This window comes from Kineosporia sp. R_H_3 (assembly GCF_002198675.1).
Lineage (GTDB): Bacteria > Actinomycetota > Actinomycetes > Actinomycetales > Kineosporiaceae > R-H-3.
In genome coordinates this window covers 19651-74859 of sequence record NZ_MWLL01000230.1, presented here as the reverse complement: position 1 = coordinate 74859, position 55209 = coordinate 19651, and the positions used below count along the sequence as shown (strand labels likewise).

The following is a 55209-nucleotide window of genomic DNA, read 5'->3' as shown; positions in this document are numbered from 1 at the left end:
CGAAGGACAGGCCGTCGACGACCGGGCGGCCGCCGTAGGACTTGCGCAGGCCGTCGACGGCGAGCGCGGGGGCGGCCTCGTCGGGGCCTTTCACGGGCACCGGCTCAATTACACCACTTCATTGTGTCGTTAATACCCCGGGGCCTCAACTCGACCACCCGGCTCCTACCCTTCGGGGGTGACCGACGCCCCCGCGCTCGCCGTCGACGGCCTGCGCAAGTCCTACGGCGGCCGCCCGGTCGTCGACGGCCTGTCCTTCGCGGCCCGGTCCGGCGAGGTGACGGCGGTCCTCGGCCCGAACGGCGCCGGCAAGACGACGACGGTCGAGTGCTGCGAGGGCCTGCGGCACCCGGACGGCGGCACGGTGCGGGTGCTCGGCCGCGACCCCTGGCGGGCCGACGCCGCGCTGCGGGCCCGGGTCGGGGTGATGCTCCAGGACGGCGGCCTGCCGACGGGCGCCCGGGCCGGCGAGGTGCTGCGGCACGTCGCGGCGCTGCACGCCCGCCCGCTGCCGGTCACCGACCTGCTCGACCGGCTCGGGCTCACGGCGCACGCCCGGACCAACGTCCGCCGGCTCTCCGGGGGCCTGCGGCAGCGGCTCGCGCTCGCCGTCGCCGTCGTCGGCCGGCCCGAGGTCGTGTTCCTCGACGAGCCCACCGCCGGCCTCGACCCGCAGGCCCGGCTCGCGGTCTGGGACGTCGTGGCGCAGCTGCGCACGGACGGTGCCGCCGTCGTCCTCACGACCCACCTCATGGACGAGGCCGAGCGGCTCGCCGACCGCGTCGTCGTCGTCGACCACGGCCGGGTCGTCGCCGACGGCTCCCCCGCCGCGCTGCTCTCCGGCCACGGCGAGTCGCTGCGGTTCGGCGGCCCGCCCGGCCTCGACGTCGGACAGCTCGGCGCGGCGCTCACGGCGGGGATCAGCGTCCAGGAGGTCTCCCCGGGCCAGTACGTCGTGAGCGGCGGCCCGGACGCGCCGCTCGGGCCGCAGGCGGTGGCGACGGTGACCGCCTGGTGCGCCGGGCTCGGCGTCATGCCCGACGGGCTCAGCCTCGGCCGCCCGACCCTCGAGGACCTCTTCCTCGACCTCACCGGCAGGGACCTGCGATGACCGCCACCGTTCCCGGCGCCGCGCCGGCCCCCGCGCCCGCGCCGCCGCTGCGCCGGGTGCTCGCCCAGGCGCGGTTCGACGCGACGGTCCTGCTCCGCAACGGCGAGCAGCTCCTCCTCACGCTCGTGCTGCCGGCGCTCGCCCTCGTCGGGCTCTGCCTCACGGACGTCCTCGACCTCGGACCGGGACGGCGGGTCGACGTCGCGACGGCCGGCGTCCTCGCGCTCGCCGTCATGTCGACGGCCTTCACCGGGCAGGCCATCGGCACCGGCTTCGACCGCCGGTACGGGGTGCTGCGGCTGCTCGGGACGACGCCGCTCGGCCGCGGCGGCCTGCTCGCCGGCCGGGTGCTCGCGGTCGCCGTCGTCGAGACGGTCCAGGTGGCGGTGCTCGGCGGGATCGCGCTCGCGCTCGGCTGGCGGCCGGCCGCGGCCGGGCTGCCGGCCGCGATGCTCGTCCTCGCCCTCGGCACGGCCGCGTTCACGGCGCTGGGGCTGCTCCTCGCCGGGACGCTGCGCGCCGAGGGCGTGCTCGCCGCCGCCAACCTCGTGTGGGTCCTGCTCCTCGCCGCCGGAGGGGTCGTCGTCCCGCCGGAGCGGATGGGCGGCTGGGGGGACGTCGCGGGGCTGCTGCCCTCGGGCGCGCTCGGGGACGGGCTGCGGGCCGCTCTCGTCGACGGCGCGCTCGACGTCCGTGCGGCAGCCGTCCTCGTGGTCTGGGGCGCGGTCGCCGGCGTGCTCGCCGCACGGTTCTTCCGCTGGGACTGACGCTCGTCGTGGAGCCCGCGGGAGGCGGCGGAAAACTCTTCCGCCTCAGGTGCATCCGGGTGCAGGGGTCGGGGCGAAGTGGGGTCTGAAGGCTCTACCCACCCACGACAGGAGCTCCTCAATGCGCCCCCTGCGCGTCCTCGCCGCCACCGGTGCGGTGGCCCTCGGGCTCGGCCTCGCGGCCGCCGCCCCCTCGAGCGCGGCCGGCACGTCCGACGTCTCGGTCCTGCACGGCGTCCCCGGTCTCACGGTCGACGTCTACGCCAACGGTGACAAGCTCCTCACCGACTTCAAGCCCGGCACCCTGACCGACCCGGTGAAGCTGCCCGAGGGCACCTACGACCTCGCGGTCTTCCCCGCGGGCGAGGGCCCCGACGGCACGCCGGCCATCAAGGCCGACGACGTCGCCGTTCCGAGCGGCGCGAACATCACCGTCGTCGCGCACCTGTCGGCCGACGGGACCCCGGTCCTCACGCCGTTCGTCAACGACACCAGCCGGATCAAGCCGGGCGAGACCCGCCTCACGGTGCGCCACACGGCGGCGGCCCCGGCCGTCGACGTCCGCGCCGGTGGCACGCCGGTCTTCGAGGGCCTCGAGAACCCGAAGGAGGCCAAGGCCGACATCCCCGCCGCCAAGGTGAGCGCGGACGTCGTCCTCGCCGGCACCGACACGGTCGCGATCGGCCCGGCCGACCTCGACCTCAAGGAAGGCACGAACACGATCGTCTACGCGTGGGGCTCGGCCGAGGACGACAACCTCGACCTCGCCGTGCAGACGATCAGCGGCCTGCACTCGGCTCCGGGCGGCGTCCCGTCCGGTACCGGTGGCCTGCTCGAGGACGGTCTCCCGATGCCCCTCGTCGCGGTGACCGTGGTCGCGCTCGCCGGTGCGGCGTTCGCCGGCCGCCGCGCGGTCCTCGCGACCCGTCGCGGCTGACCGCTCCGCACCACCCCGCCCCGTCGTCCCCTGCCTGCCGCGGGGGACGACGGGGCGGGCCCCTGCCCGAACCACCCTCCGTCCACGAATCCGAGGAGCCGTCGTCATGCGTCGCTGGTGGATGCTCGTCGCCGCGTGCCTCGTCCTCGCGGTCGCCGCGCCGCTGGGCTGGTGGCTCACCCGCCCCTCGTCCGCCGAGGGCGTCGCGGTGACCTCCGTGGGTGCCCCGTCGCCGTCCGCCTCCTCGCCGTCCGCCCCGGCGTCGCCCTCCGCGTCGTCGGCGCGGCCCGCGGTCCCGCAGGTCACGGCCCGGCCGGCGACCCCGGCCGACGGGTCGCGGCCGACGACGAACCCGGTCTCGATCTCCATCCCCGGCATCGACGTCCGCGCGGCCGTCGACCCGGTGGGGGTCGAGAAGGACGGCTCGATGGTCATCCCGCGCTCGGTCGACCGGGTCGGCTGGTACCGGTACGGGCCGCCGCCCGGATCCGACGCCGGTGCCGCGGTCGTCGCGGGCCACGTCGACTCCAAGGCGCAGGGTCCGGGCGCGCTGTTCCGCCTGCGCGAGGTCGGCGTCGGCGACCGGGTCGACGTCCGGCTCGCGGACGGCCGGACCGTCCGGTACGAGGTCGTCGGCAAGGAGACGCTCGTCAAGAAGCGGCTCCCGACCGAGCGGCTCTTCGCCCGGGACGGCGCCCCGCGCCTGGTCCTCATCACCTGCGGCGGCCCGTTCGTCCCGGAGCTCTCCAGCTACCGCGACAACCTCGTCGTCGTCGCCGAACCCGTCGGGGGCGCGGCATGAGCCACCGCGGCCCCGGCGACACCCTGACGCGTTCCCCGGCCGGTTCCGACCCGGCCGTCGAGGTGTGGCTGCGCGGTCCCTCCCCTACCGTGATCGAGGTGACGGCTCAGGTTCCCCTGCACCGCGTCGGCCGGGCTAGCGTGGTCCTCGACAGACGTCCCCCAACCCGCGAGGTCCCGGCGCTCATGAGCGACGACGCAGGTCCGTCCGACGAGGAGGTCGGCAAGCTCTTCGCGCACGGCGAGGAGCGTGCCCTGGCCCTCGCGTACGAGCGCTGGGCCGGGCTCGTCCACGGGCTCGCCTGCCGGGCCCTGGGCAACGGCCCCGACGCCGAGGACGTCACCCAGCAGGTGTTCGTCTCGGCCTGGACGGGACGCGCCGGCTACCGCCCGGACAGCGGCCCGCTGCCCGCCTGGCTCGTCGGGATCACCCGGCACCGGATCGCCGACGCGCACGCCCGCCGGGCGCGCGAGGCCCGGGTCCGGGACGCCGCCGAGGCCCTCCACGACGTGACCCCGACGGCGACCGTCGACCGCACCGCCGAGGACCGCGTCGTCCTCATGGGCGAGCTGTCGAAGCTCGGGCAGCCGCAACGAGGCATCATCGAGCTGGCGTTCTTCCATGACATGACGCACGACCAGATCGCCGCCCGGACGGGACTTCCGCTCGGGACGGTCAAGAGCCACATCCGCCGCACCCTGGTGCGGCTGCGCGACCGGCTGGAGGTGGACGGTGCAGCACTGTGACGACGACGCCCTCGCCCTCGTGGCGCTCGGCGAGACCCCGTCCCCGGCCGACGCCGCGCACCTGAGCGGGTGCGCGCAGTGCCGCGCCGAGGTCGAGTCCTTCGGCCGCGCCGTGGCCGCCGGCCGCGGCGACCGCTCCCCCGCCGCCGTCGTGCCGCCGCCGGCGCACGTCTGGGACGGCATCGCGGCCGCGACCGGCGTCGGGGTGCGTCCGCGCAGCGGTGACGCGCTGCCGCCCTCCGCGCCGCCGCCGGTGCACGGTCCGGTGCCCGTCCCGGCGTCCGCCGACGCACCCGTCCTGCCGATGCGCCCCCGGTCGACCCGTGGCCGCCGCTGGCCGATGCTCGCCGTCGCGGCGTCCGCTCTCGTCATCGGCGGTGCGGCCGGCTCGGTGGTGACGCAGCTCCTCGACCGCGCCGACCCGCAGCCGACGCCGATCATCGTGGCCCAGGCCGCGCTCGACCCGCTGCCGGTGGACCCCGCCGCCAGCGGCCGCGCCGTCGTCGTCCAGGCGGACGGCAGCCGCGTCCTCGAGGTCGACGTCTCGCAGCTCGCCAGCACCGACGGGTTCTACGAGGTGTGGCTCATCGACGCCTCGGTGAAGAAGATGGTGCCGATCGGGGTCCTCACCGGCAGCACCGGCCGCTTCACGATCCCCGACGGCCTCGACCTCGGGCAGTACCCGGTCGTCGACATCTCGGCCGAGCCGCTCGACGGCGACCCCGTGCACTCGGGCAAGAGCCTGCTGCGCGGCACCATCCCGGGCTGACGTCCGTGACCGGCACGGGCGCGCCCGCGAGGGGACCGGCCATCCTCCACCCGGCCCGGGACCTAGGTCGGGACCTCCGGCGCGCGGGCGCCGGAACCCGCCGCCTAGGGTGGTGGACGTGAGCACGACCTCCGACGCGACACCCTCGGTCACGGTCCCGGACGGCGCTGCCGGCGTCACCGCCCGTCGCACGTGGGTGGACCGCGCGATGCGCCCGGCCCTCCTCGCCAACCTCGTCATGCAGGTGGGCATCGTCCTCACCGGCGGGCTCGTCCGGCTGACCGGCTCAGGGCTCGGCTGCCCGACGTGGCCGCAGTGCGTGCCGGGCTCGTACACACCGGTCGTCGAGCAGCCCGAGGGCATCCACAAGTACATCGAGTTCGGCAACCGGACGCTGACCGGTGTCATCGGCATCGCGGCGCTCGCGGCGTTCGCCGTCGTCCTCGCCGACGTGCGGCGCCGGCGCGCGGCCGGCGGCGCCCGTGAGGGCGGGCTGCTCCTGCTGGCCGCCGTCCCGTTCCTCGGCGTCGTCGCGCAGGCCGTCCTCGGCGGGATCACGGTCCTCGCCGGGCTGTCCCCGCAGACGGTCGCCGCGCACTACCTGCTCTCCGCGGTGCTCATCGCGGCGTCCACGGTGCTGCTGCTCGTCGTCCTGCACCCGACCGAGCGTGTCGAGCGCTGCGAGGTGCACTGGATCGCCTGGGCGGTCGCGGTGGTCTGCGGCGTCGTGCTCGTCCTCGGCACCGTCGTCACCGGCTCCGGCCCGCACTCCGGCGACGCCGAGACGCCGAACCGGTTCGGCTTCGACCCGCGCACCGTGAGCTGGCTGCACGCGGACGCCGTGTGGCTCTTCGTCGGCCTCGTCGTCGCCCTCATGCTCGCGATGCGCCTCGTCGGCGCCACCCCGGCCGCCCACCGCCGCGCTGCCTGGCTGCTCGCCGTGACGCTGCTCCAGGGCACGATCGGCTACGTGCAGTACTTCACCGGGCTGCCCGTCACGCTCGTCTCGCTCCACATGCTCGGCTCCGCGCTGCTCGTCGTCGCCGTGACCGCGTCGGTCGCCGCGGTGACCGGGCTCAGCCGGCCCGATGCGGTGCGGGCGTCGTCCTCCGTCGGGTAAGGCACCCGGCACCGCCGGTGCGCCGCACGTCGGCCCGGTCGGTCACCTCCCCGCCTGCGCGCCGTCCACCGTGTGGACCTGCCGTACCGCCGGACGTCACAAGAGCGCTCCCAGGCACGACACGCCGGGCTGCGACGGCGTTGGTGCGTCCTGCGGTACGCCCGTCTCGGGGCGTGGACCGGTCGCGGCGTCGCGCGGGTCGACGGTCGACGGACCGGGCGCGGACGGCGGGCCCGAGCGGGCTCAGAAGCGGACGAAGGGGTCCACGGCGACGAGCACGAAGAGCAGCGTCAGGTACGTGATCGACCAGTGGAAGACCCGCATCGGCTGGATCTGCGCGACGCCGGCCTTGGCGCGGCCGAGCAGCTTGTAGGTCTCGGTGAGGAAGACCGCGCCGAGCAGCACGGCGCCGACGGCGTAGACCGGACCGGTCGGCGCGACGGGGACGAGCAGCAGCGAGCAGGCGATCATCGCCCACGTGTAGCGGACGCACTGCCGCGCGACCTCGACGGGCGACGCGACGACACCGAGCATCGGCACCCGCGCGGCCGCGTAGTCGTCGCGGTAGCGCATCGACAGGGGCCAGTAGTGCGGGGGCGTCCAGAGGAAGATGACGCCGAAGAGGATGACCGGGGCCCAGTCGAGGCTGTCGCGGACGGCGGCCCAGCCGATGAGCACCGGCATGCAGCCGGCGGCGCCGCCCCAGACGATGTTCTGCGGGGTGCGGCGCTTGAGCACGAGCGTGTAGACGAAGACGTAGAAGAGGATCGCCGCCAGCGCGAGGACGGCGGACAGCACGTTCACCGTGAGCGCGAGCTGGGCGACCGACACCGCGCCGAGGGCGACGCCGAAGACGACGGCCCCGCGCGGGCTCACCTCACCCGTGACGAGCGGGCGCCGCTCGGTCCGGTGCATGAGGGTGTCGATGTCGCGGTCGAGGTACATGTTCAGCGCGTTGGCGCTGCCCGCCGCGAGGGTGCCGCCGACGAGCGTCAGCAGGATGAGCGACACCGACGGGAAGCCGCCGGCGGCGAGGATCATCGTCGGCACGGTCGTGACGAGCAGCAGCTCGATGATCCGCGGCTTCGTCAGCGCGACGTAGGCCCGGACCGAGCGCAATACCGAGCGGCGCGGGGGGACGAGGATCGCGGAGGCCGGCAACGCCGACGCGGACCGCACGACGGCGGGCGGGCTGGGGTCGACGGTGGTCACGGCGTCCTCTGAGCTGACGGCAGAACACGCACACTCTACGCGCGCACCGGCCGCTCCCACCCACCGGGCGCGCCATCTCACACCCGCGGCCGGACGACGCGCAGGAGCCCCACGGCGCGGCGGGACGTGCGGAAGGGCCCGGCCCCTGCCTGCGCTATAGGCTCGGCGACGAGATCTTCTCCCTGCACGCACAGCTCCCCGCGACGCCCGGAGAGGACTGCGAAGGCGTCCACCTGCACGCACCACCGAAGCGCCGTAGACGCGGGCCCCGACGGCGAGGGAGCCGTCGGCACCGCCGACGAGAGGACCCGGGTTTCCCCGTGAGCGACACCACCACCACCGCACCCGCCGCCGACCTCGACTGGAGCGAGCTCGACCGCCGCGCCGTCGACACGGTCCGCGGCCTGGCCATGGACGCGGTGCAGAAGGCCGGCAGCGGCCACCCCGGCACCGCGATGAGCCTGGCGCCGGTCGCCTACCTGCTCTACCAGAAGCTCATGACGCTCGACCCGACGCACCCGCACTGGCCGGGTCGCGACCGGTTCGTCCTCTCGTGCGGCCACTCCAGCCTCACCCAGTACATCCAGCTGTACCTGTCGGGCTACGGGCTCGAGCTCGACGACCTCAAGGCGCTGCGGACGTGGGGCTCGCTCACCCCGGGCCACCCCGAGGTCGAGCACACCGCGGGCGTCGAGATCACGACCGGCCCGCTCGGGCAGGGTCTGGCCAGCGCCGTCGGGATGGCCATGTCCGCCCGTCGGGAGCGCGGCCTGCTCGACGCGGACGCGGCGCAGGGCGAGTCGGTCTTCGACCACACCGTCTGGGTCCTCGCGTCGGACGGCGACATCGAGGAGGGCGTGACGAGCGAGGCCTCCTCGCTCGCCGGCCACCAGCAGCTCGGCAACCTCGTCGTCGTGTACGACGCGAACCACATCTCCATCGAGGACGACACCGCGGTCGCGCTGAGCGAGGACACCGGCAAGCGCTACGAGGCCTACGGCTGGCACGTCCAGACCGTCGACTGGACCCGTGGCAAGGGCACGCAGTCCGGCAAGGACGGCACGTACACCGAGGACGTCCCCGAGCTCTACGCCGCCCTGCGCGCCGCGCAGGCCGTCACGGACAAGCCCTCGCTCGTCATCCTCCGCACGGTCATCGCCTACCCGGCGCCGAACCTCATGAACACCGGGAAGTCGCACGGCTCCGCGCTGGGCGACAAGGAGATCGACGAGACCAAGCGGGTCATGGGCCTGGACCCGGAGCAGAAGTTCCAGGTCGACGCCGACGTCCTCACGCACACGCGCTCGGTGATCGACCGCGGCCGCGCCGCGCGGGAGGCCTGGGAGAAGCGGTTCGAGGCCTGGAAGGCCGCCAACCCCGAGGGTGCCGCGATCCACGAGCGGCTCACGACCCGGACCCTGCCCGCCGGCTGGGAGGCGACGCTGCCGACCTTCGAGGCCGGCAAGGACGTCGCGACCCGCAAGGCGTCGGGCGTCGTCCTCAACGCGGTCAAGGACGCGATCCCGGAGCTGTGGGGCGGGTCCGCCGACCTCGCCGAGAGCAACAACACCGCGCTCGAGGGCGAGTCCTCGTTCCTCCCGTCGCAGTACACGACCCAGGCCTGGGGCCAGGGCAGCCCGTACGGCCGCATCCTGCACTTCGGGATCCGCGAGCACGCGATGGGCTCGATCATGAACGGCATCGCGCTGCACGGCGGCCTGCGGGTGTTCGGCGGCACGTTCCTCGTGTTCAGCGACTACATGCGTCCGGCCGTGCGGCTGGCGGCGCTCATGAAGCTGCCCGTCACGTACGTGTGGACGCACGACTCGATCGGCCTCGGCGAGGACGGCCCGACCCACCAGCCGATCGAGCACCTCGCCGCGCTGCGCGCCATCCCCGGCCTGGACGTCGTCCGGCCGGCCGACGCGAACGAGACCGCCTGGGCGTGGCGCACCATCCTCGGCCACACCGACCGCCCCGCCGGCCTCGCGCTGTCGCGGCAGAACCTGCCGACCTACGACCGGTCCCCCGAGGGCGGCTTCGCCCCCGCCGACGGGACGGCGAAGGGCGCGTACGTGCTCAAGGAGGCGTCCGGCGGCACGCCGGCGGTCGTCCTCGTCGGGACCGGCTCCGAGGTCCAGATCGCGGTCGCCGCGGCCGAGGTCCTCGAGGCGGACGGCGTCCCGGCCCGGGTCGTGTCGATGCCGTGCCGCGAGTGGTTCGACGCGCAGGAACAGAGCTACCGCGACTCGGTGTTCCCCCCGTCGGTGAAGGCCCGCGTCAGCGTCGAGGCGGGCATCGCCCAGGGCTGGCGCGAGGTCGTCGGCGACGCCGGGCGCATCGTCTCCATCGAGCACTTCGGCGCGTCCGCGCCGTACCAGAAGCTCTACGAGGAGTTCGGCCTCACCGCCGAGCACGTCGTCGCCGCCGCGCGCGAGAGCATCGCGGCCGCCGGCTGACACGGCTCCCCGGCCCGGGCGCCGTCGGCGCCCGGGCCCCCGTATCCGTTCCACACCAGGAGGAACCATGAGCGACGCACTCGCACGGCTCTCCGCGGAGGGCGTCTCCGTCTGGCTCGACGACCTGTCCCGCGAGCTCCTCGAGACCGGCGACCTCGCCGGTCTCATCGAGCAGCGGCACGTCGTCGGGGTCACGACGAACCCGACGATCTTCGCCAGCGCCCTCGCCAAGGGCGACCGGTACACCGACCAGGTGCTCGCGCTCGCGGGCCGCAGCGCGACCGTCGACGAGACGGTCTTCGAGATCACGACGGACGACGTCCGCAGCGCGTGCGACGTCTTCCGCCCCGTCTTCGACGCGACGGGCGGCCTCGACGGCCGGGTCTCCATCGAGGTCGACCCGCGGCTCGCGAAGGACACCGCGGGGACCGTCGAGGCGGCCCGCCGGCTCTGGGCCACGGTGGACCGGCCGAACGCCCTCATCAAGATCCCGGCGACCGTCGAGGGCCTGCCGGCCATCACGACGGTGCTCTCCGAGGGGATCAGCGTCAACGTCACGCTGATCTTCTCCCTCGACCGCTACCGCGCGGTGATGAACGCGTTCCTCGCCGGCCTCGAGGGGGCCAAGGACGCCGGTCTCGACCTGTCGACGATCGCATCGGTCGCCTCGTTCTTCGTCTCGCGCGTCGACACCGAGATCGACAAGCGGCTCGCCGCGATCGGCACCGACGAGGCGACGGCGCTGCGGAGCAAGGCCGGCCTGGCGAACGCCCGGCTTGCCTACCAGGCGTACGAGGAGGTGTTCTCGACGTCGCGCTGGCAGGTGCTCGCGGACGCGGGTGCGAAGCCGCAGCGTCCGCTGTGGGCCTCGACCGGCGTCAAGGACCCGTCGCTGCCGGACACGATGTACGTCACCGGGCTCGTCGCCCCGGGCACCGTCAACACGATGCCGGGCGCGACGCTCGAGGCGACCGCCGACCACGGCGAGATCACGGGCGACACCGTCCGCGGCGGCTACGCCGAGGCCGCCCAGGTGCTCGACCGGCTCGAGGCGATCGGCGTCTCCTACGCCGACGTCACGGACCAGCTCGAGCGCGAGGGCGTCGACAAGTTCGAGAAGAGCTGGGCCGAGCTGCTCGGCACCGTGTCCGACGAGCTCGCCCGCGTCTCGGCGGCCGACTCCGACGAGGAGGCGCACCGGTGACCACCGGCCCCACGCACCCGCAGTGGCTCGTCGCCTGGGTCGGTGACGAGGCCGGTTCCGTCCTCGAGGTGACCGCCGGCGGGGACGCCGCGGTCGCTGTCGCCACCCATGTGCCGACCCTCGTCGCGGACGGTGTCGCGAGCGGCATCGCCGGCAAGGACGGTTCCCTCTGGGGGCAGGCGGCCGTCGACGAGGCGTCCAAGCGGCTCGGCTGGGTCGACGTCGAGGCCGCGTCGCGGCCCGTCGTCGCGAAGGTCGAGGCGCTGCGCGCCGAGCTCGCCGCCGAGGGCGTGGACCGCGTCGTCCTGTGCGGCATGGGCGGCTCCTCGCTCGCGCCCGAGGTCATCACGCGGACGGCGGGCGTCCCGCTCGTCGTCCTCGACGGCACCGACCCCGGCCAGGTCCGGGCGGCGCTCGTCGAGCTCGACCGCACGGTGGTCGTCGTGTCGAGCAAGTCCGGGTCCACGGTCGAGACCGACAGCCAGCGCCGCGCGTTCGAGTCGGCCTTCACGGCCGCCGGCATCGACGCGAAGCGCCGGATCGTCGTCGTCACCGACCCGGGCTCCCCGCTCGAGCAGGCCTCGCTCGCCGCCGGCTACCGCGCGGTGTTCCAGGCCGACCCGACCGTCGGGGGCCGGTTCTCCGCGCTCACGGCGTTCGGCCTCGTGCCGTCCGGCCTCGCCGGCGTCGACACCGGCGCGCTGCTCGACCAGGCGGGCGAGGTCGTCGACCTGCTCGCCGACGACTCCGACGGCAACCCGGCGCTCGTGCTCGGCGCCGCCCTCGGCGGCACGGTCCCGCTGCGGGACAAGGTCGTCTTCGTCGACGAGGGCTCCGGCATCGTCGGCTTCCCGGACTGGGTCGAGCAGCTCGTCGCCGAGTCCACCGGCAAGGAGGGCACCGGTCTGCTCCCGGTCGTCGTCGGCGGCCCGGACTCCCCCGAGGTGACCGGCGGTGCGGGCGACGTCCTCGTCGTCCGGCTCGTCTCCGGCCGCGACGAGACCGACCCGGTCGAGCGCGACGCCGAGGGCGCGCCGTCCGAGCCCGCGGCCCGGGTCGCGACCGGTGTCACCGTCGCCGGCCCGCTCGGCGCGCAGATGCTCCTGTGGGAGTACGCCACGTCCGTGGCGGGGCGGATCCTCGGGATCAACCCGTTCGACCAGCCGGACGTCGAGAGCGCTAAGACGGCCGCCCGCGGCCTGCTCGACGCCCGCCCGGAGCCGGCCGCCCCCGACCTCGTCGACGGCGCGGTCGAGGTCCGGGCGACCGACGGGCTGCTCGGCGACGCGAAGGACCTCACCGGCGCCGTGGACGCCCTGCTCGGCGCGCTCGGCCCGGACGGCTACGTCGCCGTCATGGCCTACCTCGACCGGGAGCACGACACCGCGCTCGCCGGGGTCCGCGAGTCGCTCGCCGCCCGCACCGGGCGGCCCGTCACCTTCGGCTGGGCACCGCGGTTCCTGCACTCGACCGGTCAGTTCCACAAGGGCGGCCCGGCGGTCGGCGTCTACCTCCAGGTGACCGCCGAGCCCGCCGCCGGCGTCGAGGACCTCGCGATCGCGGAGCGGCCGTTCACGTTCGGGCAGCTCATCGCCGCCCAGGCCGCCGGCGACGCCCAGGTGCTCGCCGACCACGGCCGGCCCGTGCTGCGGCTGCACCTCACCGACCGCGCGGCCGGCCTGCGGCAGGTGCTCTCGGTGCTCGGCGCTGCCGACGGAGCGACGGCGTGAGCCCGGCCCGCATCGCGAAGGGGGCCAACCCGCTCCGCGACGACCGGGACAAGCGTCTCCAGCGGATCGCGGGGCCGTGCGGGCTGGTCATCTTCGGCGTCACCGGCGACCTCGCGCGCAAGAAGCTCATGCCGGCCGTGTACGACCTGTCGCAGCGCGGGCTGCTCCCGCCGGGCTTCGCGCTCACCGGGTTCGCCCGCCGCGACTGGGCCGACCAGGACTTCGGCCAGGTCGTCTACGAGGCGGTCCGGCAGCACGCCCGGACGCCGTTCCGCGAGTCGGTCTGGCGCCAGCTCGCGGAGGGCTTCCGGTTCGTGCCGGGCGACTTCGGCGACGACGACGCGTTCGACCAGCTCGCGCACACGGTCGCCGACCTCGACCGGGTGCGCGGCACGGGCGGCAACCACGCGTTCTACCTGTCGATCCCGCCGAAGTTCTTCCCGGTCGTCACCAAGCAGCTCGCCCGGTCGGGCCTGTCGGCGCAGGACGGCGAGCAGTGGCGCCGGGTCGTCATCGAGAAGCCGTTCGGGCACAACCTCAAGTCGGCCCGCGAGCTCAACGACGTCGTCGAGTCGGTGTTCCCGGCGGACTCGGTCTTCCGGATCGACCACTACCTCGGCAAGGAGACGGTCCAGAACCTCCTCGCGCTGCGGTTCGCGAACCAGATGTTCGAGCCGGTGTGGAACGCGAACTACGTCGACCACGTGCAGATCACCATGGCCGAGGACATCGGTGTGGCCGGCCGGGCCGGCTACTACGACGGCATCGGCGCCGCCCGCGACGTCATCCAGAACCACCTGCTCCAGCTCCTCGCGCTCACCGCGATGGAGGAGCCGGTCTCCTTCGACGCGCACGACCTGCGCGCCGAGAAGGAGAAGGTGCTGTCCGCCGTCCGGCTGCCCCGCGACCTCGGCAAGCACACCGCCCGCGGCCAGTACGCCAAGGGCTGGCAGGGCGGCCAGCCCGTGATCGGGTACCTCGACGAGGAGGGCATGTCCCCGACGTCGACGACCGAGACGTTCGCCGCCGTCCGGCTCGACATCGACACCCGGCGCTGGGCCGGCGTCCCGTTCTACCTGCGGACCGGCAAGCGCCTCGGCCGACGGGTCACCGAGATCGCCGTCGTCTTCAAGCGGGCGCCGCACCTGCCGTTCGAGCGGACGGCGACCGAGGAGCTCGGCAAGAACGCCATCGTCATCCGGGTCCAGCCGGACGAGGGCGTGACGATCCGGTTCGGCTCCAAGGTGCCCGGCACCCAGATGGAGGTCCGCGACGTCACGATGGACTTCGGGTACGGCCACTCGTTCACCGAGTCCAGCCCGGAGGCGTACGAGCGCCTCATCCTCGACGTCCTGCTCGGGGACCCGCCGCTGTTCCCGCGGCACGAGGAGGTCGAGCTCTCCTGGAAGATCCTCGACCCGATCACCGAGTTCTGGGCGTCCAAGGGACGCCCCGACCCGTACACGTCCGGCACGTGGGGGCCCGCGTCGGCCGACGAGATGATGGCCCGCGACGGCCGTAGCTGGAGGCGTCCGTGATCGTCGACCTGCCCGACACGACGACGGGGGCCGTCGCCAAGAAGATCGTCGACCTGCGGGACGCCGGTGGCGCGGTCGCGCTGGGCCGGGTCATGACCCTGCTCATCGTCACGGACGACGGACCGGCCGAGGAGGCGATCCGGGCCGCCAACGACGCGAGCCGGGAGCACCCGTGCCGTGTCATCGCGATCGTCCGCGGCAACAAGCGCGGCGTGAACCGGCTCGACGCGCAGATCCGGGTCGGCGGCGACGCCGGCGCGAGCGAGGTCATCGTCCTGCGGCTCTACGGGCCGCTCGCCGAGCACGGCGAGTCGGTCGTCGTGCCGTTCCTCCTGCCGGACGCCCCGATCGTCGCCTGGTGGCCGGGCGTCACGCCCGACGTCCCCGCGGACGACGCGATCGGCCGGATGGCGCAGCGCCGCATCACCGACGCGTCCCAGAGCAAGAACCCGGTCAAGGCCCTCCAGCAGCGGGCCGCCCGGCACCACCCCGGCGACACCGACCTGGCGTGGAGCCGGATCACCCTGTGGCGCGGTCTGCTCGCGGCCGCCCTCGACGAGCCGCCGTACGAGCCCGTCCAGCGGGCCGTCGTGTCCGGCGGCCCGGACAGCGCCTCGACCGACCTGCTCGCGGCCTGGCTCGGGCTGTACCTCAAGTGCCCGGTCAAGCGGGTGCGGACGCCGGTCGGCAGCGGCATGGTCGGCGTCGTCCTCGAGCGCGCGTCGGGCCCGGTCGAGCTCGTCCGGCCCGACGGCAACGTCGCGACGCTGACCCAGCCGGGGCAGCCGGAGCGGCGCATCGCGCTGGCCCGTCGGCAGGACCGCGACTGCCTCGCCGAGGAGCTGCGCCGGCTCGACCCGGACGACATCTTCGGCGAGGTCGTCACCAAGGGGCTCGACCTGCTTGCGAAGAACGGGTCGGTCGGCACGACCCGTTCGGCCGGGGCCAAGCAGCCCGCCGCCACGTCGGCCGGTGGTCACTCGGGGGCCCGCCGGACGCCCGGCACTCCCCCGGTCGCGCCCGTCCACGGGCCGGACGACGCCGCGGCGGCGCCCGCCGACCCGGCTCCGGCCGAGGCGGCGGCGAAGGCCCCGGCCAAGAAGACACCGGTCAAGAAGGCCCCGGCCAAGAAGGCCCCCGCCAAGAAGGCCCCCGCGTGACGTCGTCCCCGAGCGTCGTCGTCCACGCGACCCCGGAGCTCCTCGCACAGGCCGCTGCCGCGCGGCTCGTCACGGGGCTCGTCGACGTCCAGGCCGCCCGCGGGCACGCGCACGTCGTGCTCACGGGCGGCGGCGTCGGGATCGCGACCCTCGCGGCGCTGGCGGCCTCCCCCGCGCGGGACGCCGTCGACTGGCGCGCTCTCGACGTCTGGTGGGGCGACGAGCGCTTCCTGCCGGCCGGGCACCCGGACCGCAACGAGACCCAGGCCCGGGCGGCGCTGCTCGACGCCGTGCCGCTCGACCCGGCCCGGGTGCACGCGATGCCCGCGTCGGACGGGCGCTGGGGCGACGACGTGGACGCCGCCGCCCGCGGCTACGCCGAGGAGCTCGCGGCCGCCGCGGGCCCCGAGGACCGCGGCGGCGTCCCGGCGTTCGACATCCTCATGCTCGGAGTCGGCCCCGACGCGCACGTCGCGTCGCTCTTCCCCGAGCACCCCGCGGTCTACGAGGAGGAGCGCACCGTCGTCGGCGTGCGCGGCGCCCCCAAGCCGCCGCCGACCCGGGTCTCCCTGACGGCCCCCGCGATCCGGCAGGCGCAGGCCGTCTGGCTGCTCGCAGGGGGTGCGGAGAAGGCCGGGGCGGTGTCTCTCGCGCTCGGCGGGGGCGGCCCGTTCGCCGTCCCGGCCGCCGGTGCGACCGGCCGGCGCCGCACGTTGTGGCTGCTCGACCGGGCCGCGGCCTCCGGGCTGCCGGCCCGGGTGGCACGGATCGCGAGCCCCTGACCGGCCTGCGTCACAGGAGACCGAGGGCCGTCCTCACGGCCCTGGCGTCGAGCCGGTCCGAGGCGTCGAGCAGGTGCGCCACCTGGGCCGCCGTCGCGTCCGCGGCCCGGAGCAGGTCAGCCGCCGCGCCCGTGTCGCCGTCGTCCGCCGCCAGCCTCGCCAGGCGGTCCCGGGCCAGCGTCGCGGTCTCGCCGTCGCCCGCGTCGAGCGCCGCCGCCAGCACCTCGGCGAGCCCGTGCGCCACGTCGTCGTCGCGTCCGGCCGCCGCGTCGGCCGTCACGCACAGGAGCAGGCACCGGGCGAGCAGGGCGCCCTCGCCGGCGCCCGCACCGCGGTACCAGCTGTCGGCCTCGTCGAGCACCGTGCGCGCGCCCTCGACGTCACGCACGGCGCGGCGCAGCCGGCCGAGCTGCGTCAGGGCGGTCGCACGCATCCGGAGGTCGGCGGCGGTGCGGGCCGCCTCGGTCGCGCGGTCGAACGTCGCGGCGGCCTCGTCCGTGCGGCCCGCCCGGTGCTGCACCCGGCCCAGCCGGGTGAGGTGCAGCGCCGCCTGCCCGAGGAACCCCAGCCGCTGCGACCGGTCGGCCGCCCGGGTCAGCGCCTGCGCCGCGTCGTCGAGCCGGTGCTGCGCCTGGGCGACCACGGCGAGGATCCCGTCGGCGTGGACGAGCCCCCACGGGTCGCCCGAGGGCCGGAGCAGCCGGACCGCCGTCGTCGCGCAACGGGCGGCGCCGTCCACGTCTCCGAGCACGAGCGACCCGTACGCCTCGAGCAGGAGCGCTGCGCCGACGTCCCACGGGCTGCCGTGCTCGGGCTGCTCGTCGGTGCCACGGCCGCGGTAGGTCGCCGTCGCGTCCCGCGCGGCGGCGAGGACCTCGGCCGGACGCCCCTGCTGGATGCGCAGGAAGGCCTCGTGCCGGCGGGCGTCGGCACGCAGCCGGTCGTCGGACGGGGCGGCGAGCGCGAGCGCGTCGAGCAGGTCCGCCTCACCCTGCTCCACGTTGCCCGCCGAGGCCTCCAGCCAGGACGCCGTGAGCAGGGCGCGGGCACGGTCGTCCGGTGCCGCGACCGCCGCGGCGGCGAGGGCGTCCCGGACCCGCCGGGCACCGGCGACCCCGTCGCCGAGGACCACCCAGACCCAGCCCAGGCCGAGCACGGTGCGCAGCCCGGTCACCGGCTCGTGCCGCGCCGTCCAGGCCAGGGCCGCGTCGACGTTCGCGCGCTCGGCGAGCGCGAACCGGACGCATCCGGCCTGGCCGGGTCCGCGCACGACCTGCCCGCAGCGCTCGGCCTCCTGGGCGAACCAGCCCGCGTGGGCGGACAGCGCGGCGTCGGCCGCCCCCGACGCGTGCAGCCGCTCGAGCGCGTAGGCGCGGATGCTGTCGAGCAGCCGGTACCGGACGGCGCCGGCCGGGTCCACGTCGACCCCGACGAGGCTGCGCTCGGCGAGCCGGGCGACGACGTCGACGGCCGCCCCCTCCGGGACGTCGAGGGCCGCGAGGACGTGCTCGGCGGCGGCCAGCGGCGCACCGCCGCTGAAGCAGGCGAGCGCCCAGAGCCCGCGCTGGTCGTCCGGGAAGAGCAGGTCGTAGCTCCAGCCGATGGCGGCCGACAGCGCCCGGCGGCGGTCCGGGCCGCGGCCGGTCGGGTCGCGGAGCAGCCCGAACCGGTCGTCGAGCCGGCGGCCGATCTCCTGCACCGACAGCGACCGCACCCGGGCCGCGGCGAGCTCGATGGCGAGCGGCAGACCGTCCAGGCTCCGGCACAGGTGCTCGACCGCCTGCGTCGTCGACCCGTCGAGCACGAACCCGCGCCGCAGCCGGGACGCGCGGGCGGCGAAGAGCGCGACCGAGTCCTCGACGGACAGCGGGTCGAGGACGTGCACCTCCTCGCCGTCGAGCCCGAGCGGCACCTGGCTCGTCGTGAGGACGACGAGACCGGGCGCCGCGTCGAGGAGGCGGGGCACGAGCGCCGCGACGTCGTCCACGAGGTGCTCGCAGCCGTCGAGCAGCAGGGTCGTGGGAGCCTCGCGCAGCCGCGCGCTGAGCATCGGCTCCCCACCGGCGACCTGCAGCGTCTCGGCGACCAGCCGGCCGACGGACGACGTCCGGTCGGCCGCGTCGAGCCGCACGAGCCAGACCCCGCCGGCCGGTGAGAGCGAGCGGGCCACCTCGAGCGCGACCCGCGACTTGCCGACCCCGGCCGGCCCGACGACGGTGACGAGCCGGGAGACCGTGAGCAGCCCTCTCAGGTCGGCCACGTCGGGCGCGCGGCCCACCAGGGCGGTCGACAGCCCGGGCAGGTTCCCGGGCGCCGGCACGGCCGCGGACGGGACGGTGACGGACGGGCCGGCCGACGGCCCCGCACCGGCCGGCGCGCGGGCTCCCGCAGTGGCTCGTGCACCGGTCGGGGCCAGGTCCGGGCTCTGCTGCAGGACCTGCTCCTCGAGCAGCCGCAGCTCGGGGCCGGGCTCCAGACCCAGCTCGTCGGCGAGGAGCCTGCGCACCCTGGCGTACGCCGCGAGGGCGTCGGCCTGGCGGCCCGACCGGTAGAGCGCGGTGACGAGGGCGGCCCACAGCCGCTCCCGCAGCGGGTGCTCCTCGACGAGGGCCTCGGCGCGGCCGACCACGTCGCCGCCGGCCCCGAGGGCCACCCGGGCCGCGAGGTCGTCCTCGAGCAGCCCGAGCCGCAGCTCCTCGAGTCGCGCCCGGTGCGGCTGCAGCCAGGCGCCGTCCCCGGCGTCCATGAGCACCTCGCCGCGGAAGAGTGCGAGACCCTGCGCCGCGGCCTCGAGCGCGGCCCGCGGGTCGCCCGCCCGCGCGGCCGCCCCGGCCGCCGCCGCGAGCCCGACGACGCGTTGCGCGTCCACGGCCGCGGGGTCGACGGCGAGCCGGTAGCCGCCGTTCGCCGCGACCACCGCCTCGGGCGCACCGAGCGCCCGGCGCAGCTGGGACACCTTGGACTGCAACGTGTTCCGGCCGGTCGTCGCGGCGTCCTGCGCCCAGACGTCCTCGAGGAGCCGCTCGGTCCGGACGACCCGGCCGACGTCGAGCGCGAGCCGGACGAGCACCTCGGTCGTCCGCCCCGCGGGGAGGACGACCGGCTCGTCGTCGCGCCGGACCTCCACGGGTCCCAGGACGGCGACGGTCCACACCAGCGCGAGCGTACGCGGCACCCCGCGACGGCGTCAGCCCCGGCAGCCGCGCCGTCAGCCGGTCGTCAGCGCACCGTCAGCGCCCCGGCCGAGTCTCGACCCATGCCCGACGACACGAAGCACCTCCTCGACCGCCTCGTCGGCGGCGACCCCGCGGCGCGGGGTGCCGTCCTGGTCCGCGCCGAGACCGACCGGTCCCCCGCGGTCCTCGTCGCCGCCGCCCTCGTGGCGCCGGACCCGCACGACCTGCTCGCCCGGGCCACCACCCACGCGACGACCACGCGGGACCGACAGCTCGTGGCGATCGCCGCCGCGGCCGTCGCCGGCGACCGCGACCTGCTCGACGCGCTCGTCCGGGACCACCTCGCCGACCACCCCGACAACGCCCTCGCCGCGTGGATCGCCGCGCGGCACCCCCCCCGCCTCCCAGGAGCCCGCGATGACCGCACCCACGACCTCGTACGCCCGGCCCGCCGACCGCGCCGGCCGCACCCCGCGCCGGGTCGCCGCCCGCTGGGTCGTCACCTTCGCCGGGTTCCCGCTCGGCGGCCTGCCGGCGAGCCTCCTCGTCGGGCCCGTCGACTCGGTGCCGGCTGCCGGCCTCGGGGGGCTGCTCACGGGGGTCGTGCTCGGGCTCGTCCAGGCGTGGGGCCTCGCGCTGACCGGCACGGCCGCCGTCCGCTGGGCGGTCGCGACGTCCCTCGGCTTCGGCGCGGGCCTGGTGGCCGGCGCCGCCGCCGTCGGCTACGCGACGACGCCTGCCGCGCTCGTGACCCAGGGCGCACTGTGCGGGCTCGCCGTCGGCACCGCCCAGACCACGGCGCTCGTCGCGGTCCTCGGCCGGCCGGCGCTCGTCTGGCCTTTCGTTGTCGCCGCGGCCTGGGCCGTCGGCTGGGCCGTCACGACGGCGGTGGGCGTCGACGTCGACGAGCAGTTCACGGTGTTCGGCTCCAGCGGAGCCCTCCTCGTCGCGGTCCTGACCGTCGTCCTCCCCCTCGCCCTGCGCCGCCGCAGCATCCCCGTCTGACCCTGACCCTGCCCCGTCCCTCCCGACCCCGAGCACCTGGAGACCCGCCATGACCCGTCACGTCGTCTTCGGCACCGGCCAGATCGGCCGGCTCGTCGCCGGGACCCTCGTCCGTCGCGGCATCGACGTCCGCGCCGTCAACCGCGACGGCCGCGGCACGGTCCCCGGTGCCGAGGTCGTCGGCGGCGACGCCACCGACCCGGACTTCACGACCCGGGTGAGCCGCGGCGCCGACGTCGTCCACTTCTGCCTCAACGCCGGCGGCTACGCGACCTGGGCGCAGGAGTTCCCCCCGCTCCAGCGCGGCGTGCTCGCCGCCGCCCGGGCCACCGGGGCCCGCCTCGTCGTCCTCGAGAACCTCTACGCCTACGGCCCGACCGGTGGCCGCGACCTCGTCGAGACGCTGCCGGCGAACCCCTCGTCGGCCAAGGCCGCGACCCGCGCCGCGATGACGGAGGAGCTGCTCCGGGCGCACGCCGACGGGCAGGCGGAGGTCGCGATCGGCCGCGCCTCGGACTACTTCGGGCCGGGGGCCACCCGCTCCGCGCTCGGCGAGACCGTCTTCGGCACCGCGGTCGCCGGCCGCACCGCCCAGGTCATGGGCGACCCGGACACGCCGCACAGCTACTCGTACACCCCGGACGTCGCCGCCGGGCTCGTCACCCTGGCGCTGCACCCGCAGGCCCCGGGCAGCGTCTGGCACCTGCCCGTCGCCCCGGCGCGGACGACCCGCGAGATCGTCGCGCAGGTCTACGCCCTGGCCGGACGGCGTCCGCGCCTGTTCGCCGCGGGCAGCACGACGCTGCGGCTGCTCGGCCTCGTGAGGCCCGGGCTCGGCGAGTACCGGCACACGCTCTACCAGTTCACCGACCGGTGGGTCGTCGACGACAGCCGCTTCCGCGCGGCCTTCGGCCAATCGGCGACCGACCTCGACGAGGCGCTCGCCACGACGACCGCCTGGTACCGCGACGGTGCGACGTCCGCCGCCGCCGTCCGCTCCTGACCGACCTCCCCCACGAGCACCACCGACCCCCCCACGAGAGGCAGCCATGTCCACCGTCGCCCGATCCTCCGCCGCGACCACCGTCCTCGCCACCGACCGCGCGCGCCTGCGCCTCGCCGCCGCGACCATGTCCGCCGCGGCGCTCCTGGCCGTCGCCGGCTTCACCGCACTCGGCTCCGTCTTCGAGTACCCGCAGGTCCTCCAGTCCCCCACCGCCGAGATCCTCGACGCCTTCCGGGCCCAGCAGGGCGCCGTCATGGCCTGGTTCGGTGCCCTCGCCGTCGGCGCCGCGCTTCTTGCCCCGACCGGGATCCTGCTCGGCAGGACGACCGGAGGCCGTACCGGCCGCTGGCTCGCCGGGCTCGCGTCCGCGGCGGCCGCCGTCCAGGTCGTCGGGCTCTCCCGGTGGGTGCTCCTCGTCCCCGGCGTCAGCGCCGACGCCCTCGACCCCGCCCGGACGGCGGTCGCCCACGCCCGGTTCGAGCAGCTCCACCTGTGGCTCGGCACGGTCGTCGGCGAGACCGTGGGGTACGCGCTCACAGCGGCGTTCACCGCGCTGGCGTCCGCGACCGTCGTCCGCGCGCTCGCCCCGCGGTGGATGGCCGGGCTCGGGCTCGTCTGCGCCGGGCTCATCGCGACCGGTGTGCTCGTGCCGCTCGGCGTCCACCTGGCGAGCCTGACGAACTTCGCCGGCTACGTCGGCTGGTGCCTGTGGCTGCTCGCGCTCGCCGTCGTCCTGTGGCGCACCGACGAGTCCGTCTGAGGTCCGTCTGAGCTCCGTGCGCCGACCGGGATGCGGAAGGCCCCGCCGACACGGTGTGTCGGCGGGGCCTTCGCGATGCTCTGCGCGCTGCGGCGTGGCGCCCTGCTCAGACGATGAGCCGGCGGCGGCGCAGGGACTCGAGCGCCTCCTCGAGGATCGCCGCGCCGTCGGCGTCCGAGCGACGCTCCTTCACGTACGCGAGGTGCGTCTTGTACGGCTCGTTGCGGGGCGGCGAGGGCGGGTTCACCTGGTCCTGGCCGGCAGGGAAGCCGCAGCGCGGGCAGTCCCAGATCTCGGGCGGCTGGACGCCGGCCTCCTCGGAGAAGCTGGGCATCGTCTCGTGCCCGTTGGCGCACCAGTACGAGATCCGGAACCGCGGGGCGGTATCCCCTCGCTCGGCCTCGCCCATCGGGCCCGCGCCGACCCGGCTCCCGCGGATCGCGTTGCCACTGGCCACCGCTTGTCCTCCTGCTGTTCGACGTACCGGACACGTGCCGTCGGCCGCTCCCGGAACTCCGGCCTGGCCACGTGCTGTGCTCTTGTCTACGTTTCTACGTCATCCACGCCCCGCTGGGGGCACGTTCCGCCGGGTTACCACCCGGTACCCGGGGAGCCTCCGGCGCCGGTTCAGTTGAAGCGCTCGAGGACCCCGAGCAGGATCACGACCGTCGACCAGACGAGCGACACCGCGATCGTGAAGCGGTTGAGGTTGCGCTCCGCCACGCCGGAGCTGCCGAGGTTGCTGGAGACCCCGCCGCCGAACATGTCCGACAGACCGCCGCCCCGCCCCTTGTGGAGCAGGATGAGCAGGATCAGGAACGCGCTGGTGATGACCAGCAGCACCTGGAGGGTGATGCGGACCGCTGTCACGGGTGATCTCGTCTCTCGTGCGGGAGGGCGTGTCCGACGCGGCGATGACGCCGTCGCCTCGGTGCACTCAGGGTAAGCGATCCGCGGGGCGTGCCGTGACACGCCCCGCGGATCGCCAGCCCCGCGTCGTGCGCGGACGGCCTGATCAGGCCGTCACGTGGCTGCGGTAGCGCGCGATGGACGCGAACTCCGCCGGGTCGATCGCCGCACCGCCGACGAGGGCACCGTCGACGTCCGCCTCGGCCATGATCGCCGCGACGTTGTTCGCCTTGACCGAGCCGCCGTAAAGCACCCGGACGCCGGCCGCGAGGTCCGCCGAGTACAGCTCGGCCAGCTTGGCCCGGATCGCCCCGCAGACCTCCTGCGCGTCCTTCGGGGTGGCCACCTCGCCTGTGCCGATCGCCCACACGGGCTCGTAGGCGACGACGACCGAGGCCGCCTGCTCGGCGCTGACGCCCGCCAGGCCGCCCTCGACCTGCGCGAGCGTGTGCTCGACGTGCCGGCCCTCCTTGCGGACGTCCAGGCCCTCGCCGACGCAGAAGATCGGCGTGAGGCCGTGCCGGTACGCCGCCTTGACCTTGGCGTTGACGACCTCGTCGGTCTCGGCGTGGTACTGCCGGCGCTCGCTGTGCCCGACGACGACGTACGAGCAGCCGAGCTTGGCGAGGAACGCGCCGGAGATCTCGCCCGTGTACGCGCCCGAGTCGTGCGCGGAGAGGTCCTGCGCGCCGTACTTGAGGCCGAGCTTGTCGCCGTCGACGAGGGTCTGCACCGAGCGGATGTCGGTGTACGGCGGGATGACCGCGACCTCGACCTGGCCGTAGTCGTGCTTGGCGTCGTCGAGCGACCAGGCGAGCTTCTGCACCAGGTGCGTGGCCTGCTGGTGGTCGAGGTTCATCTTCCAGTTGCCCGCCATCAGCGGGGTGCGGCTCGTGGCCACGGCTCAGTCCTCCAGGACGTCGATGCCGGGGAGGGTCTTGCCCTCCAGGTACTCCAGCGACGCGCCGCCGCCGGTCGAGATGTGCCCGAACGCCTTCTCCTCGAAGCCCAGCGTCCGGACGGCCGCGGCGGAGTCGCCGCCGCCGACGACGGTGAGCCCGTCGACCTCGGTGAGGGCCTGGGCGACGGCACGGGTGCCGGCGCTGTACGCCTCCCACTCGAAGACGCCCATCGGGCCGTTCCAGAACACGGTCTTCGCGTCGGCGAGCTTCGCGGCGAAGAGCGCACCGCTCTCCGGGCCGATGTCGAGGCCCATCGTGCCGTCCGGGATCGCGTCGGCCGCGACGACCTCGGGGGCCGCGTCGGCGGAGAACTCCGCCGCCACGACGATGTCGACCGGCAGGACGACCTCGACGCCGCGCTCGGCGGCCGCCGCGAGGTAGCCCTTGACGGTGTCGATCTGGTCGGCCTCGACCCGGCTGGTGCCGATCGGGTTGCCCTGGGCGGCGAGGAACGTGAAGACCATGGCCCCGCCGATGAGCAGCCGGTCGGCCTTGCCGATGAGGTTGTCGATGACGCCGAGCTTGTCGGAGACCTTCGAGCCGCCGAGGACGACGGCGTACGGCCGCGCCGGGTCGACGGTGAGGCGCTTGAGCACCTCGACCTCGGCGAGCACGAGCCCGCCCATCGCGTGCGGCAGCCGCTTCGCGACGTCGTAGACGCTGGCCTGCTTGCGGTGGACGACGCCGAACCCGTCGCTGACGAACACGTCCGCGAGGGCCGCGAGCTCGTCGGCGAACGCGCCGCGCTCGGCCTCGTCCTTGCTCGTCTCGCCCGCGTTGAAGCGGATGTTCTCGAGGATCGCGACGTCGCCGTCGGCGAGCCCGGCGACGACGGCCTTCGCCGAGTCGCCGACCGTGTCGGTCGCGAACGCGACGTCCTTGCCGAGCAGCTCCGACATCCGCGCGACGACCGGCCGCAGCGAGTACTTGTCCTCCGGCGCGCCCTTGGGGCGGCCGAGGTGCGCGACGACGACGACCTTGGCGCCGGCGTCGGAGAGCTTCTTGATCGTGGGGACGGACGCGCGGATGCGGCCGTCGTCCGTGATCGTCGTCCCGTCGAGCGGGACGTTGAGGTCGGACCGGACGAGGACGCGCTTGCCGCGCAGGTCGCCCAGGTCGTCGATGGTCTTCATGCACGCGCTCCCGCGGTCTGGGCATGCCGCGCGCCCGGCCGCACCGTCCGGTAAGGGTGGTCTCTCACCGGACGGCAGCGGCCGGGCGGGCGGCAGCGATGTGTTCTCGCGACAGGGGTCTGACGGAGTCAGGCCACCGTCAGAGCGAGCCGCCGACGACCGTGGTGAGGTCGACGAGGCGGTTCGAGTAGCCCCACTCGTTGTCGTACCAGCCGACGATCTTCGCCTGGTTGCCCTGGACGGTCGTCAGGCCGGCGTCGAACGTGCACGACGCGGGCGAGGTGACGATGTCGCTGGAGACGATCGGGTCCTCGGTGTACTCGAGGTAGCCATTGAGCGAGCCCTCGGCGGCCTTCTTGAACGCCGCGTTCACCTCGTCCTTGGTCGTCTCGCGGCCGAGCTCGACCGTGAGGTCGGTCGCCGAGCCGGTCGGGACCGGGACGCGCATCGCGAAGCCGTCGAGCTTGCCCTTGAGCTCGGGGATGACCAGGGCGATGGCCCGGGCGGCACCCGTCGTCGTCGGGATGATGTTCGTCGCGGCGGCCCGCGCACGACGCAGGTCCTTGTGCGGGAAGTCGAGGATGACCTGGTCGTTCGTGTACGCGTGGATCGTCGTCATGAGGCCCTTGACGATCCCGAACTCCTCGAGGAGCACCTTCGCCATCGGCGCGAGGCAGTTCGTCGTGCACGACGCGTTGGAGATGATGTTGTGCTTGGCCGGGTCGTAGTCGCCGTCGTTGATGCCCATGACGACCGTGAAGTCCTCGTTCTTCGCCGGGGCGGAGATGATGACCTTCTTCGCGCCGGCCGCGATGTGCGCCTTCGCCTTGTCGGCGTCGGTGAAGTGGCCCGTCGACTCGATGACGACGTCCGCACCGAGGTCGCCCCAGGGCAGGGCGCCCGGGTCGCGCTCGGCGAGCGCCTTGAAGCTCTTGCCGCCGACCGAGATCGAGTCCTCGGTGTACGCGACGTCCTTGCCGAGGCGGCCGAGGATCGAGTCGTACTTGAGGAGGTGCGCGAGCGTCTTGTTGTCGGTGAGGTCGTTGACGCCGACCACCTCGACGTCGGCCCCGGACGCCAGCAGCGCACGGAAGTAGTTGCGGCCGATACGGCCGAAGCCGTTGATGCCAACCCGAACGGTCACGGAGGAGCCCTCCCTGGCGCGCCGGGGCAGCGCCCGGCGCGAATCTACGGATGATGAGTCCCGTACGCCGTCGTACGGCCACGGCAACCCTATTCGTTACCGCCAGGTATCACCCAACCGCACGCTCGTGTCACGGCGCGGCCCGATGGTCCCTGCCCGGCGCCCCCCGATGTGGTGGGGCCGGGCCGGCGGCTCAGGCGTCCAGCATGTCCGGCGTGAGGTTGGCCTCCGTGCCGGGGACGCCGAGGTCGTGGGCGCGCTTGTCCGCCATCGCGAGGAGCCGGCGGATCCGGCCCGCGACGGCGTCCTTGGTCATCGGCGGGTCCGCGAGCTGCCCGAGCTCCTCGAGGCTGGCCTGCTTGTGCTCCAGGCGCAGCGTGCCGGCCGCCTTGAGGTGGTCCGGGATGTCCTCGCCGAGGATCTCCATCGCGCGCTCGACCCGGGCCCCGGCCGCGACGGCGGCGCGCGCCGAGCGGCGCAGGTTCGCGTCGTCGAAGTTCGCGAGCCGGTTCGCCGTGGCGCGGACCTCGCGGCGCATCCGCCGCTCCTCCCACGCGAGGACGGCGTCGTGCGCGCCGAGCCGGGTCAGCATCGCGCCGATCGTGTCGCCGTCCCGGATGACGACCCGGTCGACGCCGCGGACCTCGCGGGCCTTGGACTGGATCGACAGCCGGCGGGCGGCACCGACGAGGGCCAGGGCGGCCTCCGGGCCGGGGCAGGTCACCTCGAGGGCGCTCGAGCGGCCCGGCTCGGTGAGCGAGCCGTGCGCGAGGAACGCGCCGCGCCAGGCGGCCTCGGCGTCGCACGTCGCGCCCGAGACGACCTGCGGGGGCAGACCGCGCACCGGGCGGCCGCGGGCGTCGAGCAGCCCGGTCTGCCGCGCGAGGCTCTCGCCGTCCCGCACCACCCGCACCACGTAGCGGCTGCCGCGTCGCAGCCCGCCCGGCGCCAGCACGATGACGTCACTCGTGTGCCCGAAGACCTCGGCGATGTCCCGCCTCAGCCGTCGGGCCGCATTGCCCGTGTCGAGCTCCGCCTCCACGACGATCCGCCCGCTCACGATGTGCAGACCGCCTGCGAACCGCAGCGTCGCGGACACCTCTGCCTTGCGGCAGCAGGGCTTCGTCACCTGGAGGCGGCTGAGCTCGTCCTTCACCAGCGCCGTCAGAGCCATGCGCCACATCCTGCCATCGCGTTCCTCCGCGCGTGTGCGGGAGGTCGAATTTCTGTGTTCATCTGATTGCGGACAGTCACGAGGACTGACCGTACGGGACGAAGATCGACCATGCGGGGTTTCACACATCTCCGAGGACGGCGTCGAACACGTCGCGGTAGGCGGCCGCGAGACGCAAGGGGTCGTGCCGCGGGGTGCCGTCCCCCAGGGACACCTGACGCATGAGGAGCCGCGCTCCGAGCGTGCCCGCGACGTCCGAGAGCGTACCCGGGTCCTCGACGGACGACGGATCGGCGAGGACGGCGTCGATCCGCAGCTCCGGGGCGTGCGCCGCGAGGACCTCCAGGTGCGCCTCGGAGGAGAACCCCTCGGTCTCCCCCGCCTGGGTCGCGAGGTTCATGGTCACGCAGCGCCGGGCGCGGGTCTCGTGCAGCGCCGCGGACAGCTCCGGGACGAGCAGGTGGGGCAGGACGCTGGTGAACCACGACCCGGGCCCGAGGACGACCCAGTCCGCCTCCATGATCGCGTCGAGCGCCTCCGGGCACGCGGGCGGCTGCTCGGGCACGAGCCGGAGCGCGACGACGTCCCCGGGGGTCGTCGCGACGGCGACCTGCCCGCGGACCGTGACGACCCCGTCCGGGTCGGCCGGGTCGGCGCCGCGCACCGTCGCCTCGATGTCGAGCGGGACGGCCGCCATCGGCAGCACCCGGCCGCGGGCGCCGAGCAGCCGCCCGACCCAGTCCAGCCCCTCGACGGTGTCCCCGAGGAGCTCCCACAGCGTGACGATGAGCAGGTTCCCCATCGCGTGCTGGTGCAGCGCCCCGGCGCTCGCGAACCGGTGCTGGAGGACGTCGCGCCACAGCCGGCCCCACTCGCCGTCGTCGCAGAGCGCCGACAGCGCCATCCGCAGGTCGCCGGGCGGCAGGACGCCGAGCTCGCGGCGCAGCCGGCCCGACGACCCGCCGTCGTCCGCGACCGTCACGACGCCGGTGAGCCGGTCGGTGACGTGCCGCAGGGCGGACAGCGAGGCCGCGAGACCGTGCCCGCCGCCGAGGGCGACGACCGAAGGTCCAGCCATGGACGCGGGGCTCCCTACTCGCGACCGAGGTCGCGGTGGACGGTGGTCGCCGACAGCACGTCGCTGCGCAGCCGCTCGGCGAGCTGCTCGCTCATCGCGACGGAGCGGTGCTTGCCGCCCGTGCAGCCGATGGCGAGGGTCGCGTAGCGCTTGTTCTCCCGGGTGTAGCCGGCGAGCACCGGCCGCAGCGCGGCCACGTACGCGTCGAGCCACGTCACGGCGCCCTCCTGGGCGAGCACGAACTCGCTGACCGGGGCGTCGAGGCCGGTGTGCCCGCGCAGCTCCGGGACCCAGAAGGGGTTCGGCAGGAAGCGGACGTCGGCGACGTGGTCGGCGTCGAGCGGCAGGCCGTACTTGAACCCGAACGACATCACGGTGACCCGCAGCGCCGGCCCGGCGCCGTCCCCGAACGCCTCGGCGATCTTCGCGGAGAGCTGGTGGACGTTGAGGTGCGAGGTGTCGAGCACGATGTCCGCGGTGCCGCGCAGCCCGCCGAGGATCTCGCGCTCCTTGGTGATGCCGTCGAGCAGCCGGCCCTCGCCCTGGAGCGGGTGCGGCCGGCGCACCGACTCGAACCGGCGCACGAGCGAGTCGTCGGCGGCGTCGAGGAAGAGCAGCCGGGTCTTGACCCCGCGGTCGCCGAGCGCCGCGAGCGCGGTCTGCAGCGCGGCGAAGAACGAGCGCCCGCGGACGTCGATCGTCACCGCGAGCTGGTGCACGTCGTTCGTCGTCGGTGTCGTCGTCAGGTCGACGAGCGTGCTGAGCATCTGCGGCGGCAGGTTGTCGACGACGTACCAGCCGAGGTCCTCGAGCACCGCCCCCGCCGTCGACCGGCCCGCGCCGGACATCCCTGTGATGACGAGCAGCTCTCGTCCGTCGTCGGCCCCACTCACGTCGTGCCCCTCCTGGTCGCCCGGGCCGCTGCCTGCATCCCGGGCCCCTGTGTCGTCTCCGTCGCCTGCCCGCGCCCCCGCGAGGTCAGTCGATGATCTCACCGGTGGCCATGTCGACCGCCGGCTCCGCGGTCTGCTCGCCGAGGGCGGCGACGACCGCCGCGGCCACCGAGGGACCGATGCCCTGGACCGAGGCGATCTCCTCGGCGCTCGCGGCGCGCAGCCGCTTCACGGAGCCGAACGCCCGCAGCAGCGCCTTCTTGCGCGCGGGCCCCAGGCCCGGCACCTCGTCGAGGACGCTCACCGTCATCGCCTTGCTGCGCTTCTGCCGGTGGTGCGTGATCGCGAACCGGTGCGCCTCGTCACGGACCCGCTGGAGCAGGTAGAGGCCCTCGCTCGTACGCGGCAGGACGAGCGGGTCCTCGTCCGCCGGGACCCAGACCTCCTCGAGCCGCTTCGCGAGGCCGCACAGGGCGACGTCGTCGATGCCGAGCTCGGCCATCGCCCGGGCCGCGGCGGCGACCTGCGGCGGGCCGCCGTCGACGACGACGAGGTTCGGGGAGTACGCGAAGCGCCGCGGGCGCCCGGTGTCGGGGTCGATCGGGGACGCCGCCCTGCGCCGGCGCTCCTCGCCCTCGTCGACTTCGTCGCGCGGCTGCGGCAGCTGGATCCCGCCCTCCGCGCCGGGTACGCCGCCGGGCAGGTCGTCGTCCGCGCCGCCGTCGCCGAGGTCGAGGCCGGCGTTCTCCTTGTCCTCGAGGTAGCGGCGGAAGCGGCGGGTGATGACCTCGTGGATCGACGCGACGTCGTCCTGCCCGTCGACCCCGCGGACGGTGAAGCGGCGGTACTCGCCCTTGCGCGGCAGGCCGTCCTCGAACACGACCATCGACGCGACGACGTGGGTGCCCTGGATGTTCGAGACGTCGTAGCACTCGATGCGCAGCGGGGCCTCCGGGAGGCCGAGCGCGTCCTGGATCTCGGCGAGCGCCTTCGAGCGGGTCGTGAGGTCCCCCGCGCGCCGGGTCTTGTGCAGGGTGAGGGCCTGGCCGGCGTTGCGGCCGACCGTCTCGGCGAGGGACTTCTTGTCACCGCGCTGCGGGACCCGGACGACGACCCGCGAGCCGCGCTGCTCGGAGAGCAGCTCCTCGATCTCGACCCGGTCCGGCGGCTCCACGGGCACGAGCACCTCGCGCGGGACGCCGTCACCGCCGACGTCGCCGTAGACCTGGAGCAGGAGCTGCTCGACGAGGTCGGCGGTCGTCACGTCCTCGACCTTCTCGACGACCCAGCCGCGCTGGCCGCGGACCCTGCCGTCCCGGACGTGGAACACCTGCACGGCGGCCTCGAGGTCGTCCTCGGAGAGCCCGAAGACGTCGGCGTCCGTGCCGTCCGGCAGCACGACCGCGCTCTTCTCGAGGGCCCGCCGCAGGGCCTGGAGGTCGTCGCGCAGCCGGGCCGCGCGCTCGTACTCCAGCTCGGACGCCGCGGCCTTCATCTGCTGCTCGATCCGGCGGACGAAGCGCTGCGTCTGGCCCGCCATGAAGTCGCAGAAGTCCTCGGCGAGCTCGCGGTGCTCCTCCTCGCTGACCCGGCCGACGCACGGCGCGGAGCACTTGTCGATGTACCCGAGCAGGCAGGGGCGGCCGACCTGGCCTGCCCGGCGGAAGACCCCGGCGCTGCACGTGCGCACCGGGAAGACCCGCAGCAGCAGGTCGACGGTCTCGCGGATCGCCCAGGCGTGCGCGTAGGGCCCGAAGTAGCGGGTGCCCTTGCGCTTGGCGCCGCGCATGACCTGCACCCGCGGGTAGGCCTCCCCCATCGTCACGGCGAGGTACGGGTACGACTTGTCGTCGCGGTACTTGACGTTGAAGCGCGGGTCGAACTCCTTGATCCAGGCGTACTCGAGCTGGAGCGCCTCGACCTCGGTGGTGACCGTCGTCCACTCCACGCCCGCCGCCGTCGTCACCATCGTCTGGGTGCGCGGGTGCAGCGAGGCGATGTCGGCGAAGTAGGAGTTGAGCCGCTGCCGCAGGCTCTTCGCCTTGCCGACGTAGATGACGCGGCCCGACGAGTCCCGGAAGCGGTAGACGCCCGGCGACTCCGGGATCTCTCCCGTCTTCGGGCGGTACGTCGAGGGATCGGCCACGGACCGAGCCTAGGCGTCGGCACCGACCTTTCCGGTACCGGCCCGGTGGCCCGCACCGTCGGCGCCGGCCGCCCCGGGGCCGAGGTGCACCTCGACGGCGGCGAGCCAGCCGGCCATGAGCGCGAGCGCCACCTCGCGCACGGTGCCGTCCGGGGGCAGGAAGGCCGCGTCGTGGAGCATCGGCGAGCCCGGGCCGTCACCGGTGCCGACGAACATCATGAGGATCGGCAGCCGGGTGCCGTACGTCGCGAAGTCGTCCGAGCCGCACGACGCGAAGGGTGCGGTCGGCAGCCCGGACGCCGCGAGCCAGTCCGCGGCGCAGGCCGCGGTCGCGGGGTCGTTGTCGAGCGCCGGCTCGCCGCGGCGCACCAGGTAGGTGCCCGTGCAGCCGTGCGCCTGCGCGATGCCCGTGACGAGCGCCTCGATCCGGGCGTGCAGCGCGACGGCGTCGCCGGGCCGCATCGTCCGGACGGTGCCGGCAGCGCGGGCCTCGTCGGGGACGACGTTCGGCGCGCCCGAGCCGGACAGCTGCGTCATCGAGACCACGGCCGGCTGGAGCGGGTCGACGGCGGACCGGAGGGCGTCCTGCATCGACAGGACGATCCGGCACAGCGCCGGGACCGGGTCCACGGCGAGGTGCGGGTAGGCGCCGTGGCCGCCCCGGCCCGTGACGACGACCTCGATCTCGTCGACGGCCGCGTTGACCGGGCCCGGGTCGCACGAGACGTGCCCGGCCGTGACCTGCGGCTGGACGTGCCCGCCGACGACGCACCGGACGTCGTGCGCGGCCAGGACGCCCTCGGCGAGGACGTCGGCGGCGCCAGTCGGGCCGACCTCCTCGCGGGGCTGCAGGACGACGAGGAGCCCGGCGGGCAGCAGGTGGCCGGCCGCTTCGGTCGCGAGGGCGGCCCGGGCCAGCGCGGTGACGGCGGCGAGGTGCACGTCGTGGCCGCACGCGTGCATCGCACCGTTCGTCGCGGCGTACGTCGCCCCCGTCGCCTCGACGAGGGGCAGCGCGTCGAGCTCGGCGCGGACGGCGACCGCCGGCCCGCCCGGCCCGATCCGCAGCACCCGCCCGGTCGTCGCGGACGCCGTCCCGGCGCCCGCACCGATCGCGGCGACGACGGCGGCCGTCGTCGCCGTCTCGTGGCCGGACACCTCGGGGGCTGCGTGGATCCGGTGCCGCAGCGCGACCGCCGCCGGCAGCTCGGCGTCGAGCGCCTCGACCCACCGCCGCCGCAGCGCCTCGAGGCCGGCCCGCGCGCCGGCGTGCCGGCCGGTCACGGCTGCGCCTGCCCGGTCACGGTGCGGCCGGGAGGCCGTAGACGCGCTCGGCGTTGCCGTGCGCGACGAGGTGCGCGAAGCGCTCGGCGTCCGGCGCGGACCACTCCCCGCTGCCGACCCGGTCGGCGAGCATCGCGGCGAGCCCGACCCGGAACGTCAGCGCGCCGAGCAGGTAGAGCTCGGGGGCGCCGTAGGCGTCGGAGGAGTAGAGCAGCCGGGTGAACGGCGTGACCTCGGCGGCCTCGGCGAGCACCTCGATGCTGCGGCGCGGCCCGACGTAGTGCAGCACCGAGCCGACGTCGAGGTGCACGTGCGGGTAGATGCACGCGAGGTAGGACGCCTCGCGGTGCAGCGGCCAGCAGTGCAGGAGCATGACGGGCACGCGGTGCTGGTGGAGCCAGTCGGTGAGCAGCGTCGGGTCGACCTCGGTCATCCGGATGTCGCTGTCGCCGAACCCGATGTGGAACTGGATCGGCAGGCCGAGGTCGACCGCGGCCCAGAGCGTCACCCGCTGGAGCACCGGGTCGGCGAGCCGCCAGCCGGACTCCCCCGGGCCGGCCGCGAGCCAGCGTGCGGCCGCACCCGTCGCCTCGGACGGCGAGGGCCGGCGCGGGTCGAGCCGCAGCCCGGTCCGGTACGCCGCGACCGACTTCACGCCGACGACGCCCGGGGCCGCGGCCGCCGCCGCGAGCCGGTCGGCGAAGCGCTGGGCGAACTCCCCGGGCTCGACCCCCTCCGCGGCGACCGCCTCGGCGACGGACTCGAGCCGGACGATGACGGACGTCGGCGTGCCGGTGAGCGCGGCCATCTCCTCGGGCGTCGTGAGGCCGTCGGGGCGGTGCCCGGTGTCGACGAGGTACCGGCTCGTGCCCGTCGGCGCGAGGAAGCGCCGGTTCACCTCCGCGGTACCGAGCTCGAACCGCCGGGCCAGGTACTCCTCGACGGGCGCGTGCGGCTCGAGGTCGAGCAGGGGCGCGCAGTGCCGCCGGATCGCGAGCCCGACCGGGGTGTCGAAGTTCGTCTCCCCGGCGGGCGGGGCACCGCCCTCGCTGATGATCGCCTCCAGCCCGGGGCGGTCGAGCTCGGCCGTCACGACGCCGTGGCAGTGGTGGTCGACGAGCGGGACGGTGCTGGCGACGTCCGTCATGAGGTCCTCCGGGGTGGCGTCGGGGCTGGGGCGTCGGGCGGTGCGTCCGGCGGGTCGGCCCGGCCGGACCGGACCTCCGTCGATAGTGCGTCGTACCGCTCCATCCGCTCGCGCGGCGCGCCGCCGAGCCGGTCGACGACGCTCACGAGCACCGTCTCGACGGCGGCCATCGCGGGCGACATCACCGCGAACGGCGACCCGGTCTCGATCGTCGTCGCGAGGACGACGTCCGCGTCGGCGGCGAGCGGCGACATGAGGTGGTCGGTGAAGAGCACGAGGCGGGCGCCCTGGGCGACCGCGCGGGTGCCGAACTCGACGGTGTCGTGCTGGTAGCGCCGGTAGTCGAACGCGACGACGACGTCGCGGCGGGCCACGTCGAGCAGGGCCGTGTGCCGCCCGCCAGGGTCGCCGGGGACCCGGTGGACGCTGCGGCGCAGCACCTGCAGGTGCAGCGCGAGGTAGTCGGCGAGGACGCTGCTGAACCGGCCGCCGACCGTCCACACGGCGTGCCGGGCGTCGGCGAGCAGGGCCGCCGCGGCGCCCGGGTCCGGTTCGCCGGCGAGCCGGTCGAGGTCCGCGGCGACCGACGTCCGGATCGCCTCGCGCACGGTGTCGACGAGGCCGGTGGCCGGCTCGCGCGGCATGACGTCGAGCGGCGTCGACCAGCGCGCCGCGAGCTCGGCGCGCAGCGCCCGCTGGAAGTCCGGGTACCCGGAGAACCCCAGCTTGCCGACGACGCGCAGCACCGTCGGCGCGCTCGCACCGGCCCGGTCGGCGACGACGGCGAGCGGCTCGAGCCCGGTGAGCGGGTACTCGGCGAGCAGCGCCCGGGCGACGCGGCGCTCGGCGGGCGCGAACGTGGGCGACGTGCGGCGGAGCCGTTCGGCGACCGACCCCCGCGGGTCGGGGGTCAGTACACCCACCGGTAGGCCTCGGCGACGGCCGCCGCGTCGAGGCCCGCGACCCGTGCCGCCTCCCCGCGACGCACGGCGAGCACAGCGTCCACGACGAGGTCACCGAAGGCCGCGGCCGGCAGCGGGCTCGCCGCGAACGCCTCGACGGCCTCCGCCAGGGACGTCGGCAGCCGGCGGACGCCGGCCTTCTCCGCCTGCACCGGGTCGAGCCCGGCCGGGTCGCCGGAGATCTCGTCGGGCAGCGTGAGCCCGCGGGCGACGCCGTCCAGCCCGGCGGCCACGGCGCCGCCGACGAGCAGGTACGGGTTCGCCGCGAGGTCGGCGCACTTGACCTCGATGTTCGCCGCCCGGCCGGTGTTGCCGACCATGCCGGTGACGATCCGCAGCGCCGACTCCCGGGTCTCGTGCCCCCAGCAGGCGTAGACGCCCGCCCAGTGCGAGGGCTGCAGCCGCAGGTAGCTCGCCGGGCTGGGCGTGGTCACCGCCGCCAGCGCGGGCAGCGCGTCGAGCACGCCCGCCGCGAACGCCTCGCCCTCGGCGGTCATCGCGTACCGGCCGTCACCGGTCGAGTGCAGGTTCGCGCCGTCCCGCCAGGCCGACAGGTGCAGGTGACCGCCGTTGCCGACGCCCGCCTCGAGCACGGACGGCGAGAACGAGATCCGCAGGCCGTGCCGCTGGGCGACGGCCCGCAGGGTCTGCCGGACGAGCACCGAGCGGTCCGCGGCGCCGACCGGGTCGAGCGCGCCGACGGAGACCTCGTACTGGCCCGCGGCGTACTCGGGGTGGATCTGGTCGACGTCGACGCCCTCTGCCGCAAGGGCTTCGAGGGCGTCGGCGCAGAAGTCGGTCTGCTCGACGAGCCGGGTCATGCCGTACGACGACCCGACGCAGGCCGGCTCGAACGCCGGGTAGGGCACGTCGCCGCGGCCGAGCGCGAACTCGATCTCGATGCTCGCCTTGAGCTCGATGCCCTGCTCCCGTGCGGCGCCGACGAGCCGGCGCAGGATCGTCCGGGAGCAGCCCGGGTGCATCGTGCCGTCCTGCCGCATCCGGTCCACCGGCGCCCAGGCCCACCCGGGTTGCCCGGCGAGCGGGACGACGTGGTCGAGGTCCGGGACGAGCCGCAGGTCGCCGTCCGGGCCGCCCTGCAGGTCACCGGTGACGATCGAGTCGTCGGCGAGGAACAGGTCGAAGACCGGCGACATGCCGACGCCCCACCGGGCCGCCGACGCGAGCCGGGCCACCGGGACGGTCTTGACCCGGTTCACCCCGCACGTGTCGACCCACGACAGGACGACACCGTGGACGCCGTTGGCGGCGAGGTCCTCCGCGAGGGCCTGGGCGCGGTCCCCGTCCCCGGCGCGGCCGCCGGGGACGGGGTCTGCGTACGTCGTCACACGATCTCCCTGGTCTCTGCGGGCGCCAGGCCCTCGTCCGCGGTGAGCTTCTCACCCGCCCGGCGGGCTGCACCGGGCGCCACGACGACGTACGCGACGCCGAGCGCGAGCCACAGCACGGACAGGATCGCCGGCACCGCGGCCTTGCCCGTCGGGAACGGGTAGACGTTCTTGTACAGCGTGTAGAAGAGCAGCGCGATGGCGAGCACCGGGATCGCCGCCTCCCACGTCGCGACCTGGCGGGTGCGTCCGAAGAAGAGCAGCCGGACGACGCCGACCGTGGCGAGCACGTACGCCACGAGCAGGATGAGGGTCCCGATGACCCCGGAGGCGATGAAGACCGACAGCGAGCCGGCCTGGTAGCCCTCGGCGTCCACCGCGACGGTCGGCCGGTAGATGACCCAGAGCACGACCTCGAGCACGAGGACCGCGACCGCGACGGCGCCCGAGGCGAGGACCGGCGTCCGCTTCGTCGCCGACACCGTCGCCAGGGCGGGCGGGGCGATCCCGTCCCGGGCCAGGGCGAAGAGCAGCCGCGAGGCGCCGACCGAGCACGCGAGCGCGCAGCCGAAGGCGCTGATCGCCGCGCCGAGCGTGATGAGGTCGCCGAGCCAGACGCCGACGAACTGGGTGCCGAGGTCTCCGAAGAGCGACCCGGACGACGCGAACGCCGCGAGCCCCTTCTCGTCGTTGCCGAAGCCCATGACCTCGACCCAGGTGACGAAGACGAAGTAGACGCCCCCGAAGACGGCGGTGCCGAGGATGGCGCGCGGGATGTCGCGACGCGGCTCCTTCGTCTCCTCGCCGAGCGTCGCTGCGGCCTCGAACCCGGCGAACGAGAGGAAGCCGAAGACGATGCCGAGGAAGATCGCGGAGGCGCCGGTGCCCTCGGCGAGGGTGAACGGCGAGAACGTGATGCCCTGGCCGTCCGGCCCGCCCCCACCGGCGAGCTTCACGAGCACGACGAGCGCGACGACGAGGATGAGAGCCACCGTGGCGCCTTCGACGACGAGCAGGAACCGGGTGCCGAGCCGGATCGGCGAGATCGTCAGCCAGAAGACCCCGGCGACGACGAGGACGACGAGCGCGAGGACGAGCCCGTCCGGCGGGCTCGACCAGATCCCGGTGCTGTCGAGGAACGACAGGATGAACCGCGAGGACGCCGTCGCGGTGACGACGCCGTAGAACGTGTAGGTGCCGAGCAGGCCCCAGCCGGCGACGACGCCCGCGCGGGGCCCCATCGTGGCCCCGACGAAGCCGTAGACGGAGCCCGAGTGGTGGAACCGCTGCGTGAGGCGGACGAATGTGTACGCGACGAGCAGGACGCCCACCGTCGCGAGGGCGAAGGTCAGCGGGATGGCGCCGCCGACGACGCCGACCATGCCCTGCGGGTTGATGTTCGCGGCCATCGACGGCGCCATGAGCGCCACCGAGATGCCGATCGCTTCCCAGATGTTGAGCTCGCGCGCGAGCTTCGGACCCTCACCGGCCATGGCTGTCTCCTCGGGCGACGGGCTCCGGACCGGAACCTGTTGGCCCCCCACACGACGTCCCGACGACCGGCCCGGGCCACCCACCCGCACTGCGACCGGCGCCGTTCTGCCGTGCAGCCATGAAAGCTCCGTTACGGCACCTGCCACAAGAGGCGCAGATGAAATTGCTGTTACGTCGAGTCCCACGGGCATGCGGAAGGCCCCCGGCGGTCGTGCCGGGGGCCTTCTGCGCGTGCTGCGGGCGGGTGCGTCGCGTCAGCGGGCCCGGGTGCCCGCCTTCTTGGCGGGCTTGGCGGGGGCCTTGGCCGCCTTCTTGGCGGCGGTCTTCTTGGCGGCCGCCTTCGGGGCGGCCGTCGCGGCCGCCGGCTTCGTCGCCGGCGTCTTGGCCGCTGCGCGGGCCGTCGTCCGGGTGCCGGACGCGGGGACCGCGGCCGTCGCCCGGCTCCTCGCCCGGGCGGCCGGGACGGTCGGCGCCGTCACGGCGTCGCGGACGTCGATCGTGCCCACCGGCAGGTGGCCGCGACCCGACAGGATCGGGGCGAGGAACCGGCCGGTGTGGCTCTCCGGCACGGCCGCGACCTGCTCGGGGGTGCCCTCGGCGATGACGGTGCCGCCGCCGGAGCCGCCCTCGGGCCCCATGTCGACGATCCAGTCCGCGCTCTTGATGACGTCGAGGTTGTGCTCGATGACGAGCACCGTGTTGCCCTTCTCCACGAGACCCTGGAGGACGACGAGGAGCTTGCGGATGTCCTCGAAGTGCAGCCCGGTCGTCGGCTCGTCGAGCACGTAGACCGTGCGGCCGGTGGAGCGCTTCTGCAGCTCGGTCGCGAGCTTGACCCGCTGCGCCTCGCCGCCGGACAGGGTCGGCGCGGGCTGCCCGAGGCGGACGTAACCGAGCCCGACGTCCACGAGGGTGCGCAGGTGCCGGGCGATCGCGGGGACCGCGCCGAAGAAGTCGGCGGCCTCCTCGATCGGCATGTCGAGGACGTCGCTGATCGTCTTGCCCTTGAAGTGCACCTCGAGCGTCTCCCGGTTGTACCGGGCGCCGTGGCAGACCTCGCACGGCACGTAGACGTCCGGGAGGAAGTTCATCTCGATCTTGATCGTGCCGTCGCCGGAGCACGCCTCGCAGCGGCCGCCCTTGACGTTGAAGGAGAACCGCCCCGGCAGGTAACCGCGGACCTTCGCCTCCGTCGTCTCGGCGAACAGCCGGCGCATGTGGTCGAAGACGCCCGTGTACGTCGCCGGGTTGGAGCGCGGCGTCCGGCCGATCGGGCCCTGGTCGACGTGGACGACCTTGTCGAGGTGGTCCAGGCCGATCACCGTCTTGTGCCGGCCGGGCACCTGGCGGGCGCCGTTGAGCTTGTTGGCGAGCACCGTGTAGAGGATGTCGTTGACGAGCGTCGACTTGCCCGAGCCGGAGACACCGGTCACGGCGACGAGGCAGCCCAGCGGGAACGACACGTCGATCCCGCGCAGGTTGTGCTCGCGGGCCCCGACGACGGTGACCTGGCGCTTCGGGTCCCGCGGCCGGCGGATCGCCGGCATCGCGATCTCGCGGCGGCCGGAGAGGTACTGGCCGGTGAGCGAGTCGGGGTGGGACAGCAGCCCGGCGACGGGGCCCGAGTGGACGACCTGCCCGCCGTGCTCCCCCGCGCCCGGGCCTATGTCGACGGCCCAGTCGGCGGCCCGGATCGTGTCCTCGTCGTGCTCGACGACGATGAGGGTGTTGCCGAGGTCCCGCAGCCGGGTCAGGGTGTCGATGAGCCGCCGGTTGTCGCGCTGGTGCAGGCCGATGCTCGGCTCGTCGAGGACGTAGAGGACGCCGACGAGGCCGGAGCCGATCTGGGTGGCGAGCCGGATCCGCTGCGCCTCGCCGCCGGACAGCGTGCCGGCGGCACGGTCGAGCGAGAGGTATTCCAGGCCGACGTCGAGGAGGAAGCCGAGCCGGGCATGGATCTCCTTGAGCACCCGCTCGGCGATCTGGCGCTCGCGCGCCGACAGCTCGAGGGCGCCGAGGAACTCCGCGGCGTCCCGGATTGGCAGGTTGCAGACGTCGGCGATCGACCGCCCGCCGACGAGCACCGCGAGCGACTCCGGACGCAGCCGGGCACCGTTGCACGCAGGGCACGGGATCTCCCGCATGTAGCCCTCGTAGCGCTCCCGGCTCCAGTCCGAGTCGGTCTCGGAGTGCCGGCGCTGGACGAACGGGATGGCACCCTCGAAGCCCGTCGTGTACGACCTCTCCCGGCCGTACCGGTTCTTGAACTTCACGTGGACCTTGTAGTCCTGCCCGCGCAGGAGCGCCTCCTTCGCGCGCTGCGGCAGCGCCCGCCACGGCACGTCGATGGAGAACCCGAGGTCCTCGCCGAGCGCCTTCATGAGGCGGATGAAGTAGTCGTTCGAGCCCGACGCCCACGGCGCGATGGCGCCCTCGGCGAGCGTGAGGTCCTCGTCCGGGACGAGCAGGTCGGCGTCCACCTCGAGCTTCGTGCCGATGCCGGTGCACTCCGGGCACGCGCCGAACGGGTTGTTGAACGAGAAGGTCCGCGGCTCGATCTCGTCGGTCGCGAGCGGGTGCTCGTTGGGGCACGCCATCTTCTCGCTGTAGCGGCGCTCGCGGGCGGGCGACCCCTCCGGCTCGTCGACGAGGTCGACGAGGAGGATCCCGTTCGCGAGCCCGAGGGCGGTCTCGACCGAGTCGGTGAGCCGCCGCTTCGCCGACGCCTTCGCCGTGAGCCGGTCGACGACGACCTCGATCGTGTGCTTGAGCTTCTTCTCCAGCGACGGCGGCTCGCTGAGGGACACGGTCTCGCCGTCGACGCGGGCCCGCGAGAAGCCCTTGCCCTGGAGCTCGCGGAAGAGGTCGGCGTACTCGCCCTTGCGCTCACGCACGACCGGCGCGAGCACCTGGAACCGGGTGCCCTCCGGCAGCTCGAGGAGCTGGTCGACGATCTGCTGCGGGGTCTGGCGCTGGATCGGCTCGCCGCACGTCGGGCAGTGCGGGCGGCCCGCGCGGGCCCAGAGCAGGCGCAGGTAGTCGTAGACCTCGGTGATCGTGCCGACCGTCGACCGCGGGTTGCGGTTCGTCGACTTCTGGTCGATCGACACCGCGGGCGACAGGCCCTCGATGAAGTCGACGTCGGGCTTGTCCATCTGGCCGAGGAACTGCCGGGCGTACGCCGAGAGCGACTCGACGTACCGACGCTGGCCCTCGGCGAAGATCGTGTCGAACGCCAGGGAGGACTTGCCGGACCCGGACAGACCCGTGAACACGACGAGGGCGTCGCGCGGCAGGTCGATGGAGACGTCCTTGAGGTTGTGCTCACGGGCGCCACGGACGATCAGACGGTCAATCACGGGATCCACTTCCGAAAGACGTGAAGGGGCGTCGCCCATGCTAGGTGCCCCGTCCGACAGTCTCGTGCCGAACGCCGGCCCCTCGGACGTCGTCCCAGGTCAGAGCACGGACACCTGGTCCGCAGCGGAGCCGACACGCAGCCCGACACGCAGCCCGACACGCAGCACGCCGTCCGTCGCCCCGACCGGTCAACCCCGTCGCGCGCCGCCCTGTTCCGGGCATACGGTCGCGCGGTGGACACCACACCTTCGCCCGACCTGGTCCGGGCCGCCCTCGCGGAGCAGACCCTCGCCCTCGCCGCCGAGGCGGCGACCCTCACCTCCGCGGACCTGGCCGCGCCGTCGGCGCTGCCGGGGTGGACCCGGGGCCACGTCCTCGCGCACGTGAGGCTCAACGCCGAGGCCTTCGTCGGGGTCCTCGGGGCGGCCGCCCGTGGCGAGGTCGTGAGCATGTACCCGGGCCGCGCCGAGCGGGACGCCGCCATCGAGGCGGCCGCGAGCGAGCCCGCGGACCGGCAGACGGCGGCGCTCCTCGACTCCGCGGCGCGGTTCACCCGTGCGTGGGCCGCCCTGCCGCCGCAGCGGTACGACGTCGAGTTCACCTCCCCGGCCGGCTGGTTCCAGCCCGCCGGGGTGATCGGGTTCTTCCGGTGGCGCGAGGTCGTGCTGCACCAGGCCGACCTGCAGCCCGCGGACGCCGGGCGGCGCTCCGCCGTCGACGTCCTCGCCGGTGCCGAACCGGCCCTCGTCGCCCGGCTGCTCGCCGAGACGTGCGCGACCTTCGCCGGCCGGGCCGACGTGCCGCCGCTCGTCGTCACCTCCACCGACCTGGGCACGACCTGGGAGATCGGTGCGGCGCCGGCCGCCACGGCGGTGTCCGGCACCGCCGCGGCGCTCGCCGCCTGGCTCACGGGCCGCGGCAGCGGCACCGGACTCACGTCGTCCGGGCCGCTGCCCGACCTGCCCGCGTTCGCCTGAGGTCACCGCGTCGCGGCGGGCGGCTCAGGCGAGCAGCCCCTCCCCGACGAAACCTCCCTCGGCGCAGCCCGGCGGCAGCGCGAAGACCGCGGACCCGACGTGGCTGACCCAGCGGTTCATCGCGTCCGTCGCGGCGAGCCGGCGCTGCACGGGGACGAACGCCGTCCGCGGGTCCCGCTGGTACGCCGCGAAGAGCAGGCCGACGTCCGCGCTGCCGTCCGCGCCCGGCCCGGCGTCGAAGTTGAACCCCCGGCGCAGCATGACCTCGGCCGGGGTCCTGGCCTTCGCGAGCCGGATGTGCGCCGTGTCGTCGATGACCGGGAAGCCCTGCTCGTCGACGGCGTCGAGGTCGGCGAGGTCGCTCTCGTCGGTGCCTGTCAACGGTGCGCCGGTGTCGAGCCGGCGGCCGAGGACGAGCTCCTTGCCCGCGGGGTCGAAGGCGTCCCAGGTCTCCAGCGTCAGGGAGATCCGCCGCAGCACGAGGACGGTGCCGCCGGCGAACCAGTCCGGTGCCCCCTCGTGCCACACCGCCGCGTCGAGCTCGGCGTCCTTCGGGTTGACCGTGCCGTCGACCTGGCCGAGCAGGTTCCGCGGCGTCCCGGCCGAGGCCGGCGTCTTGAAGCCGTTCTGCACCCAGCGGACCGTCGCGAAGCGGCGGGCGTCCTTCGTGAGCATCCGGACGGCGTGGCTCACCGTCGTCGGCTCGTCGGCGCACACCTGGAGCAGCAGGTCCCCGCCCGACCAGCGGTCCTCGAGCTTCTCGCCGCGGAACGCCGGCAGGTCGGCGAGCGCGGCGGGGCGCTGCGCGGCGAGCCCCGCGAGGTCGAACAGCCGGGGCCCCCAGCCGAACGTCACGGTGAGCCCCGCGGGCCGGGCCGCGAGCCACGGCTCGGTGTCGGCGAGCGCCGCGCGGCCCTGCGTGAGGTACGCGGCGTCGTCCGAGAGCAGGCGCATGAGCCGCGCGACCTCCGCGCGGCCGGTGTCCCGGCGCAGGTCGAGCGCGACGAAGGTGGCGTGCTCGGGGGCCGGCGTGGCCACGCCGTTCTGGTGCGGGCCGTGGAACGGCTCGACACGCAGCGCCCGGGCGGCGTCCGCCGCCGCGGTGCCGCCCGATGTGCCGCCCGATGTGCCGTCGGTGGCCCCGGCGGCCGGGGTCGTGGCGGTGGCCGGTGCGGCCCCGTCCGTGCGTGCGGCGCGGACCGCGACGAGCCCGAGGCCCGTCGCGGCCGCGCCGCCGGCAGCCACCCCCGCGGTGGTCAGCAGCTGCCGGCGACTCGGTCCGCTCACTGCTACATCCCGCTCGACATCGAGCCGGACATGCTCGGCGTCGGCTGGTAGCTCTCGTTGGCGCCGGTGAAGTCCTTGCCGACCGAGTTGACGGTGACCTCGGAGCCGTCCGAGAGGGTGAGGACGACCGTCACCGGGTCACCGGCCTTGACCGGGTTCTTGAGCCCCATGAACATCACGTGGTCGCCGCCGGGCTTCAGCTCGTGGGTCCCGCCCGCGGGGACGGTGAAGCCGCCCTTCTTGGGCTGCATCTTCATCGCGCCGTCGACCATGACGACCTCGTGGAGCTCGAGCATGTCGGCGGCGTCCGACGTCGCGGACACGACGGTGACGTCCGCGCTGCCGGTGTTCTTGATGATGCCGAACATCGCGGTCATGCCGCTGTCGGCGGACTTGACCCAGGTGTCGGCGACGGTGACGGGCTCGGCCGCCGCCGCGCCGGTCGTCGTCGCGGCCGTCGGGGACGCGGAGGGCGACGCCGCCGCACCGGTGCCCGACGAGGTGGAGCCGCACGCGGCGAGGACGAGTGCTGCGGCCGTCAGGACGACGGTACCGGCGGCGGACCGGGCGGCGCCGGGCCGCCCGAGGAAGGACATGTGCACTGAGGAGACCTCTTCGCTGGGCGCGCCGGACCGGCCGGTCGCGCGGGGATACGGGAGCGGGCGCACCGGCCGACGGCGGGTGCGCAGGTGCCACGGACGGCGGCCCGGCAGGCGGGCGGCGTCCGGCGGTGGCCGTCAGGCGACGGCGGGCAGGCTCCCGGGAGGTCCCCGGCGCAGCAGGTGACGGACGACGACCCGCCCGTAGGCGGGGCGGTGGTGCGCGTCGGGGGCCGGTCGGTGCGACGGCGCCGGGACGCAGGCCGCCGGAGCACCCGGCAGAGCGACCCGGAGCCGGGCGAGGACCGCCTCCACCGCACGCTCGCCACGGGTGAGCAGCCAGGCCGTCAGCGCCACCGCGACGGCGTGCGCGGCGGTCATCGTCGCGCCGTCGCCGTGCCCCATCGGGGCGCCGTCCATCGCACCGTCCATCGAACGGTTCATGAAGAGCACGTGGGTGAGGACCTGGACGACGGCGAGCCCGGCGGCGGCGCGGGGCAGCGACGGCGCACGGACCGCGAGCCAGGCACCGGCCGTGGCGCTCAGCAGGGCCGCGAGCCCGAACGCGCCCGGCCCGGGCACGGCGCCGCCAGCAGCAGCGTGGGCGAGCAGGCCCAGGCAGGTCGCGAGCACGCCGAAGGCGGCGCTCCGCCCCACCTGCACGCCCGTCTGCCCCGGCACACCGATCACGGTAGCGGGAGCCACCCCCGGATGACCCGGTCCTTACGTTGACGTCATCCTTGTGCCATGACGTACACCGGTGAGGTCACCCCCGGCGGCCCGACCGACGTCCGGGTCTTGCCCGACGTCGTCGTCCGCAAGGCGAGCGTGTCGGCGATGAACAACAACTGCTACCTGCTCACGTGCCGGGCGACGGGCGAGCAGCTGCTCGTCGACGCCGCGGACGACGCCCCGCGGCTCCTCGCGCTCGTCGAGGAGGGCGCCGCCGACGGCGGCAGGGGTCTCGGCCTCGTCGTGACGACCCACCAACACTGGGACCACCACCGTGCGCTCGCCGCGGTCGTCGCGGCGACCGGTGCCCGGACGGCGGCCGGTCGGGACGACGCCGACGCGCTCCCCGTCGCGCCCGACGACCGCCTCGACCACGGTGACACGGTGACCTTCGGTGCGCTGTCGCTGGGCGTCGTCCACCTGCGCGGGCACACCCCCGGCTCGGTGGCGCTCGTGCTGCGCCCGGCCGACGGCAGCACGCACGTCTTCACCGGCGACAGCCTTTTCCCCGGGGGGCCAGGCCGGACAACACAGCCGGAGGACTTCGCGTCGCTCATGGGTGACCTCGAGCACCGGCTGTTCGCCGAGCTCGTCGACGACGCCTGGGTGTACCCGGGGCACGGCAACGACACGACCATCGGCGACGAGCGGCCCCACCTCGAGGAGTGGCGAGCGCGCGGTTGGTGACACACCAGAACGACTGAGGCCCCCCGCTGCCAGACGGGGGGCCTCATCTTCGGGCGTCCAGACCATGGAGCGACCCTGCTGGTGGAGATGCTAGCCCTGCGGGCGGACGATCCCGGGGAACGCCGCAAAGCGCAGCTCGAGGACCGGGAAGTCGTTCGCCTGGATCGTGGTGCCGGCATGGTGCGCGTGGTCGATGTGCCAGCGGCCCATCTCATGGGTGAGGCGCGCGTAGTCGGTGGCCCTCAGCACGGCGTTGATGACGCTGGCCCACTCTCGCTGGCGGCCGGGCTGAGCGAGGGGGACTGACGGCGGGTAGATCGCGACCTCGGTGCGGTAGAGCCCACCGTCGTCGGTCAGTCGCACGGGCGCCCGAAGGCTGCCAGGCAGGTCCCCTTCGGCCGTCGTCAAGACGACGTGCTGCCCCGCCCACAGATCCCGTTCCCACGTTGACGGGCTGGCTGCGGCGGAGGCCGCGGCAGGGTCCAGCCCGAGGGCCAGCCAGGTTCGCGGGTCGAGGACGCGCGGGTCGGGCTCGGCGTCCAGGTCGGCAGGCACAGATAGACGGGCCACGGGGGTCCTCTCAGCTGGTCAGGTGCGGTCGTCGAGCTTGGCCTCGATGCGCGCGAGCCGCTCGTCCCGGCCCCCGTCGCCGCCGCATGCCGCGGACGACGAGGCGGACGACGAAGGCGATGGCTGCCAGAACGAGCAGCAGGAAGAGCAGCGCCGGCGGGTTGTCGATGAGTCGGAGCATGAGGTCCCCCTGGGATGACGGTCAGGACCCGCCATCCTGCCGCACCGTGAGCGGCTCCGAGCGCACAGTCACGGTGTGGCTCCCGGGGGCCGCATCCCCCACGATGGTCCGGCCCGTGGCCGTCGCCCACGCGGCGACCTTCTCGCGGGACCAGATGCGCCCGGTCTTGAGGTCGGCCTCGGGCTCGGGGAAGCCCGGCGTCCGGGCGAGCTGGACGACGCGCTGCCGAGAGACGCCGAGCATCGCAGCGATCTCGGCTGACCCGACCAGGTGATGCATGAGGCGAACGATAGCGGCGTGCATCAGGTGGCCCTTGCTCTAGTCACATGACTAGGCTAGCGTCATATCTAGTCGGGTGACTAGCACCGCACCCGAGACCATACAGAGCGGCCCCGGCCAGCGTTGGAGCGCTGGCACGGGGCCTGGACCGGAACCCTTTCAAGGAGGGCACCGATCGTGACGAGCATCCTGCCAGCCGCACGCACAACCCCCGGCCGACCCGCCGTCCTCGGTGTCGACGGTCCTGACCTGTCGGACCTCACCGAGGACGAGCTCGCCAGCGTCATCGACGCCGCGAACGCGGCCGCCACCGACGCCCTGCTGCGCGTCTGGGAGAGCAAGGACCAGGCCGCCGCGGAGGGACGCGCCGCGAGCGCCGTCCGCGGTCCGTCCCCCGTCCCGTTGTGGCCTGCCCCTTGCGCGCTGGGCCCCGAGACGTTCGGCGAACGGGTGCGCCTGCGCGCCCTCATCGCCGCCACGGTGCTCGCCGGGCTCGTCGCCTGGGCCGGCGCATCCGCGTGGGTGTGGTCCTGATGCGCCGCCTGGTGCCGGACACCATCGAGCCGGCGCGGGTCGCCGCACTGGAGTGGCAGAACCGGTCCCTGTGCCGCGAGGTGGACGGCGAGATCTTCTACCCGGACAAGGGCGAGTCGACGCAGCCCGCGAAGCGCGTGTGCATGGGCTGCGAGGTCCGCACGGAGTGCCTGTCCTACGCCCTCGCCAACCGTGAGGCGTTCGGCGTCTGGGGTGGGCTGTCGGAGCGCGAGCGCCGCCGTCTGCTCCCGACGCGTGTCCCGCGCCCGGCCGCGGCCGCTGGCGACGTCCAGGAGGTGGCCGCGTGAGCGCGCAGTCCTCGCGGGTCGGCCGCCGTCCGTCGGCGTTCGCGGGGGCGTGGCGCGCTGAGGGCTTCCCGTGGTGCGACGTCTGCCGGAAGCCGGCCGTCCAGAAGCCCGGCCTGGAGGCGAGGCACGCGACGGTCGAGCACCCGGACGGTGTGCAGTTCGAGGCGGACCCGAGCGGTCACCGGGTGTCCATCACCCAGTGGGCGGCCGGTGAGCAGCAGGGTGCCGCGCAGCCGCGCAGCACCTCGAGGTCGACGAAGGAGGTGGCGGCGTGAGCGTGCTGGAGATGCTCGCCCAGCTGGTGATGGGTGGGCCGCCGAAGGTGCAGTGCGACGGGTGCGGCGTGACGGTCAGCGGCGACGACCTCGGCGCGGTCGCGCCCCAGGCCGACAAGAGCTGGTGCCGGGGTTGCCTCGCTGCCGGGCGGGTGCCGGACGAGGTCTGATGCCGAGCCAGCAGGAGAGCACGAGCCCGTCGTGGCGTGCCGCGAGCGAGCAGTGGGAGCGAGCCAGGAAGGCAGCCGGTGCGCTGCGCCGCGCCGGCGCCGAGATCCCGGCCGAGACGCTCATGGCAACGGTCGCGGCCGCGCTCAAGCGCGAGCTCGACGCAGCGCTGAGCGCACCCGCGAGCGCGGGCGTGCACGCGGGCGGAATTCCGGGACGGAGACAGGGGCGATGAGGAGACAACCGCGCGTGCTGCGCGCGTGCTGCGCGCCTGCGCGCGATATCAATTCCGGGGCCGGAAATCCACCTCTGACCTGCGGTTTCACCCGTCCGGCGGGATGTTCCCGTCGGGTGCTGGTCGCCTGCGCGCACCGCCCCGCGCGGCGGGTGGCCGGGCGTGGCCCGGCGGCGGACGCCCCCCGCCGCCGGGCCACGTATGCGCGCGCCTACGTGGGTGCGTGGTGAGCCGGGACGCGGCCCTCGGGGGTCTGCTGCTGCTGGTCTGTCTGTGGGCGGCCTGGCGGTCGGACCGCGGGGCGAGGCGGGCCGGGGGTGGCCGGTCGACGGGTGCCCGGGGGAAGGCCATGGCCATGGGCGCGGGGTCGCCGGCCGGTGCGGTGTACGTGCCGATGAAGGCCAAGGCCAAGCACCCGGTGGCCATGGGCCTGACCAGGTGGGTACTCAAGCGGGTCGTCCTGGTGGCCACGGTGTGGCCAGCGTGGACGGTGGCCGTGGCCGGTGGCCTCGCAGTGGCCGGGTGGGCTGGCCTGCTGGTCCGTGGCCTGCACTGGATGGCCGCTGCCGTGCCGGTGCTGCCGCTGCTGGCCGTGGCCATCTACGCGGCCGCGAGGTGGCGGCGGGTGGCCATGGCCGACGCGTGGGCCGACCTCTGGCTGCGCCTGGCCGATGACGTGAAGGACTCTGCCGGGAAGGTCACCGAGCGGGCCGTGCTGCCCGGGTCACGGCTGGTCCGGCCACGTGGCCAGCGGCGCCTCGTCCAGCTCGTCCACGAGGATGGCCTGCTCCGGGAGATCGTGCTCACGGTCAGGCTCGGCCGGACCGCCCAGACCGTCGACCACGTCCGGAAGGCCATAGGGGTCATCGCCGCGGTCTACCTGACCTACGGCGACTGCGTGGCCGTGGCCGAGGCCAGCCACAAGGGCGAGGCCGAGGTCCGCATCACCACCGCAGTGTGGGCCGACCGCGAGCGCGAGCAGCGCGAGGCGCGGGTTGGCCAGACGGTGGTCTGGGATCGGCCGACGCTGGACGTGGCCAAGGGCACCATCGAGCCGGCCGTCGTCCTGGCCGACTTCTCGCCGGCGCTGCTCGACCTGTGGACTCCGGGGTGGGGTGCGCGGCGCATCTGGATCGCTGGTGAGTCGGGGTCGGGGAAGACGTATGGCCTCAACGACATCCTCCTCGACGCGTGCACGGCCGGGGTCGTCGTCCCGCACATCATCGACCTCGAGGACGGGCCGACCCTGGCCGGGTGGGAGAAGTACGCGGCCTCCTACGCCACGACGATCGCCGACGCCGTCGAGCTGCTCGACGGGTTGATGGCCGAGCACGAGGCCCGCAAGCCGCTGTTGAAGCGACTCAGTCGTGAGATGGGTGTCGACGTCATCCCGCCGTCCCGGGAGAACCCGGTGCACCTGCCGGTCATCGACGGTGGTCCGCGGGCGGTGCGCACGGACCCGTTCATGGACCGGATCCGGGTGGCCGCGTTCGAGTGGCGGAAGTTCCTCATGGGCCTGATCTGGGTGTCCCAGCCGGGCACGGCCGAGGCAGCCTTCGGCAACGCGGACCGGGGTGGCACGGCCCTGCGGGACCAGTTCAATGTGCGGATCGGGTTCCGAGCCGGCGCCCAGACGTCGACCGCGATGTTCGACGATCACTCACTGCTGCCGTCCATCAGCGTGTCGACGCCCGGGGTGGCGTTCCTCCAGAGCCCGACGCACCCGGTACCGACTCCCGTGCGCTTCAAGTACCAGCAGGACGCGGAGGCGCTGCGCAGGCAGCACCTGGACGTCCCGACCTGGGAGCGGCCTGCCGGTGGGTTCGTGGCGCCGGCGGCCGGGCCGGTGGAGGCGTGGCCGCGGGCGGCGACCGCGAGCCCGCAGGACAGCGGTGAGCGGGCGGTCGTCCGGGACGACGTCCCGGCGGCCGGGGAGCCGGGCTACCTGCGGGACCCGGACCCGGAGGCGCGGATCCGCGGCGTGCTCCATGCGCGTGGGCCGATGACGGCCAAGGAGATCCAGGTGGCGACGCGGCTCTCGGAGAGCCGCGTCTACGAGCTGCTCCCGCGGATGCGGGGGCTCACGAAGGACAAGCGCTACGGCGGCCGCTGGTCGCTTGAGCAGAAGGTGGGCAGCTGATGTGCCAGACCACGGCCGAGGGCGGGAAGCGGTGCCCGACACACGACCGGGGCCCACGGGCGGCGGGCCCGCTCCCCGGGGCGCGGGGCGGTGGCCGCCCACCGCTGGCCGCGTACACGGCGCCGGCGGCGACGGAGCTGCCGCCGATGCCCGCCGACTACCAGCCGAAGCTCTCCCGGACCGCGCGGCTGCTGGGCCTCGACAAGCGGATGACCGAGGCCAAGCGGCGGCTCTTCTGGTACCGCGAGGAGTGCGGCTACCAGGGGCCCATCAACCAGGACGGCCTGCCGTGCCGGGTGGTCCGGTGAGCGCGCTTCCGAGGTCGTGGCGGCCGTGGGTTCTCGCGGGCCTGGTGCTCGTCGGGGTGTGGGCGGGGAGCTGGGTGACGCAGCTGTGACCGCTCCCGAGCGCGACAGCGACGCGGCCCCGCCGGCGCAGCCCACGCCTGTGCCGCGGCCGGTGGAGGTGCTGCCCGGGGAGTACACGTCCTACGTGCGGCGCATCCGGCCGGTGCCGACCCGCTGGTGGCAGTGGATCGGCACGTGGCGCCCCTGGGTCGCGGTCGTCGAGCGCCGAGCCGAGGGCGACCGCGCTGACCCGTGGCGGGCGCGGTTCTGGACGAGAGAGGCCGCTGACGTGTGGCGGCGAGCGCAGGAGCTGGCGATCCAGGAAGGGTCGTCGTGGAGGGAGAAGCGGTGAGCGAGTCGCAGGTGTCGTCGGGGCGACTGGACCAGGCGGGGCGGCTGCTGTCACCGGTCGCGCTGCTCGCGGCGATGGGCCTGGTGGCGCAGTCGGAGTGGTCGCTGGCCCTGGCGGTCGGGTGGCCGGCGTGGGTGGCGTGGCTGGCGCCGGTGGCGCTGGACGCCTACGTGCTCGCCGCGGTCCGGTCTCGGAAGGACATGGGGCCGGCGGTGGTGGTGTCGTCGGTGTCGGTGCTCGTCTCGCACGCCATCTACGCGTCGCCGCGCGCCTGGGCGTCCGGGGTACCGGGCGAGGGGCACCTGGTGCCGCTGCTCGCCGCCAGTTGCAGCGTCGTCCCGCTGCTCGTCGCGTGGCGGATCCACAACATCGACCAGAAGGCGAAGCGCCCGACGACCACCCGGGCCACCCTCAAGCCGCGCATCGACACACCGGCGGCCGCTCCCGCCCAGCCCGCCGCCGACACGGCAGCGGTGGCGCCGTCCGCGAGCGCGGGCCCGAGGGGGCTGGCGCTGGTGACGCAGGTGCGGGCACGTCCGGGACGGAACCCGGGCGCCCGGGAGCGGGCGATCGCAGATGCGCGGGCGTGGCGTGAGGAGCACGGCACCCTCCCGACCATCAAGCAGCTCGAGGACCACGGCCCGCACGCGCACAAGACCGCGCAGCGGGCCCTCGAGCACATCAAGGCGAAGGAGGCTGCCGCGTGATGGGCTCGACGCACCGGGCGCTGGGGTTCGTCGCTGGGGCTGCGTTCGGCTCGGCGACGGTGACCGCGGCCGGCCGGCTGTCCCCGGATGCCGACCAGTACCGAGGGTGGCGGCTCGCCGACCGGGTCACACCGGACGAGCTCCTCGGCAGGGGCCGGCCGATGCAGCACCGGGGCATCACCCACTGGTGGGCGTGGCCGGCCGCCGCGAGCGCCGTCCTGGTCCTCGGAGACGTCCCGGAGCGGGGCGGGTGGGTGTGGCTGCTGCTGTGCTCCCTGGTGGCGGGTTGGTGGTCGCACCTGCTCGGGGACCTGGTGTTCGGCCGGGCCGATGGGTTCTCCGGCCGGGGGCCTGGCGTGCCGGTGCTGCCTTGGTGGGCGCACCTGGGTGTCGGGCTCCGCTGCGGTGGCCTGCTCGAGCGGGTGACGGGGGTGGCGCTGGTGCCGCTCGGGGTGTGGGTGGTCGCGGCGAGCGCGGGGGTCGTCGCGGGGCCGACGGTTGTGGCGGGGTGGTCGGCGTGACGTACCTGGTGCTCTTCGCGGTCGACGGTGCGCTGCTGACGCACCGGCTGGAGGTGCCCCGCCCGATCCGTGACGAGGGCGACGTGGCCTACGTGGCGGCGCAGCTCGCCGCGGAGCACGACGTTCCCGAGGTGCGCGTGCTGGCGTGGTCGGTGTTCGAGGAGGAGGCAGCGTGAGCGGCACGGTGGCGGTCCGGGACCGCGCGACGGTGGCAGGTGAGGTCGTCGGGTTCGTTGACGCTCCGCGCCGGCGTGGCCCGTGGGCGCGGCAAGAGCCGCTTGGGCACCCGCACCCGCTGGCGACGGAGGCGCAGACCCGGCAGGCGACGCTCGTGGACGTGTGGCGTGCGGACCCCGGCCTGCGGTGGCTGCTGTACGGGACGGCGGCCGCGGTCGCTCTCGGCGCGCGCGTGCCGTACTGGTGGCTCGTCGACGTCGTGCTCGTCGTGGTCGTGCCGGTCTGGAAGGACTGGCGGGTCTGGGTGCCCGTGTTCTTCGCGGACATGCCCGACGGCCAGCTCTGGGTCCGCCAGGTCGACGACGCCGCGTGAGGAACGCAGCGAGCGCCCCCAGCCTCAGGCTGGGGGCGCTTCGTCGTCTGCGCGGCGGACGTCGCCGGCGGGGAGCCACACCTGGTAGTTGACGTCGTTCATCCGGACCTCGACGAGGACGGCCGTCTGGGTCCAGCCGAGTGCCCGGCCGGGGGCGTCGGTCCGGTCGGCTGCTCCGAGGTCGAGGGACGCGACCACCTGCGGTCGCTCGGCCACGGGCGGGGTCGTCACGCTGCCGACGATGCTGGCCGCGCGGACGGTGTTGCGGATGAACAGGCTCACGCCCGGCATCATGCCGTGCCCGGTGGCGGCCTCAGCGAGTTACGTAACCACGGTGCGGGCCGTGGGGTTCTCCACACTCTGCCGTCTGTCCCTGCCCGGGGTACAGAGCCGGGGGCCGCTGGCCTCGGGGGCCAGGTCGTTCCCGGGTGCAGAGCCGGCGCAGTATGGCGCTGAGGACACCGGTTCCAGCCTACGCGCGAGGCCTGTAACCGCTCGGTTACCGGCCTCACCAGTGGCAGGAGTCGCCACAGGTGCAGTCCGACCGGCATCCCGGCGTGGTGCCTGCGATGATCGTCTCGACCGGCTCGACGTCGAGCAGCGGACCGGATACGTCGGGGCCGTCGGGATGTGTGACCAGCAGCCGTGCTTGCTTGGGCCCGCGTCCTTCGCTCATCTGAACCCCTTACCTGCTGGTTATCCGCCTGCGAAGTCGCGGCGCTTGATCTTCGCCATCCGGCCGTCCGGGTGGTGGAACACCAGGCCCTCGTAGTCGTTGGCGAGCAGCCACCGGCGCAGCGCGTCGAACGACCGGTCGGGCAGGTCGAACCGGTCCGCTGTCCGGTGCTCGACCAGGGTGTGCCGGTCGTAGTTCTCCGGGTTGCCCTGCACCTTGGGGCCGCACAGCTCGTAGGTCCCGATCTTCCACGTGCACCCTACGGAGCGCCACGCCTCGTCGAAGAACTTGGCGAACGGCGACTGGCCCATCCACTCCCAGCCAACAGCCTTGCCCGTGACGACGTCGACCTGCACCGGACGGAACCCAGGAGGCGCAGCCTTGCCGGCCTTCACCTCGCGCCGGGCCAGCCAGTCGCGGCCGTCGAACATCACGCAGGTGCCGTCGTACTTCCGGGTCGCGACGCCCTCGCCGTCGAGCACCCACTGGCACTCCGGGTTGACCTCGGGGAGCACGTGCGCCCGGTCGTCGGGGTCCCGGACGAACAGGGTCGGGATCTTCTGCATCCTCAAAGCCTACGCGCGGAAACGCTCAGATATCGGAGGCTGCGGGCGCGATTCACGTTCACGCACAACGGCTCTGAGCGAAACCCGTGCGCGGAACGGTGCGCGGTTGACTCACGCGCTGCGCGGTGCTGGCCGAGGAGGTCCCGGCCCCCGGCCCGGGGATGTGCCCGGGACCTCCTCGGTTGCTGGGGCTGGCATCGGGCCAGTCCCTGCACCTCCAAGGGTGACGTCCTGCGACGGTGCGGGTGCGGACCTGGCGCGGCGTTCACCCGTCCGGGCGCAAACGCCGCGAGCGCCCCGCCGGCCCGGTGAGGTGGGCTGGCGGGGCGCTTCCCCGGGTGGGCGGGGTTCAGGCAGCGGGCGGAGGTTCGGGCTGGCCGGTGAGGATGCGGTCGAACACGGGCGTCCCGGGGTCGCTGACGGCCTGCTGGCCGTAGGCGAGCGTCGGGGTGGGGTCGGCGTGGACGGTGGCCGTGTCGACCCAGCGGAGCTCGGTGAGACCAGCGTGGCCGTGGACGGCGAGGACGTCGTCGATGCGGTCCCAGATGCAGGTCTGGGCGGGTCGGCCGATGGGTGCGAGCCAGCGGGTGGCGACGCGCCCGTCGGAGAACTCGATGCCCTCGGCGACGGTGCCCACGCCGGAGACACCGGAGACGTCGGCGTGGCGGACGAGGACGAACCGCCGCACGGGTCAGCCGTCCCGGTGCTCGCCGAGGATGACGTCGTCGCCTGCGATGACGTCGGTGGCGGCGGGGTCGAGTCCGCCGTGGACGAGCGCGAGGACGGTGGACCCGATGGCGGACACGAGGATCGTCGGCCACTCCAGCGACAGGACGCCGGCGATGGGCACGGTGAGCACGTACCCGGCGATCGCGCCGGCGAACGCGGCGAGGCCGCGGGCGATGACGCGGGTGACGAGGTCGCTGGTGTCGGGGACGGTGAGGGCGGCGAGCCGGCGGGTGATGACGACGATCTCGCCGCCGGCGAGCTGCAGGAGCAGGCCGGTGGCGAGGGCGAGGTCGACGCGGCCGGTGGAGATGACGACGAGGAGGAAGGGGATGGCGATGTGCTGGGCCTGGCGGATGCTGGCCTCGGCGACCTCGGCCCACCAGTCGCGGGTGAGGGCGGCAGCGAACGCGGCGCGGACGCGGGCGAGGTAGGCGGTCATCGGGTGCTCCCTGGGGGTGTGTGGAAGTCGG

58 protein-coding genes are annotated in these 55209 nt (G+C 74.6%); 30 read left to right on the top strand and 28 right to left on the bottom strand.

Annotation, left to right across the window (positions count from 1 at the left end; genetic code table 11):
* The first annotated feature begins 178 nt into the window (after positions 1–178).
* The 7 genes from ECOMGDLI_RS29205 (at position 179) to ECOMGDLI_RS29175 (ending at position 6252) form a co-directional block, all read left to right on the top strand.
* Positions 179–1111 carry an ABC transporter ATP-binding protein gene (locus tag ECOMGDLI_RS29205; RefSeq protein WP_088320350.1) on the top strand — a complete coding sequence of 311 codons (933 nt, stop codon included), beginning with the start codon at positions 179–181 and terminating at the stop codon, positions 1109–1111.
* Positions 1108–1878, top strand: a complete 771-nt coding sequence (locus tag ECOMGDLI_RS29200; protein WP_088320349.1) for an ABC transporter permease — start codon at positions 1108–1110, stop codon at positions 1876–1878. The genes ECOMGDLI_RS29205 and ECOMGDLI_RS29200 overlap by 4 nt, the downstream gene beginning before the upstream one ends.
* Positions 1879–1999: 121 nt before the next feature.
* The gene (locus tag ECOMGDLI_RS29195; RefSeq protein WP_088320348.1) at positions 2000–2815 is read left to right on the top strand and encodes a DUF4397 domain-containing protein; all 816 of its coding nucleotides are present in this window, start codon (positions 2000–2002) and stop codon (positions 2813–2815) included.
* Positions 2816–2921: 106 nt separating this feature from the next.
* The gene (locus ECOMGDLI_RS29190) at positions 2922–3617 is read left to right on the top strand and encodes a class F sortase (RefSeq protein ID WP_088320347.1); all 696 of its coding nucleotides are present in this window, start codon (positions 2922–2924) and stop codon (positions 3615–3617) included.
* A 185-nt stretch (positions 3618–3802) separates the two neighbouring features.
* A complete protein-coding gene (locus ECOMGDLI_RS29185) occupies positions 3803–4363 on the top strand; it encodes an RNA polymerase sigma factor (protein WP_088320346.1) in 561 nt (186 codons plus the stop codon).
* Entirely contained in the window at positions 4350–5132 is a 783-nt protein-coding gene (locus ECOMGDLI_RS29180; RefSeq protein WP_088320345.1) for an anti-sigma factor, read from the top strand. The genes ECOMGDLI_RS29185 and ECOMGDLI_RS29180 overlap by 14 nt, the downstream gene beginning before the upstream one ends.
* 118 nt (positions 5133–5250) lie before the next feature.
* Positions 5251–6252, top strand: coding sequence for a heme A synthase (locus ECOMGDLI_RS29175; protein WP_198955287.1), 1002 nt, complete (start codon positions 5251–5253; stop codon positions 6250–6252).
* Between the two features lie 243 nt (positions 6253–6495).
* On the opposite strand, the gene ECOMGDLI_RS29170 is transcribed toward ECOMGDLI_RS29175, so the two are convergent.
* On the bottom strand, positions 6496–7464 hold the full coding sequence (locus ECOMGDLI_RS29170; RefSeq protein WP_198955286.1) for a heme o synthase: 969 nt from the start codon (positions 7462–7464) through the stop codon (positions 6496–6498).
* Between the two features lie 320 nt (positions 7465–7784).
* On the opposite strand from ECOMGDLI_RS29170, the gene tkt reads away from it, so the two are divergent.
* From tkt to pgl, 6 genes are all read left to right on the top strand, one after another.
* The gene (gene tkt, locus ECOMGDLI_RS29165) at positions 7785–9923 is read left to right on the top strand and encodes a transketolase (protein WP_088320344.1); all 2139 of its coding nucleotides are present in this window, start codon (positions 7785–7787) and stop codon (positions 9921–9923) included.
* A gap of 67 nt (positions 9924–9990) precedes the next feature.
* Positions 9991–11127 carry a transaldolase gene (tal, locus tag ECOMGDLI_RS29160; RefSeq protein WP_088320343.1) on the top strand — a complete coding sequence of 379 codons (1137 nt, stop codon included), beginning with the start codon at positions 9991–9993 and terminating at the stop codon, positions 11125–11127.
* Complete coding sequence (locus ECOMGDLI_RS29155; RefSeq protein ID WP_233153669.1) at positions 11124–12857, top strand: hypothetical protein; 1734 nt, start codon at positions 11124–11126, stop codon at positions 12855–12857. The genes tal and ECOMGDLI_RS29155 overlap by 4 nt, the downstream gene beginning before the upstream one ends.
* Positions 12854–14395, top strand: coding sequence for a glucose-6-phosphate dehydrogenase (zwf, locus tag ECOMGDLI_RS29150; RefSeq protein WP_088320342.1), 1542 nt, complete (start codon positions 12854–12856; stop codon positions 14393–14395). Before ECOMGDLI_RS29155 ends, zwf begins: the two co-directional genes overlap by 4 nt.
* Positions 14392–15555: a glucose-6-phosphate dehydrogenase assembly protein OpcA gene (locus tag ECOMGDLI_RS29145; RefSeq protein ID WP_088320341.1), complete on the top strand. Its 1164-nt coding sequence runs from the start codon at positions 14392–14394 to the stop codon at positions 15553–15555. Before zwf ends, ECOMGDLI_RS29145 begins: the two co-directional genes overlap by 4 nt.
* On the top strand, positions 15552–16337 hold the full coding sequence (gene pgl, locus ECOMGDLI_RS29140) for a 6-phosphogluconolactonase (RefSeq protein WP_088320340.1): 786 nt from the start codon (positions 15552–15554) through the stop codon (positions 16335–16337). Before ECOMGDLI_RS29145 ends, pgl begins: the two co-directional genes overlap by 4 nt.
* A gap of 10 nt (positions 16338–16347) precedes the next feature.
* On the opposite strand, the gene ECOMGDLI_RS29135 is transcribed toward pgl, so the two are convergent.
* Positions 16348–19491, bottom strand: a complete 3144-nt coding sequence (locus ECOMGDLI_RS29135; protein WP_088320354.1) for a BTAD domain-containing putative transcriptional regulator — start codon at positions 19489–19491, stop codon at positions 16348–16350.
* Between the two features lie 54 nt (positions 19492–19545).
* The gene (locus ECOMGDLI_RS35000; RefSeq protein ID WP_158221203.1) at positions 19546–19866 is read right to left on the bottom strand and encodes a hypothetical protein; all 321 of its coding nucleotides are present in this window, start codon (positions 19864–19866) and stop codon (positions 19546–19548) included.
* Positions 19867–19930: 64 nt separating this feature from the next.
* Here ECOMGDLI_RS35000 and ECOMGDLI_RS29125 point away from each other — a divergent pair, with 64 nt between their 5' ends.
* From ECOMGDLI_RS29125 to ECOMGDLI_RS29115, 3 genes are read left to right on the top strand one after another with little or no spacing between them, the layout of a single operon-like run.
* Positions 19931–20518 (top strand): hypothetical protein, encoded by a 588-nt coding sequence (locus ECOMGDLI_RS29125; RefSeq protein WP_088320339.1) that lies wholly within the window; start codon positions 19931–19933, stop codon positions 20516–20518.
* Between the two features lie 49 nt (positions 20519–20567).
* On the top strand, positions 20568–21521 hold the full coding sequence (locus tag ECOMGDLI_RS29120; protein ID WP_088320338.1) for an NAD-dependent epimerase/dehydratase family protein: 954 nt from the start codon (positions 20568–20570) through the stop codon (positions 21519–21521).
* 46 nt (positions 21522–21567) lie between these two features.
* Positions 21568–22284, top strand: coding sequence for a DUF4386 family protein (locus tag ECOMGDLI_RS29115; protein ID WP_088320337.1), 717 nt, complete (start codon positions 21568–21570; stop codon positions 22282–22284).
* Positions 22285–22390: 106 nt separating this feature from the next.
* On the opposite strand, the gene ECOMGDLI_RS29110 is transcribed toward ECOMGDLI_RS29115, so the two are convergent.
* The 15 genes from ECOMGDLI_RS29110 to uvrA all read right to left on the bottom strand — a co-directional run bounded on the left by ECOMGDLI_RS29110 (position 22391) and on the right by uvrA (position 41357).
* A complete protein-coding gene (locus tag ECOMGDLI_RS29110) occupies positions 22391–22741 on the bottom strand; it encodes an RNA polymerase-binding protein RbpA (protein WP_088290806.1) in 351 nt (116 codons plus the stop codon).
* Between the two features lie 170 nt (positions 22742–22911).
* Positions 22912–23154, bottom strand: coding sequence for a preprotein translocase subunit SecG (gene secG, locus ECOMGDLI_RS29105; protein ID WP_088320336.1), 243 nt, complete (start codon positions 23152–23154; stop codon positions 22912–22914).
* 145 nt (positions 23155–23299) lie between these two features.
* A complete protein-coding gene (gene tpiA, locus ECOMGDLI_RS29100; protein WP_198955288.1) occupies positions 23300–24070 on the bottom strand; it encodes a triose-phosphate isomerase in 771 nt (256 codons plus the stop codon).
* A gap of 27 nt (positions 24071–24097) precedes the next feature.
* On the bottom strand, positions 24098–25288 hold the full coding sequence (gene pgk, locus ECOMGDLI_RS29095; protein ID WP_088320334.1) for a phosphoglycerate kinase: 1191 nt from the start codon (positions 25286–25288) through the stop codon (positions 24098–24100).
* 139 nt (positions 25289–25427) lie between these two features.
* On the bottom strand, positions 25428–26432 hold the full coding sequence (gap, locus tag ECOMGDLI_RS29090) for a type I glyceraldehyde-3-phosphate dehydrogenase (RefSeq protein ID WP_088320333.1): 1005 nt from the start codon (positions 26430–26432) through the stop codon (positions 25428–25430).
* 193 nt (positions 26433–26625) lie between these two features.
* A complete protein-coding gene (whiA, locus tag ECOMGDLI_RS29085; RefSeq protein ID WP_088290801.1) occupies positions 26626–27606 on the bottom strand; it encodes a DNA-binding protein WhiA in 981 nt (326 codons plus the stop codon).
* 121 nt (positions 27607–27727) lie between these two features.
* The gene (gene yvcK / locus ECOMGDLI_RS29080; protein WP_369812806.1) at positions 27728–28810 is read right to left on the bottom strand and encodes a uridine diphosphate-N-acetylglucosamine-binding protein YvcK; all 1083 of its coding nucleotides are present in this window, start codon (positions 28808–28810) and stop codon (positions 27728–27730) included.
* On the bottom strand, positions 28699–29577 hold the full coding sequence (rapZ, locus tag ECOMGDLI_RS29075; RefSeq protein WP_233153668.1) for an RNase adapter RapZ: 879 nt from the start codon (positions 29575–29577) through the stop codon (positions 28699–28701). Before rapZ ends, yvcK begins: the two co-directional genes overlap by 112 nt.
* 85 nt (positions 29578–29662) lie before the next feature.
* Entirely contained in the window at positions 29663–31723 is a 2061-nt protein-coding gene (gene uvrC, locus ECOMGDLI_RS29070; RefSeq protein ID WP_088320330.1) for an excinuclease ABC subunit UvrC, read from the bottom strand.
* A gap of 9 nt (positions 31724–31732) precedes the next feature.
* Entirely contained in the window at positions 31733–33007 is a 1275-nt protein-coding gene (locus tag ECOMGDLI_RS29065) for a M20 family metallopeptidase (RefSeq protein WP_233153667.1), read from the bottom strand.
* A 16-nt stretch (positions 33008–33023) separates the two neighbouring features.
* On the bottom strand, positions 33024–34154 hold the full coding sequence (locus ECOMGDLI_RS29060; RefSeq protein ID WP_088320329.1) for an amidohydrolase family protein: 1131 nt from the start codon (positions 34152–34154) through the stop codon (positions 33024–33026).
* Positions 34151–35077: a MurR/RpiR family transcriptional regulator gene (locus ECOMGDLI_RS29055; RefSeq protein ID WP_088320328.1), complete on the bottom strand. Its 927-nt coding sequence runs from the start codon at positions 35075–35077 to the stop codon at positions 34151–34153. Before ECOMGDLI_RS29055 ends, ECOMGDLI_RS29060 begins: the two co-directional genes overlap by 4 nt.
* Positions 35065–36465, bottom strand: coding sequence for a glutamine synthetase family protein (locus ECOMGDLI_RS29050; protein WP_088320327.1), 1401 nt, complete (start codon positions 36463–36465; stop codon positions 35065–35067). The genes ECOMGDLI_RS29055 and ECOMGDLI_RS29050 overlap by 13 nt, the downstream gene beginning before the upstream one ends.
* Positions 36462–37958 carry an APC family permease gene (locus ECOMGDLI_RS29045; protein WP_088320326.1) on the bottom strand — a complete coding sequence of 499 codons (1497 nt, stop codon included), beginning with the start codon at positions 37956–37958 and terminating at the stop codon, positions 36462–36464. Before ECOMGDLI_RS29045 ends, ECOMGDLI_RS29050 begins: the two co-directional genes overlap by 4 nt.
* 255 nt (positions 37959–38213) lie before the next feature.
* Positions 38214–41357 (bottom strand): excinuclease ABC subunit UvrA, encoded by a 3144-nt coding sequence (gene uvrA, locus ECOMGDLI_RS29040; protein WP_088320325.1) that lies wholly within the window; start codon positions 41355–41357, stop codon positions 38214–38216.
* A gap of 195 nt (positions 41358–41552) precedes the next feature.
* Between uvrA and ECOMGDLI_RS29035 the strand changes: the two genes are divergently transcribed.
* Positions 41553–42296 carry a maleylpyruvate isomerase family mycothiol-dependent enzyme gene (locus tag ECOMGDLI_RS29035; protein WP_158221202.1) on the top strand — a complete coding sequence of 248 codons (744 nt, stop codon included), beginning with the start codon at positions 41553–41555 and terminating at the stop codon, positions 42294–42296.
* Positions 42297–42320: 24 nt separating this feature from the next.
* Here ECOMGDLI_RS29035 and ECOMGDLI_RS29030 read toward each other — a convergent pair whose 3' ends face one another.
* The 3 genes from ECOMGDLI_RS29030 to ECOMGDLI_RS29020 all read right to left on the bottom strand — a co-directional run bounded on the left by ECOMGDLI_RS29030 (position 42321) and on the right by ECOMGDLI_RS29020 (position 44863).
* On the bottom strand, positions 42321–43583 hold the full coding sequence (locus ECOMGDLI_RS29030) for a Dyp-type peroxidase (RefSeq protein ID WP_198955284.1): 1263 nt from the start codon (positions 43581–43583) through the stop codon (positions 42321–42323).
* Positions 43584–43585: 2 nt separating this feature from the next.
* Positions 43586–44179: a copper chaperone PCu(A)C gene (locus ECOMGDLI_RS29025; RefSeq protein ID WP_088320323.1), complete on the bottom strand. Its 594-nt coding sequence runs from the start codon at positions 44177–44179 to the stop codon at positions 43586–43588.
* Positions 44180–44320: 141 nt separating this feature from the next.
* Positions 44321–44863 (bottom strand): hypothetical protein, encoded by a 543-nt coding sequence (locus ECOMGDLI_RS29020; RefSeq protein WP_143448018.1) that lies wholly within the window; start codon positions 44861–44863, stop codon positions 44321–44323.
* A 66-nt stretch (positions 44864–44929) separates the two neighbouring features.
* Between ECOMGDLI_RS29020 and ECOMGDLI_RS29015 the strand changes: the two genes are divergently transcribed.
* The gene (locus ECOMGDLI_RS29015) at positions 44930–45601 is read left to right on the top strand and encodes an MBL fold metallo-hydrolase (RefSeq protein WP_088320321.1); all 672 of its coding nucleotides are present in this window, start codon (positions 44930–44932) and stop codon (positions 45599–45601) included.
* Between the two features lie 90 nt (positions 45602–45691).
* Here ECOMGDLI_RS29015 and ECOMGDLI_RS34140 read toward each other — a convergent pair whose 3' ends face one another.
* Together ECOMGDLI_RS34140 and ECOMGDLI_RS29005 are read right to left on the bottom strand one after the other, a co-directional pair.
* Positions 45692–45964 carry a hypothetical protein gene (locus ECOMGDLI_RS34140; protein ID WP_143448017.1) on the bottom strand — a complete coding sequence of 91 codons (273 nt, stop codon included), beginning with the start codon at positions 45962–45964 and terminating at the stop codon, positions 45692–45694.
* Positions 45965–46373: 409 nt separating this feature from the next.
* Positions 46374–46631 (bottom strand): hypothetical protein, encoded by a 258-nt coding sequence (locus ECOMGDLI_RS29005; RefSeq protein ID WP_198955282.1) that lies wholly within the window; start codon positions 46629–46631, stop codon positions 46374–46376.
* 177 nt (positions 46632–46808) lie between these two features.
* Between ECOMGDLI_RS29005 and ECOMGDLI_RS29000 the strand changes: the two genes are divergently transcribed.
* The 12 genes from ECOMGDLI_RS29000 (at position 46809) to ECOMGDLI_RS28950 (ending at position 52768) form a co-directional block, all read left to right on the top strand.
* The gene (locus ECOMGDLI_RS29000) at positions 46809–47165 is read left to right on the top strand and encodes a hypothetical protein (protein WP_088320318.1); all 357 of its coding nucleotides are present in this window, start codon (positions 46809–46811) and stop codon (positions 47163–47165) included.
* On the top strand, positions 47165–47473 hold the full coding sequence (locus ECOMGDLI_RS28995; RefSeq protein WP_088320351.1) for a WhiB family transcriptional regulator: 309 nt from the start codon (positions 47165–47167) through the stop codon (positions 47471–47473). The genes ECOMGDLI_RS29000 and ECOMGDLI_RS28995 overlap by 1 nt, the downstream gene beginning before the upstream one ends.
* A complete protein-coding gene (locus ECOMGDLI_RS28990; RefSeq protein ID WP_088320317.1) occupies positions 47470–47748 on the top strand; it encodes a hypothetical protein in 279 nt (92 codons plus the stop codon). The genes ECOMGDLI_RS28995 and ECOMGDLI_RS28990 overlap by 4 nt, the downstream gene beginning before the upstream one ends.
* Positions 47745–47918: a hypothetical protein gene (locus tag ECOMGDLI_RS34995; protein ID WP_158221201.1), complete on the top strand. Its 174-nt coding sequence runs from the start codon at positions 47745–47747 to the stop codon at positions 47916–47918. Before ECOMGDLI_RS28990 ends, ECOMGDLI_RS34995 begins: the two co-directional genes overlap by 4 nt.
* Positions 47918–48151, top strand: coding sequence for a hypothetical protein (locus ECOMGDLI_RS28985; RefSeq protein WP_088320316.1), 234 nt, complete (start codon positions 47918–47920; stop codon positions 48149–48151). Before ECOMGDLI_RS34995 ends, ECOMGDLI_RS28985 begins: the two co-directional genes overlap by 1 nt.
* Before the next feature lie 355 nt (positions 48152–48506).
* The gene (locus tag ECOMGDLI_RS28980) at positions 48507–50291 is read left to right on the top strand and encodes a hypothetical protein (protein ID WP_143448016.1); all 1785 of its coding nucleotides are present in this window, start codon (positions 48507–48509) and stop codon (positions 50289–50291) included.
* Positions 50292–50437: 146 nt separating this feature from the next.
* Positions 50438–50599, top strand: coding sequence for a hypothetical protein (locus ECOMGDLI_RS34990; RefSeq protein ID WP_158221199.1), 162 nt, complete (start codon positions 50438–50440; stop codon positions 50597–50599).
* Between the two features lie 85 nt (positions 50600–50684).
* A complete protein-coding gene (locus tag ECOMGDLI_RS28970; protein WP_143448015.1) occupies positions 50685–50990 on the top strand; it encodes a hypothetical protein in 306 nt (101 codons plus the stop codon).
* Complete coding sequence (locus tag ECOMGDLI_RS34985; protein WP_088320312.1) at positions 50987–51697, top strand: hypothetical protein; 711 nt, start codon at positions 50987–50989, stop codon at positions 51695–51697. Before ECOMGDLI_RS28970 ends, ECOMGDLI_RS34985 begins: the two co-directional genes overlap by 4 nt.
* A complete protein-coding gene (locus ECOMGDLI_RS28960; RefSeq protein ID WP_369812805.1) occupies positions 51697–52218 on the top strand; it encodes a hypothetical protein in 522 nt (173 codons plus the stop codon). The genes ECOMGDLI_RS34985 and ECOMGDLI_RS28960 overlap by 1 nt, the downstream gene beginning before the upstream one ends.
* Positions 52215–52394 carry a hypothetical protein gene (locus tag ECOMGDLI_RS28955; RefSeq protein ID WP_143448014.1) on the top strand — a complete coding sequence of 60 codons (180 nt, stop codon included), beginning with the start codon at positions 52215–52217 and terminating at the stop codon, positions 52392–52394. Before ECOMGDLI_RS28960 ends, ECOMGDLI_RS28955 begins: the two co-directional genes overlap by 4 nt.
* Positions 52391–52768 (top strand): hypothetical protein, encoded by a 378-nt coding sequence (locus ECOMGDLI_RS28950; protein WP_088320309.1) that lies wholly within the window; start codon positions 52391–52393, stop codon positions 52766–52768. Before ECOMGDLI_RS28955 ends, ECOMGDLI_RS28950 begins: the two co-directional genes overlap by 4 nt.
* A 24-nt stretch (positions 52769–52792) precedes the next feature.
* Here ECOMGDLI_RS28950 and ECOMGDLI_RS28945 read toward each other — a convergent pair whose 3' ends face one another.
* From ECOMGDLI_RS28945 to ECOMGDLI_RS28930, 5 genes are all read right to left on the bottom strand, one after another.
* A complete protein-coding gene (locus ECOMGDLI_RS28945) occupies positions 52793–53050 on the bottom strand; it encodes a hypothetical protein (RefSeq protein ID WP_143448013.1) in 258 nt (85 codons plus the stop codon).
* Positions 53051–53276: 226 nt separating this feature from the next.
* Complete coding sequence (locus ECOMGDLI_RS34980) at positions 53277–53444, bottom strand: hypothetical protein (protein ID WP_158221198.1); 168 nt, start codon at positions 53442–53444, stop codon at positions 53277–53279.
* Between the two features lie 20 nt (positions 53445–53464).
* Entirely contained in the window at positions 53465–54010 is a 546-nt protein-coding gene (locus ECOMGDLI_RS28940; RefSeq protein WP_088320307.1) for a hypothetical protein, read from the bottom strand.
* A 349-nt stretch (positions 54011–54359) separates the two neighbouring features.
* Positions 54360–54698, bottom strand: a complete 339-nt coding sequence (locus tag ECOMGDLI_RS35600; RefSeq protein WP_198955281.1) for a hypothetical protein — start codon at positions 54696–54698, stop codon at positions 54360–54362.
* Positions 54699–54701: 3 nt separating this feature from the next.
* Positions 54702–55178: a hypothetical protein gene (locus ECOMGDLI_RS28930; protein ID WP_088320306.1), complete on the bottom strand. Its 477-nt coding sequence runs from the start codon at positions 55176–55178 to the stop codon at positions 54702–54704.
* Between the last annotated feature and the right edge of the window lie 31 nt (positions 55179–55209).

What these genes read in the sequence shown, in the direction of transcription:
- ECOMGDLI_RS29200 (WP_088320349.1), top strand. Translation starts at nt 1,108, where the DNA reads ATGACCGCCACCGTTCCCGGCGCCGCGCCGGCCCCCGCGCCCGCGCCG.
- ECOMGDLI_RS29195 (WP_088320348.1), top strand. Translation starts at nt 2,000, where the DNA reads ATGCGCCCCCTGCGCGTCCTCGCCGCCACCGGTGCGGTGGCCCTCGGG.
- ECOMGDLI_RS29190 (WP_088320347.1), top strand. Translation starts at nt 2,922, where the DNA reads ATGCGTCGCTGGTGGATGCTCGTCGCCGCGTGCCTCGTCCTCGCGGTC.
- ECOMGDLI_RS29185 (WP_088320346.1), top strand. Translation starts at nt 3,803, where the DNA reads ATGAGCGACGACGCAGGTCCGTCCGACGAGGAGGTCGGCAAGCTCTTC.
- tal (WP_088320343.1), top strand. Translation starts at nt 9,991, where the DNA reads ATGAGCGACGCACTCGCACGGCTCTCCGCGGAGGGCGTCTCCGTCTGG.
- ECOMGDLI_RS29125 (WP_088320339.1), top strand. Translation starts at nt 19,931, where the DNA reads ATGACCGCACCCACGACCTCGTACGCCCGGCCCGCCGACCGCGCCGGC.
- ECOMGDLI_RS29120 (WP_088320338.1), top strand. Translation starts at nt 20,568, where the DNA reads ATGACCCGTCACGTCGTCTTCGGCACCGGCCAGATCGGCCGGCTCGTC.
- ECOMGDLI_RS29115 (WP_088320337.1), top strand. Translation starts at nt 21,568, where the DNA reads ATGTCCACCGTCGCCCGATCCTCCGCCGCGACCACCGTCCTCGCCACC.
- tpiA (WP_198955288.1), bottom strand. Translation starts at nt 24,070, where the DNA reads ATGGCGGGCAACTGGAAGATGAACCTCGACCACCAGCAGGCCACGCAC.
- pgk (WP_088320334.1), bottom strand. Translation starts at nt 25,288, where the DNA reads ATGAAGACCATCGACGACCTGGGCGACCTGCGCGGCAAGCGCGTCCTC.
- whiA (WP_088290801.1), bottom strand. Translation starts at nt 27,606, where the DNA reads ATGGCTCTGACGGCGCTGGTGAAGGACGAGCTCAGCCGCCTCCAGGTG.
- ECOMGDLI_RS29060 (WP_088320329.1), bottom strand. Translation starts at nt 34,154, where the DNA reads ATGACGGACGTCGCCAGCACCGTCCCGCTCGTCGACCACCACTGCCAC.
- ECOMGDLI_RS29045 (WP_088320326.1), bottom strand. Translation starts at nt 37,958, where the DNA reads ATGGCCGGTGAGGGTCCGAAGCTCGCGCGCGAGCTCAACATCTGGGAA.
- uvrA (WP_088320325.1), bottom strand. Translation starts at nt 41,357, where the DNA reads ATGGGCGACGCCCCTTCACGTCTTTCGGAAGTGGATCCCGTGATTGAC.
- ECOMGDLI_RS29025 (WP_088320323.1), bottom strand. Translation starts at nt 44,179, where the DNA reads ATGTCCTTCCTCGGGCGGCCCGGCGCCGCCCGGTCCGCCGCCGGTACC.
- ECOMGDLI_RS29015 (WP_088320321.1), top strand. Translation starts at nt 44,930, where the DNA reads ATGACGTACACCGGTGAGGTCACCCCCGGCGGCCCGACCGACGTCCGG.
- ECOMGDLI_RS29005 (WP_198955282.1), bottom strand. Translation starts at nt 46,631, where the DNA reads ATGCATCACCTGGTCGGGTCAGCCGAGATCGCTGCGATGCTCGGCGTC.
- ECOMGDLI_RS28995 (WP_088320351.1), top strand. Translation starts at nt 47,165, where the DNA reads ATGCGCCGCCTGGTGCCGGACACCATCGAGCCGGCGCGGGTCGCCGCA.
- ECOMGDLI_RS28985 (WP_088320316.1), top strand. Translation starts at nt 47,918, where the DNA reads ATGCCGAGCCAGCAGGAGAGCACGAGCCCGTCGTGGCGTGCCGCGAGC.
- ECOMGDLI_RS28980 (WP_143448016.1), top strand. Translation starts at nt 48,507, where the DNA reads ATGGGCGCGGGGTCGCCGGCCGGTGCGGTGTACGTGCCGATGAAGGCC.
- ECOMGDLI_RS34990 (WP_158221199.1), top strand. Translation starts at nt 50,438, where the DNA reads ATGCCCGCCGACTACCAGCCGAAGCTCTCCCGGACCGCGCGGCTGCTG.
- ECOMGDLI_RS28960 (WP_369812805.1), top strand. Translation starts at nt 51,697, where the DNA reads ATGGGCTCGACGCACCGGGCGCTGGGGTTCGTCGCTGGGGCTGCGTTC.
- ECOMGDLI_RS34980 (WP_158221198.1), bottom strand. Translation starts at nt 53,444, where the DNA reads ATGAGCGAAGGACGCGGGCCCAAGCAAGCACGGCTGCTGGTCACACAT.
- ECOMGDLI_RS28940 (WP_088320307.1), bottom strand. Translation starts at nt 54,010, where the DNA reads ATGCAGAAGATCCCGACCCTGTTCGTCCGGGACCCCGACGACCGGGCG.
- ECOMGDLI_RS28930 (WP_088320306.1), bottom strand. Translation starts at nt 55,178, where the DNA reads ATGACCGCCTACCTCGCCCGCGTCCGCGCCGCGTTCGCTGCCGCCCTC.